This is a genomic window from Mesorhizobium loti R88b (assembly GCF_013170845.1).
GTDB lineage: Bacteria > Pseudomonadota > Alphaproteobacteria > Rhizobiales > Rhizobiaceae > Mesorhizobium > Mesorhizobium loti_B.
Map to the genome: position 1 here is coordinate 4406260 of NZ_CP033367.1, position 57165 is coordinate 4463424.

The following is a 57165-nucleotide window of genomic DNA, read 5'->3' on the forward strand; positions in this document are numbered from 1 at the left end:
GATCAGCTTGAGGTCCTTGCCGTAGGCGGTCAAACCGGCGGGAATGCCGGACGCATGTTTCGGGAAATCGCGGATCAGCCAGTGATCGAACGACATGATCGCTGCCTTGCCCTTATAGCGCTTGAGCATCTTGCCGACGCGCGCCACGATGCCCTCGTCTCGGCCGGGAATGCCTTTCAGTTCGACGATCATCGGCACGCGGCCATCGACGAGGTCGAGCGCCTCCTGCAGCGTCGGCACGTGGTCTGATGTGCCGCCAACCCTGAGCGCGGTCAGTTCGGCCGCGCTGCGTTGCCAGACGAAACCGTCCTGTCCGGTCAGCCTTTTCAGGTCGTCATCATGGATGATGACGGGAACACCATCCGAGGACAGATGCACGTCGCATTCGATGGCGTAGCCCCGTTCGGCGGCGGCGGCAAAGGCGGAAAGCGTGTTTTCCCAGCGCGTCTTGTTCATGTCGTGAAAGCCGCGATGGGCCACGGGCCGGGCGGTCAGCCAGGATAGGTCGGTCATGTCAGGCCTTCGCTCATTCGACTTCGAAGATCGCTTCGATTTCCACTGCGGCATTAAGCGGCAGGGAGGCGGTGCCGACGGCGGAGCGGGCATGCTTGCCGCGCTCGCCAAGGGCGGCGACCAGGAAATCGGAGGCGCCGTTGGCGACCAGATGCTGCTCGACAAAGTCGGCGGCGGAGGCGACGAAGACGGTGATTTTCACCAGCTTGCGGATCTTCTCGAGATCGCCAAGTGCTGCCTTGGCCTGCGCCAGAATGTTGATCGCGCAGTATTTTGCCGCGTCCTTGCCGCTTGCCGTGTCGACGTCGCGGCCGAGCAGGCCGCTCGCCTGTAGCTTGCCGTCCTTGAGCGGCAATTGTCCGGCGGTGAACAGCAGATTGCCGGTCCTTGCATAGGGAACGTAGTTGGCGGCGGGTGCGGCAGCGGCGGGAAGCGTCACGCCGAGATCACTTAGCCGCTTTTCGATTGTTTCACTCATTGCTTTTCCCTATTGCTGGAAGGTGCTGCGCTGGCCGGGCCGAAATTGCTATTTTTGCCTCGCTTCCGCCACGACTTTTTTTAAGCTGGACCATCTTTCCCTGCGGCCTGCCATCAGCCGCGACGATCGGAGTACCACATGCGCGCAACGCGCCTTGCATTCCACGCTGTCCTTTTGTCGGCGGCCCTCCCGATAGTCCCGGCTTTCGCGGTTCCCGCGCTTCAAGCGCATCGCGCCGTTTACGACCTCACCCTCAAGAAAGCGGACGATCGCTCCGGCATCACCGGTATCACCGGCCGCATGGTCTACGAGTTCAATGGTTCTGCCTGCGAAGGCTATACGGTGAAATTCCGTTTTGTCACGCAGATCGCGACCAACGACAACACCAAGCTGACGGACCAGCAGACGACGACTTTCGAGGATGCCGAAGGCAAGACGTTCTCGTTCGTGACCAAATCCTTTGTCGACCAGAACCTCGACAAGGAGGTCAAGGGTATCGCCACGAAAGACGCGAAAGGCCTCAAGGTCGATATCGACAAGCCCGAGAAGAACAGTCTGGAACTTGCCGCCACCCAGTTTCCGACCCAGCATCTGGTCGAACTGATCGGCAAGGCCGAGAAGGGCGAAAACTTCTACCAGACGAACCTTTTCGACGGCTCGGAGGACGCCAACAAGGTGATGACCACCACCGTCGTCGTCGGCAAGAAGACCGAAGCCGACAAGGCCGACCCAGAGGCTCCGGCACTGGCCAAGCTTGCCACCGACAAATACTGGCCGGTCGACATCGCCTATTTCGACGACAGCGCCCAGAACGGCGAAGAGGTGCCGGAATATCGGATCAGCTTCAAGCTGCACGAGAACGGCATTACCCGCGATCTCGTCATGGACTATGGTGACTTTTCGATGACCGGCAAGCTGGTCAACCTGTCGCTGTTCGACCAGACGAAGCCTTGCCCGGTCTCGAAATAGCAGGAGTGCGCAATTGGGCTGGCCGCGGCGGGCTTGATGGCAGTCTATGTCGATGCGGCGATCTGGAAGTGGGCCGGCCATCGCTGGTGCCACCTGATGGCCGACGACACCGATGAGCTGCATCGTTTCGCGGCCCAGCTTGGGGTCAAGCGTTCATCCTACCAGGGACCGCCCAAGACATCCGCTCCGCATTATGACATAACCGGTTTCGAGCGCGACCGCGCGGTGCGGCTCGGCGCCATCGAATGCAGCCGCGAGGAGATCGTCGCGATCTTCCGCCGGGTGCGGGTGCCCAACGGGAAGGCCAAGCGATGACACCAACGGCCTTTCTGGCGTATTGCGCCGCCGTCACACTCGCTGCCGCCACACCGGGGCCAGCGATGTTCACAGTCATCACCAATGGCGTGTCGCGTGGGTTTCGTCGCGCGTTCATGGCCGGTGTCGGCGTTGCCGCCGGCGATGCCGTACTGGTCACCCTCGCACTGCTCGGACTGGTGGCGCTGGCCCAGACATTCGAATGGGTCTTCCTCCTGCTCAAATACGCAGGCGCTGCCTATCTGATCTATCTCGGCATCCGGATGTGGCGCGCTGCCGCCACACAACCCACCGAACCGAGGGCTGTTGAAACGAGATTGTCGCGGTCGTTCCTGCTTGGCGCGTCCATTGCACTCGGCAATCCGAAGGCGATCCTGTTCCACGCCTCGATCATGCCGCTCATCCTGAACCTCGACACCATGACCTTTGTCGATGGCCTGCTGGTGGTGGCTGTCGTCATCACCGTCAACATTGTCACAATGGGCCTCTATGCGGCGCTCGCCGGCCGGGCTTCGGGCTGGTTCAGGACACCCAAGCGCATGCGGTTGATGAACCGGTTTGCCGGCAGCGCCATGATCGGCACCGGAGCGCTGATTGCCGCACGCTGAAAGGCGAGACGCCACAGCGCTTGCCTTTATCGCGCATCCCCTCTATATGCCCGCTCATTCCACACACGGACTTTGGTGTCTGCCCGGGAGAAATCCGGCTGAAACCTCCGGTGGCGTTCGAGGACTTCGTCCGAAAATGCCTGTGTCCGTGGAGGCTAACCGGAAAGGAAATGAGAATGGCACTGCCTGATTTCAGCATGCGCCAGCTTTTGGAAGCTGGCATTCACTTCGGCCACCAGACCCACCGCTGGAACCCGAAGATGGCGCCTTACATCTATGGCGCCCGCAACAACATCCACATCATCGACCTCTCGCAGACGGTGCCTTTGCTGCACCAGGCGCTGAAGCAGGTTTCCGACACTGTTGCCAAGGGCGGCCGCGTGCTGTTCGTCGGTACCAAGCGCCAGGCATCCGACATTGTCGCGGATGCGGCACAGCGTTCGGCCCAGTACTATGTCAACTCGCGTTGGCTCGGCGGCATGCTGACCAACTGGAAGACGATCTCGAACTCGATCCAGCGCCTGCGCAAGCTCGACGAGATGCTGGCCGGCGAGGCCCAGGGCTTGACCAAGAAGGAGCGCCTGAACCTCGACCGCGAGCGCGAGAAGCTCGACAAGGCGCTCGGCGGCATCAAGGACATGGGCTCGACCCCCGACCTGATGTTCGTGATCGACACCAACAAGGAGGCGATCGCCATCCTCGAGGCCAAGCGTCTCGGCATTCCGGTCGTCGCCATCATCGATTCGAACTGCGATCCGGACAAGATCGACTTCCCGATCCCCGGCAATGACGATGCGGCCCGTGCCATCCAGCTCTATTGCGACCTGATCGCCAAGGCTGCGATCGACGGCATCGCCCGCCAGCAGGGCGCGCTCGGCGTCGACATCGGCGCTTCGGTCGAAGCTCCGGTCGAACCGGCACTCGATCCGGCTCCGGCATCGGAAGCCCCCGAGGCTTGACAATCGAAGGCCGATTGCGGCCTTCATCTTTCTCATATTTTGGCACGCTAAACAGACGCACCATCGAATATCGATGGTGCGTCGGTGCATTCTAGACAAAGAGGCGACAATGAGCATTTCGGCTGCACAGGTCAAAGAACTCCGCGACTTGACCGGCGCGGGCATGATGGACTGCAAGGCGGCGTTGACCGAGACCAACGGCAACATGGAAGAGGCCGTCGACTGGCTGCGCAAGAAGGGCATTTCCAAGGCTGACAAGAAGGCCGGCCGCACTGCTGCCGAAGGCCTGATCGGCGTCGACAATGGCGTGCGCGAGGCTGCCGTCGTCGAGGTCAATTCCGAGACCGACTTCGTTGCCCGCAATGCCGCATTCCAGGAAATCGTCGCCAACGTTGCCAAGGTCGCGCTGGCCTATGGCACGACTGAGGCTGTCGCTGCCGCAAAGTACCCGGGTTCGGACAAGTCGGTTACCGACACGATCAAGGACGCTGTCGGTACAATTGGCGAGAATCTGGGCTTCCGCCGCTCGGCCAAGCTGACCGTTCCGCACGGCGCGGTCGCGACCTACGTCCACAACGCGGTTGCCGACGGCCTTGGCAAGCTCGGCGTGCTGGTCGCGATCGAAACCACGGGCAATGAACATGCCGCCAACGCTTTCGGCCGCCAGGTCGCCATGCATGTCGCCGCCACCAACCCGCTGGCGCTGACCGCGGAGCAGATCGATCCGGCGGCGGTCGAGCGCGAGAAGGCGATCTTCTCCGACCAGGCACGCCAGTCCGGCAAGCCGGAAGCGATCATCGAGAAGATGGTCGAAGGCCGCCTGCGTAAATTCTACGAGGAAGTCGTGCTGCTGAAGCAGGCCTTCGTGCTCAATCCCGACATCACCGTCGAGAAGGCGCTGAAGGATGCCGAGAAGGAAATCGGCGCACCGGCCAAGATCACCGCCTATCTGCGCTTCGCGCTCGGCGAAGGCATCGAAAAGGAAGAGACCGATTTCGCGGCCGAAGTTGCGGCGGCGGTCAAGAAGTAAGCTTCCTAACGCTTTATTCGGATTGTGTTTTTCGGCCGGGCGCCCGCAGGGATGCCCGGCCGATTTCGTTTGCGGTGTCGATGAAGGCCCGCAGTTTGGGCGCCATCGCCGCCCGGCGCGGGAAGTAGAGGAACAGGCCAGGTTCCTCTATCGCTGATTGCGGCAGGATCTGCACTAACCGGCCGGCGGCAAGATCCTCCCGCACCAGCGGTTCGAAGACATAGGCAAGACCGACGCCTGCGAGCGCCAGGTCTATCGCGGCCAGCGAATCCGTGACGACGACCGTGCCCTTCGCCTCCACAACGACATCCTTGCCGTCTTCGGTCAGATCCCAGCGATAGAGCGCACCGGAGCGAACCAGCCGGTAACCGATGCAATTGTGGTTGGCGAGATCGGCCACGCTGCGCGGACGGCCGTGCTTTCCGACATGGGCTGGCGATGCGACCATCACGGCCTTGAACGGCGGCGTCAGCCGGACAGTGACCATGTCTTGCGCAATCATTTCGCTCAGCCGGATGCCGGCGTCGAAACCCTCGCCGACAATGTCGACCAGCCCCTGGTCGGTGAGCAATTCGACCGTCACATCCGGATAACGCTCGGCCATAGCCCCGACCACGGCCGTCACGCCAAGAGGAATGGCGATGTTGGGAACGTTGAGCCTGAGCAGGCCCGAAGGCCGGCCCTTGATGGCGCGGATGCGGTCCATCCGCTCGGCAATGTCCTGAAGCGCAGGGGCCGCCGTCTCCACCAGCGCCTTGCCGGCTTCCGTCAGCGAAACGCTGCGCGTCGTGCGCGCAAACAGCGGCTGACCAATGCGCTCTTCGACAAGGCGCACCGCATGGCTGACGGCTGACGGACTCATACCGAGTTCGGCCGCGGCAAGCGCAAAGCCGCCGCGCCGGGCAACGGCAATGACAACAGGCAGATGGGTAAGCAGATCCCGGTCCATTCATGCATGATATCGCATAGTCTTTGCAGACAATGCAATCTTATCGATGCCAATGCGGTGGCCCACATTGTCGTCAACGACATCGGCGTTCACACATCGGCAATCGCTGATGGCATCAAGGAGAAGAGACATGAATGCGTTGAAGCACGTAACTTTCGCGGCAGGCATGGTGCTGGCGCCGATCGATGCCGGCGGCGCGGAACCATCCGATTGGCGGGCGCTCGCGGACGAACGCGCGGTCATCCGTATCGCAGATGCCATCGACCGCGCCGTCGACGCGCAGGACTGGAAACTGGCGCGCAGCTATTTCGCGGATCGGGTTACCGCCGATTTCAGCAGCCTGTCCGGACAGCCGGCGGCCAACATCGCCTCCGACGACCTGATCGGTGCATGGGCCGGCAACCTCAAGGGCAGCAAGACAAGCCTGCATCTGCGCACAAATCACCAGGTCGCGCTCGGGGCGGATACGGCGACGGTCCGTTCCAACGGCTATGCCTGGAACCGGATGGAAGGCAATGGCGATCCGCTTTGGGAAGTCTGGGGCACCTATGAGCATCACCTGACGCGCTCCTCCGCCGGCTGGAGGGTCGACGGCTTCGCGTTCCGCATGACGCATGAGCGCGGCAACCCCTGGGTCAAGGCGACCCCTGGCCAGTGACTCGGGCCAGTGAGACCGCGGCATTCATCACCAGCATTGGAAGACGATCATGACCATGACCTATTACACTCTTGGCAACAGCGGCCTCCGGGTCAGCCGGCTGGCGCTGGGCACGATGACCTTCGGCACGGAATGGGGCTGGGGCACAGACAGGGAAACCGCTCGCGCCATGGTTGACGCCTATGTCGAGGCGGGCGGCAATTTCTTCGATACCGCCGATCTCTATACGGGTGGCACCGCCGAAACCTGGCTCGGCGAATTCATTGCCGAGCGGGGCTTGCGCGACAAGGCGGTGATCGCCACCAAATTCACGTTCAACGCGGAACCCGGCAATCCGAACGCAGGCGGCAACGGCCGCAAAAATATCCTGCGCGCCGTCGACGCATCGCTCAAGCGATTGGGCACCGACTATATCGACCTCTACCTCCTGCATGTATGGGACGGGCTGACACCGGCCGAGGAGGTCATGCGCACGATGGACGATCTTGTGCGCGCAGGCAAAATTCGCCATGTCGGCCTGTCCGACGTGCCGGCCTGGTATGCTGCCCGCGCGCAAACGATCGCTGAATTGCGCGGCTATGAGCCAGTGTCGGCGCTGCAGCTCGAATATTCGCTCGCCGAGCGTTCGATCGAGCACGAATTCGTGCCTTTCGGCACCCGCCATGGCGCCGGCATCATGGTGTGGAGCCCGCTGGCAAGCGGCCTGCTCAGCGGCAAGTACCGTCCCACGCAGGATGGAAATGCCGGCCGGCTCGACGGCTTCCGCGACACCACACATCCGGGGTTCCAGAAGTTTACCGAGCGCAACTGGGCAATTGTCGCCGAACTCGAAAAGGTCGCCGCGGAACTCGGGCGCAGCATGGCTGAAGTCGCGCTCAACTGGATAGCAACGCAACCGGGCGTCGCCAGCGTGATCCTCGGCGCGACCAGACTGGCACAACTGCGAGACAACCTTGCAGCGCTGGATTTCATGATTCCCGATGCACTTCGTGCCAGGCTCGATGCGGTCAGCAAAACACCGGCGCCCTTTCCCTACTCGTACTTCGGTTCCGAAATCCAGGCCCGTGTTACCGGCGGTGCCGTGACCGGCGACAAGCCGGCGGGTTATGCACCGCCGCTGCTGGTCGAGGGCGCCGCCGTGAGCATTACCAGTCGCTGACAGGCCACGACGGGCAGGCAGAATTGGGTGAGGGCGCCGCGTGACATCGCGGCGCCCTTCGTGTATCGGAACCCGGTGTTTTGGGATCGCGCCCGCGCGAATGCATGCCCGAACGCCACATGCAAAATGACGAGGCCCAGATGACGGTGAAGCCCCTCTACCGACGTGTCTTGCTGAAAGCGTCGGGCGAAGCGTTGATGGGCGAACAGCATTTCGGCATCGATGTTTCGGTCGTCGACCGAATCGCCGGCGACATTGCCGAAGCGCGCGCGCTTGGCATCGAGGTTGGCGTCGTGATCGGCGGCGGCAATATCTTTCGTGGCGTCGCCGTTGCCTCCAAGGGCGGTGATCGCGTCACCGGCGACCACATGGGCATGCTTGCCACAGTCATCAATTCGCTGGCGCTGCGCACCTCGCTGAACAAGATCGGCGTCGACGCCGTGGTGCTTTCGGCGATCGCCATGCCCGAGCTTTGCGAGAGCTTCTCGCAGCGCCAGGCAGATGCGTATATGAACCAGGGCAAGGTGGTGATCTTCGCTGGCGGCACCGGCAATCCGTTCTTCACCACTGATTCGGCCGCGGCACTGCGCGCCGCCGAAATCGGCGCGGATGCGCTGTTCAAGGGCACACAGGTCGACGGCGTTTACTCGGCCGACCCGAAGAAAGACCCGAATGCGACCCGTTTCGAGCGCATCAGCCATGGTGAAGTCATAAAACGCGGCCTCTCCATCATGGATACGGCTGCAATTGCACTTGCGCGCGAAAACAACATTCCGATAATCGTCTATTCGATCCACGAAAAAGGTGGTTTCGGCGATATTCTGAGGGGTGGCGGCCGCTGTACGGTCGTCGCGGACGATTGATCCGGGGCCTGATCCCTAAAAAAGGGGAAACCGGCTTTTCGAAAATCAGGCTCGAACGGGGCCTTGCCCCGAAGCAGTGAACCCGCGGCAGACGGGTCGAGGAGACTAAAATGAGTGAGTACGACGATCTCAAGCGGCGCATGGATGGAGCAATCGCGGCGTTCAAGCATGACCTGGCTTCGTTGCGGACCGGTCGCGCCTCCAGCAATCTGCTCGATGCGATCCAGGTGCAGGCCTATGGCACAAGCATGCCCATCAACCAAGTGGCCAATGTCTCGGTGCCGGAACCGCGTATGATCTCGGTGTCTGTGTGGGACAAGGCGATGGTCAGCGCGGTGGACCGCGCCATCCGTGAATCCAATCTGGGCTTCAACCCGATCGTCGACGGCACCAATCTCAGGATTCCGCTGCCGGAGCTCAACGAACAGCGCCGCAAGGAACTGGTCAAGATCTCGCACACCTATGCCGAGAATGCCCGCGTCGCCGCGCGCCATGTGCGCCGCGACGGCATGGACTTCCTGAAGAAGGCTGAGAAGGACGGCACCATCAGCGAGGACGATCAACGCAAGCGTTCGGACCAGGTCCAAAAGCTTACCGACGAGACAATCAGCACCATCGATCATCTGCTTTCCGACAAGGAAGCTGAAATCATGCAGGTTTAGGGTTGGCCTTAGGCCGACCCGAAAGCGAGATCATGACAACGCCCGCGCATGTCGCGATCATCATGGATGGAAATGGACGCTGGGCCAAGGCGCGTGGCATGCCGAGGCTTGCCGGCCATCGCGCCGGCGTCGAGGCGCTGCGCAAGACGGTGCGCGCGGCACCCGGTCTCGGGATCTCCTTCCTGACCGTGTATGCGTTCTCGTCGGAGAACTGGTCGCGGCCGAAGTCCGAGGTCAGCGACCTGTTGGGACTGTTGAAGCTGTTCATCCGCCGTGACCTGGCCGAACTGCACCAGAGCGGCGTGCGGGTCAGGATCATCGGCGACAGGGCAGGGCTGCAGGCCGACATCAGAGGGCTGCTCGACGAGGCCGAATCGCTGACATCAGGCAACGAAGCGCTGACGCTGGTGATCGCCTTCAACTATGGCGGACGCGACGAGATCGTCCGCGCGGCCCGCAAGCTTGCTTCGGCCGTGGCGCGCGGCGAAATCGACAGCGAGTCGATATCAGCCGAAAGCTTTGCCGGCTCCCTCGACACACAAGGGATTCCGGATCCGGAGCTGGTCATACGCACCAGCGGCGAGCTTCGCCTGTCCAACTTCCTGTTGTGGCAGGCCGCCTACAGCGAGCTCGTCTTCCTGCCTTGCTATTGGCCAGACTTCAGTCGCGAGCATCTCGCCGAAGCCTTGCGTGAATTCGCCGGCCGCGAGCGTCGCTTTGGCGGACATGGGCCACAGGACGTCGCGTCGCGACCGGCCGCGGGATGAGCAATCTCCAGCTCCGCGTCATTTCAGCGGTTATCCTTGCCATCGTTGCCCTTGGCCTGACCTGGCTTGGCGGCCTGCCTTTCCGATTGCTGTGCGCGGCCATGTCGGGGATGATCTTTTACGAGTGGACACGCATGTCGCGGCCCATGTCGACCAATGGACTGGGCTTCCTGCCAGAAGCGCTGATGGTCGTTTTAATCGGCGCCTTGATTGCCGGCCTTCCAGCATTCTGGCTGCTGCCGCTCGTCGTCACCCTGATCGTCGTGACAGCGATAGCCGCCCTGGTTCGCAACAGCGGGCAGTGGGATGCGTGCGGCCTTGCCTATGCCAGCGTGTCCGGCCTGTCGCTTGCCTTGCTGCGCGACGGCGATCATTCGGGCCTCGTCGCCATCCTGTTCCTGTTCGCGGTCGTCTGGGCGACCGACATTTTTGCCTATTTCGTCGGGCGGACTGTGGGCGGTCCCAAGCTGGCGCCGTCGATTTCACCCGGCAAGACGCGCAGCGGCGCACTCGGTGGCGCGGTTGGCGGTGTGGTTGCCGGGCTGATTCTGGCCGCGGTTGCCGGTGCCGGCAATCTGGCGCTGCTCGGTCTGGTGGCGCTCGTGCTCTCGATTGTTGCCCAGGCCGGGGACCTGTTCGAATCATGGGTCAAACGGCGGCACGGCCGCAAGGATTCAGGCATGCTCATTCCAGGCCATGGCGGGGTCATGGACCGTGTCGACGGGCTTGTCGCGGCGGCTCTGGCTCTATACGTCATCGGCTGGATTTCGGCGGGCGCCGATCATCCGGCGCAGGGCCTGTTTCCCATTTGAACGATGTCATTTCGCGATCCGGCACCAGGCGTGCCTTGGATTCGCCCGGATTGATGTCACAGTCACGGCGCTACTGTGCCGCGGAAGAATTTGAGGGTTTGTCTTGAACGAGATTCTTCACGCGCTTTTCAGCACGGACGGCTTGCTTCTCGGCACGCTCGTGCCGTTTCTCTTCGTGCTGACCGTGGTGGTGTTTGTCCATGAAATGGGCCACTACCTCGTCGGTCGCTGGTGCGGCATCGGCGTCAAGGCCTTCTCGATCGGCTTTGGTCCCGAACTCATCGGCTTCAACGACAGCCATGGCACGCGCTGGAAGCTGTGCGCCATACCGCTTGGCGGCTATGTCAAATTTGTCGGCGACATGAACGCCACCTCCAGCCAGCCGACGTCGGATGAGTTGGAAACGCTGACCGACGAGGAGCGCAAGGTTGCCTTCCACACCCAGGCGATCTGGAAGCGCGCGGCGACGGTGGCGGCCGGGCCTCTGTTCAATTTCCTGCTGACGATCGTCGTCTTTTCCGTGCTGTTTGCCACCTATGGGCGTTATGTCGCAGAGCCCATGGTGGCCGAGGTTACAACAGACAGTCCGGCGGCAAAGGCCGGCATTCAGCCGGGCGACCGATTCGTCAGCGTCGACGGCAGCAAGGTGGAAACCTTCGGTGACGTGCAGCGGCTGGTCTCGGGCCGCGCCGGCGATGTCATCACCTTCGTCATGCTGCGCGGTGGCAAGGAAGTCACGGTGACCGCGAGCCCGCAGTTGATGGAGCAGGAAGACGCGCTCGGCAACAAGGTCAAGGTCGCGGTGATCGGCGTCGTCAACAACAAGGAACTCGGCCAGCCTCGTCTCATCACCTATACACCGGTCGGCGCCGTTGCGGCGGCTGTCGAGGAAACCGGCCACGTCATCGAGCGCACCGGCCAGTTCATGCAGCGCTTCGCCGTCGGGCGCGAGGACAAGTGCCAGTTGGGTGGTCCGGTCAAGATCGCCGACATGGCCGGCAAGGCGGCCAAACTGGGTTTTGAATGGCTGGTGCAACTCGTCGCACTCCTGTCCGTGGGGATAGGCATTCTAAACCTTTTGCCGATTCCCCCCCTCGACGGCGGCCATCTCTTGTTCTACGGGGTGGAGGCCGTCATCCGCCGTCCGGTGTCGGAACGGATGATGGAAATGGCCTATCGGGCCGGTCTGCTTCTGGTCTTGTGCTTCATGGGCTTCGTGTTCTGGAACGATCTGTTTGGATGCTGAAATCATGAAGGAATTTGGCCTGGGCATGGCCGATGTTGAGACGCCGTTTACCATGCACGGGGATATGAGTGACGCGAAAGCCACGCACCAGGGTTAAGTAAATACAAATTAACCAGAAGCCTTGCGTGTAGGGAAAATCCGGTTAATACGGTAGGGGAAATTACCGCACGTCCGGTTTTCTCGCCGTGGGGACTACGAGAAAAGGTTATTAAGCCCGATGAAGGCAGCTTCCAAGTTTCTGAACGCCGCGTCAGCGGCGGCACTGTCCGCGGCTCTGGTTGTGCCGGGTGCGCTCGCAGTGCAATTCGTTGCCACATCGACGGCTGAAGCCGCTGTCGTCAGCAGGGTTGAAGTGAGCGGCAACCAGCGTGTCGACGCCGAAACCATCCGCAACTACATCACCATCAAGCCGGGCAAGGCCTTCTCCAGTTCCGACATCGACGCGGCCGTCAAGGCGCTGTTCGGCACCGGCCTGTTCTCGGACGTCCAGATCAACCAGGTCGGCTCGACGCTGGTGGTCAAGGTTGCCGAATACAAGGTCGTCAACCAGGTGCTCTTCCAGGGCAACAAGAAGATCAAGGACCCCGCGCTGCAGATGGCTATCCAGCTGAAGCCGCGCGCCACGTTCTCGCAGGCGACCCTCGATGCCGACGTCGAGCAGATCAAGGGCGCCTACAAGCATATCGGCCGCGATGATGCCGGCGTGACAACGCAGGTCATGGACCTCGGCGACAACCGCGTGAATGTGCTTTTCAAGATCACCGAAGGTGACCGTACGCAGATCGCGGCGATCAATTTTGTCGGCAACAGCGCCTATTCGAGCCGCCGCCTGTCGGACGTGATCAACACCAAGCGCTCCTCCTGGGTTTCGTTCATCCTGCGCGACGACGTCTACGACGAGGACAAGCTGCGCGCCGACCAGGAGCTGCTGCGCCGGTTCTACTACAATCACGGCTATGCCGATTTCCAGGTCGTGTCTGCTGTCGGCGAACTCGACAGTGCGACGAACAAATACACGGTCACCATCACCGTCCAGGAAGGCACTCGCTATAATTTCGGCGATATCAGCGTCGAAAGCACGATCCCGGAAGTCGACTCGAAGTCGCTGGAATCGGTGGTCCTGACCCAAAAGGGCGATGTCTACAACGCCAAGGACGTCGAAGACTCGATCATCGCGCTTACCGAGAAGGTGGCCGGTTCCGGCTATGCCTTCGCGCAGGTGACGCCACGTGGCGACCGCAACTTCGAGAACCATACGATTTCGGTAGTCTATACGATTGACCAAGGCACCAAGGCCTATGTCGAGCGCATCGAGATCCGCGGCAACGATCGTACGCGCGACTACGTCATCCGCCGCGAATTCGATGTCAGCGAGGGCGACGCCTTCAACCAGGTGCTTGTCCAGCGCGCCAAGAAGCGCCTGGAGAACCTCGATTACTTCACGTCGGTCGATATTTCGACCGTCCCGGGATCGGCGCCAGACCAGGTCGTTCTCGTGGTCACCGTGGTTGAGAAGTCGACTGGTGAATTCTCGATTGGTGCCGGTTATTCGACCGGCGGCGATTCGGCGGGTCCGTCCGTCGAAGGATCGATCACCGAGCGCAACTTCCTCGGCCGCGGCCAGTTCATCAAGCTGTCGGCCGGCGGCGGCAAGAATTCGCGCGACTACAGCCTGTCCTTCACCGAGCCGTACTTCCTCGGACGGCGCATCGCGGCCGGCTTCGACATCTACAAGTCGACGCGGGAATACAACAACGACTATGACAGCGATACCACGGGCGCGACGATCCGCTTCGGGTTGCCGATCACCAACAACATCACGACCCAGCTGGCGTACAATATCTCGCAAGAGAAATATAAGGTGGACGACAGCTGTGGCCCTACCACCACCGCAGATCCCGACGGCACGTGCAACATTTCCACTGCCATCTTGGATGGTATCGAGCAGAGTCCTTGGATCAAGTCGTCGGTCAGCCTTGGGTTGGTCTATAACACCATCGACGACATGAAGAACCCGCATGAGGGTATCTATGCCAATTCGTCCGTCGAAGTGGCCGGTCTCGGCGGTGATGCCAAGTTCGTGAAGGTCACGGCGCGCGGCAGCGTCTATCAGACGCTGTCCGAGTCGCTTGATCTTGTCGGCCTGATTTCGGGCGGCGCCGGTCATGTCGAGGGTTATGGCAGTGACGGCCTGCGCATATTCGATCAGTTCCAAAGCAGCGATCGTATGATCCGCGGTTTTGCTTATGGCGGTATTGGGCCTGTGGATCCTCTCACGGGTGACCATCTCGGCGGCACGACCTACTTCAACGCCTCCGCTGAAGCCCAGTTCCCGTTGCCAGTCGTTCCGGAAAGCTTCGGCCTTCGCGGTGCTGTGTTTGCTGACGCCGCCACCCTCTATGGCAGTCAGGTTACGAGCGTTGTTCAAGAGTCAACGGACTTGCAGTTGCGTGCCTCTGTGGGCCTTGGCCTGATGTGGGCCTCGCCGTTCGGCCCGATCCGTATCGACTACGCGATCCCGGTCAAGAAGTACGCTCGCGACGACGTGCAGGAATTCAACTTCGGCATATCGACCCGCTTCTGATCGGCGGCCAACGATGCTCCCGGATTTTATGGATCCGGGAGAAATGTTCCGACCTAGCTGGATATAGCTTCTGGAATGACCGATCCGGTGTTTTTCGCGCCATCACGCCGGTATACGGCGGCCGAAGTCGCGAATCTGACCGGCTCGGTGCTTGTCGATTCCGGTCACTCGGAGGTTTCGATCTCAGCGTTGGCACCGGCCCACGAAGGCGGCGCCAATGCGCTCGTCTTCGTCGACGGCAAGCGCAATTCCGGGCTGATGCCGTCGCTGCGGGCAGCCGCGGTTCTTTGCCCGGCGGAATTCGCCAGCAAGGCGCCGGCCGGTGTCGCCGTCCTCACCCATCCACGGCCGCAACAGGCCTTCGCGCTGATCGGTCGGCTGCTGTTCCCCGCGGCCGCGACACCGGGGCCGATGACCGGTGAAACCGGTGTTTCTCCACATGCCCATATCGATCCGACCGCGCATGTCGAAGCCGGCGCCATCATCGAGGCTGGCGTGGTCATCGGGCCAGGCGCCTCGATCGGCAGCGGCACCGTCATCGCGCCAAACGCGGTCATTGGACAGTCCTGCCAGATTGGCCGTGACGGCTATGTCGGCCCGGGCGTCAGCATCCAGTATGCGCTGATCGGCAACCGGGTCATCATCCATGGCGGCGCCAGGATCGGCCAGGATGGCTTTGGCTTTGTTGGTGGCGCCAAGGGGCCAGAGCGTGTTCCCCAGATCGGGCGGGTCGTCATCCAGGACGATGTCGAGATCGGCTCCAACACGACGGTCGATCGCGGCGCCATGTCCGATACGATCATCGGCCAGGGCACCAAGATCGACAATCTCGTGCAGATCGCCCATAACGTCCGCATCGGGCGCAATTGCATAATAGCTGGACTTTCGGGTATTTCAGGTTCCGTCGTCGTGGGTGACAATGTCACCATGGGCGGCGGCGTCGGGCTTGCTGATCACCTGACCATCGGGTCTGGGGCCAAGCTTGCCGCCAGAAGTGGATTTATGAGCAATGTCCCTGCCGGCGAGATCTGGGGTGGTTATCCGGCACAGCCGATGGCGGAAGCGATGCGGGAGATAGCCATGTTGCGCACGATGGCCAGGGCACGCAAGCAGGGCAACGGAAATGGCTGATATGGTGGCGGCGACAACGCTGGAAGCGGTCGACATCATGGGGCTGATGAAGCTCCTGCCGCATCGCTATCCCTTCCTGATGATCGACCGCATTGTCGACATCGATGGCGATAACTCGGCCGTCGGCATCAAGAACGTTACTATCAACGAGCCGCATTTTCAGGGCCATTTCCCCGAGCAGCCGGTCATGCCAGGCGTGCTGATCGTCGAGGCCATGGCACAGACGGCCGGCGCCATCTGCATCCGCAGCCTTGGGGCGTCGAAGCCGTCGCTGGTCTATTTCCTGACCATCGACAACGCCAAGTTCCGCAAACCGGTCGTTCCTGGCGACCAGTTGAAGATCCACGTCAAGAAAATCAAGAAGCGCGGCAACCTGCTCAAATTCGCCTGCGAAGCCATGGTCGAGGGTACCAAGGTGGCCGAGGCCGAGATTTCAGCCATGATGGTCACCGGCGACTGACGATCGGGTGCTTATGAAAATCAAGACTTCCATCCATCCTTCCTCCGTCGTGGAAGAAGGCGCCCAGATTGGCCAAGGTGTGCGCATCGGACCGTTTTGCCACATCAGCGCCGATGCCGTGATCGGCGACGGTGTCGAACTGGTCAGCCATGTCTCGGTGATGGGTGCGACGACCATCGGGGCGTCGACCAAGGTCTATCCGATGGCGACACTGGGCGCGCCGCCACAAAACACCAAGCACAAGGGCGGTCGCACCACGCTGGTCATCGGCGCCAATTGCACCATCCGCGAAGGTGTGACCATGCATGTCGGCACCGATACCAGCCGCGGCGAAACCACGGTCGGCGACAATGGCAATTTCCTCGCCTACGCCCACATCGCCCATGATTGCGTTGTCGGCAACAATGCCACCTTTGCCAATGGCGCGACGCTGGGCGGCCACTGCGAGGTCGGCAACAACGTCTATATTGGCGGCCTCAGCGCCGTGCATCAATTCGTGCGTGTCGGCGACAACGCTTTCCTCGGCGGATGTTCGGCATTTGTCGGCGATGTCATCCCCTACGCCATTGCCGTCGGCAACCGCGCCAGCCTGCGCGGCCTGAATATCATTGGCCTGAAGCGGGCCGGCCTGCCGCGCGCGGAAATCTACCTGCTGCGCAAAGCCTACAGGACGATTTTCGATCGCTCCCGCACGGTTGCCGAGAATGTCGAGCTGGCCAAGGCGGAATTCGCCTCGTCGCCGACAGCCATGAAGATCATCGATTTCATCTCCAGCCGCGGCAAGCGGCACTATGCCGTGCCGTCGCTCAAGGGCGGCGATGGCGACGACGCCGATGACGAAGACTGAGGTCGTCGCGAGGGGTCTCGATCTTTCGCCTGATGCCAGGGTCGGCATCATCGCCGGTGGCGGCAGCCTGCCGGTCGAAGTCGCGGCCGGTGCGGCCGGGCAGGGCTACCCGCCCTTCATCATTCTCATGGAAGGTGAGGCCGACCGACTGGCCGAATTGCGCCAGTATGAGCATGAGACGCTTGCCCTGGAGGCCATCGGCTCACTGCTCCCCTTACTCAGACGCCACGGGATCACCCACCTGGTGCTCGCGGGTGAGATCAGGCGCAGACCGAGACTGACACATCTGCGCCCAAGCCTCAGCCTGCTTGCGGTCATACCGCTTGTCGTGATGGCGCTCGCACGCGGCGATGACGGCCTGCTGAAGGTCGTGGCGCGAGGCCTGGAGGCGCGTGGAATAAAGGTCGTCGGCGCCCACGAAATCGTTCCGACCCTCGTTGCCGCCGAGGGCGTCTTGACGAAGGCAGCGCCCAGGGATTCAGATCGGCGCGACATCGAAGCGGGGCTCGCCGCGGCGAAGGCCATCGGGGCGCTGGATATCGGCCAGGCGGCGATAGCGATCGGCGGCCGCGTCATCGCGCTGGAAGGCATTGAAGGGACGGCTGGGTTGCTCGAGCGGGCGAAGCTGCTGCGCGGCCACGGCCGCATCGCGGGCAAGACCCGTGGCGTTCTCGTCAAATGCGCCAAGCCCGGTCAGGAACTGCGCGCGGATCTTCCTTCCATTGGCCCGCAATCGGTTGAAGCCGCGCATGCGGCCGGACTTGCCGGCATTGCCGTCGAGGCAGGACGTTCGCTTGTTCTGGAAGGCCCTGCGACCATCGCCCGGGCCAATGCGCTTGGCCTCTTCATCGTCGGTTTGCCTGCTGTGGAGCCGGCTAATGGGTAATGACAGGCCACTCAGGATTGCCATCGTCGCCGGCGAAGAGTCCGGAGACGTGCTCGGCGCCGACATCGTGCGTTCGCTGAAACATGCGACCGGTCGCGATGTGCAACTCCTCGGCCTTGGTGGCCGCCATCTGCAGGCCCTGGGCCTGGTATCGCCATTCGATGCCGGCGAGATCGCACTCATGGGGTTCACCGCCGTCCTGCGCGATCTGCCACGGCTGATGCGGCGGATCAATCAACTGGCCGACACTGTTGCTCGGGAGAAGCCGGACTGCCTCGTCACCATCGACAGCCCCGATTTTTCGCTGCGCGTGGCCAGGAAAGTGCGCGCGGCCAATCCGTCGATCCCGATCATCCACTATGTCTGCCCGAGTGTATGGGCATGGCGGCCGGGCAGGGCGGCGGCAATGAAACCCTATGTCGACCATATCCTCTGCATCCTGCCGTTCGAGGTCAAGGAACTGGAACGGCTCGGTGGTCCGCCCGGCACTTATGTCGGGCATCGCCTGACCCATGATGCAGGCGTGCTGGCGGCGGCGAAGGCGCAAGACCTGCCGCGCGACCTGGCAGCTGATCGCGTCAAGACATTGCTTGTCCTGCCCGGTTCACGGCGCGGCGAGGTGCGAAGGCTGCTCGAGCCATTTGGCGAGACCGTGTCGATGCTGAAGGCTCGCGGGCATCGCCTGCGGCTGATGCTGCCGACAGTGCCGCATGTCGCGGAGCTCGTCCGCGCTGGCGTCACCCGATGGGACGAAAAGCCCGAAATCATCGTCGATCCCCAGCGCAAATGGCAGGCCTTCGGCAAGGCCGATGCCGCGTTGATCGCGTCGGGGACCGTATCGCTGGAACTCGCGTTGGTAGGCGTCCCGATGGTCTCAAGCTACAGGCTCGATCCCATCGCACGTGCCGTTGCGCCCTATTTCGTTTCGGTCTGGTCGGCGCTGCTGCCCAATTTGATCGCCGATCGTGCGCTTATTCCCGAGTTCTACAACGAATACGTCAAACCGAACAATCTGGCCCGGCAGATGGAAGCATTGTTCGCCGACAGCGGCATGCGTGCCTGGCAGAAGCAAGGCTTTGCCGAGATCGCCAGGCGCATGGCGACCGACAAGCCATCTGGCGAGATTGCGGCGGGCGTTGTGTTGCGTTACGCGAAAAAGGCGCCCTGAGGCGCCTTTTCATTTTAATAAGCCCAGATCAGCGCTTGGCGATCGGCACGTAGTCACGCTCCGGCGCACCGGTGTAGAGCTGGCGCGGGCGGCCGATCTTCTGGCGCGGATCCTCAATCATTTCCTTCCACTGCGCGATCCAGCCGACGGTGCGGGCGACCGCGAACAGCACGGTGAACATGGTGGTGGGGAAGCCCAGCGCCTTCAGCGTGATGCCGGAGTAGAAGTCGACGTTCGGGTAGAGCTTCTTCTCGATGAAGTAGGGATCGGTCAGCGCGATCTTTTCCAGTTCCATGGCGATGTCGAGCAGCGGGTCGTCCTTGATGCCGAGCTCGCCCAGAACCTCATGCGCGGTCTTCTGCATGATTTTCGCACGCGGATCATAGTTCTTGTAGACGCGGTGACCGAAGCCCATCAGCCGGAACGGATCGTTCTTGTCCTTGGCACGGGCAATGAACTCGGGGATGTGATCGACATGGCCGATCTCGCCCAGCATGTTCAGCGCCGCTTCATTGGCGCCGCCATGGGCCGGGCCCCAGAGGCAAGCGATGCCAGCCGCGATGCAAGCGAACGGGTTGGCGCCCGACGAGCCGGCAAGACGAACGGTCGAGGTCGAGGCGTTCTGCTCGTGATCGGCGTGCAGGATGAAGATGCGTTCCATGGCGCGCGCCAGCACCGGGTTGATCTTGTACTCCTCGCACGGCACGGCGAAGCACATATGCAGGAAGTTGGCGGCGAAGTTCAGCTCGTTCTTCGGGTAAATGAAGGGCTGGCCGATGTGGTATTTATAGGCCATGGCGGCGATCGTCGGCATCTTGGCGATCAGCCGCATGGAAGCGACCATGCGCTGGTAGGGATCGGAGATGTCGGTGGAGTCGTGGTAGAAGGCCGACAGCGCGCCGACCACGCCGCACATCACCGCCATCGGGTGCGCGTCGCGGCGGAAGCCGGTGAAGAAACGCGACATCTGCTCGTGCACCATGGTGTGGCGCGTTACGCGGTAGTCGAAATCGTCCTTCTGCGCCTTGGTCGGCAATTCGCCATAGAGCAGGAGATAGCAGACTTCGAGGAAGTCGCCGTGCTCGGCCAGCTGGTCGATCGGGTAGCCGCGATGGAGAAGAATACCGGCATCGCCGTCGATGAAGGTGATTTCGGACTCGCAGCTTGCGGTCGAGGTGAAGCCGGGATCGTAGGTAAAGGCACCGGTCGTGCTGTAGAGCGAGGCAATGTCGATGACGTCGGGCCCGACGGAGCCGCTTCGCACCTTGAACTCGTGAGTCTTGCCGGCGAACTCAAGCGTTGCCGTAGCCTCTTGGCCGCCCACATCCAGTTTTTTCGCAGCTTCGGTCATTGCAAACTCCTTCTTGTTTCCTCATGCCGGCAAGGGCAAATTCTGCAGAGCGACACGTCGAAATCACCGCAATGCGCATATTCGCCACCGCATTTCAGGAGGTGCGTGCCAGATTGGGCCAAGGCCTAATGTTGCACTGCGAAACGCGCCTTTCAATGCCAATCTTCTTGGGCCAGTTTGCTCCTAATCGATTTGATCCGCTATGCGCGCCAGGCTCTCCTCGCGCCCGAGCACGGCAAGCACGTCGAACACACCCGGCGAGGTGCTCTTGCCGGTCAGCGCAGCCCGTAAAGGTTGGGCCACGGCACCGAGCTTGTGGCCGCCAGCCAGTGCAACCTCGCGGATCGCAGCCTCGGCCGCGGCAGCCGTCCAGTCACCTGAAAGCGCATTCAAAGCTTCGTGAGCGCCACGCAGGATCTTGCGGGCATCGTCATTGAGCAGGAGGGCTGCCTTGTCGTCGATCGGCAGCGGCCGGGTGGCAAACAGGAAGGCGGCGCCGTCGACAAGCTCGACCAGTGTCTTGGCGCGCTCCTTCAGACCTGGGAGAGCCGCCAGAAGCTGCGCCTTGTTGCGATCGTCAAGGCGTGCGGCCATTGCCGGACCGCCCTCGAGATAGGGCAAGGTGGCGATGAAGATGTCGAACAGCTCGGCATCGGCCATCTTGCGCATATGCGCGCCGTTGATCGCTTCCAGCTTGGCGAAGTCGAAGCGGGCCGCGCCCTTGTTGACGTCGCCGATGTCGAACCAGGAGATCATGTCCTTGATCGACATGATCTCGTCGTCGCCATGGCTCCAGCCCAGGCGCGCCAGGTAGTTGAGCAGCGCCTCCGGCAGGTAGCCCATGGCGCGATAGGCCTCGACGCCAAGCGCGCCATGCCGCTTCGACAGCTTGGCACCATCGGCACCATGGATCAGCGGGATGTGCGACATGGACGGCACGTCCCAGCCCATGGCCGTGTAGATCACGGTCTGGCGGGCGGCATTGGTCAGGTGGTCGTCGCCGCGGATGATGTGCGTGACACCCATGTCGTGATCGTCGACGACCACGGCATGCATGTAGGTCGGATTGCCGTCCGAACGCAGGATGATGAAATCGTCGAGATCCTTGTTGGGGAAGCGCACCTCGCCCTGGACGCGGTCGTGCACGACCGTCTCGCCCTCGGTCGGCGCCTTGATGCGAATGGCACCCTTGACGCCGGGCGGGGCCTCGGATGGGCCGCGATCGCGCCACTGGCCATTATAGCGCGGCGGCAGGCCCTTGGCCCGCGCCGCCTCGCGCATTGCCTCGAGCTCGGCAGGCGTCTCGTAACTGTAATAGGCCTTGCCCAGGCGCACCAATTCCTCGGCGACCTCGCGGTGGCGCGGTGCGCGCTCGAACTGCGATATGGCCTCGCCATCCCAGGAAAGCCCAAGCCAGGTCAGCCCATCCAGAATGGCCTGGGTTGCCGCATCGCTGGAGCGTTCGCGGTCGGTATCCTCGATGCGCAGCACCATCGTGCCGTTAGTGTGCTTTGCGTAAAGCCAGTTGAACAGCGCCGTGCGTGCGCCACCGATATGCAGATAGCCGGTGGGCGAGGGGGCAAAACGGGTGACGACCTTGTCGGACATGGAACTCTCGGAAACCATCTGAAACGGGGCGTGGGTGCGCGGACTTTCGCGCTTTGCGCGTTCATGTAGCATAGGGCGTCAGGGGTGCAAGGGGCAGACCCGATGGCTGGACGAGGCCGGGGCTTGGATCAGGGCGAGGACGCCAATGTTGGCGTCAGCGAACGATCCCTGTTTGCGATGCCTTTGCCGGCGTCGCCGCCGCCATCACCTGTCATTCCAGGCACTGGCATTCAACCCTTGCAAGCGGATGTTCCAGCGCCAGTTTCGCCCGCCCACGGCAGGATCGTGCGGGCCCGTCGGCGACTTGGTCAGGTTTCATTGCCGCGCCTGCGCCATAGCGTGGCCAAGGCGGCGGAGCTGGAGCTTGACCGGGGCATCGCCTTCCTGCTGGTGCCGGTCTGCCTGGCGATTGGGGCGATCGGCTATTTCTCGCTGGCCGCGGAGCCTGATTTCCCAAAACTCATCGCGGTCGTCGTGCTGACGGGGATATGTGCGCTTGTCTCGCGTTCCTGGCCGAAAACCCATCTGTGCTTCATGGCGGCGCTGCTGTGCGCTCTGGGTTTGCTCGCAGGCAAGGTCGAGACATGGCGGGTCGGAACGCAGATGCTGGGTTCGGAAATCTCGACCCAACTGACCGGGCGTGTGGTCTCGCTCGAGCAAATGGAAACTGGCCGCATCCGACTGACCATCGACGTGACAGCGACCGCCCGGCCGAAACTGCGCTACGTGCCGGAAAGGGTACGGCTTTCGGCGCGCAAGATACCGTCGGAGATGACCGCCGGCTCACTCATTACCGGCTATGCCAAACTGTTGCCGCCGACCGGTCCGGTGCGGCCGGAAAGCTACGACTTCTCCTTCGACAGCTATTTCGCCGGCATCGGCGGCAGCGGCTTCTTTCTCGGCAATCCAAAAGTTGTGTCGGCCAGCGACGATGACATGCCGATCTCGGCCCGTCTTTCCTCAGGGATAGAAAATTCGCGCGAAGCCATCGCAGACCATATCAGGGGCACTGTCAGCGGCGCCGAAGGTGAGATCGCGGCGGCGCTGATCGTCGGCGTACGTGCCGGCATTCCCGATGAAATCAACGAAGCGATGCGGCGCACCGGCATTTATCACATCATCTCCATTTCGGGTCTGCACATGGCGCTGGTCGCCGGCACAATCATGGGTCTGTTGCGCGGTGCCTTCGCGCTGTTTCCAGACTTTTCCGCGCGCCGGCCGGTGAAAAAATACGCGGCCGCAGCTGCGCTGGTCTCGATCGCTGCCTATCTCATCATTTCGGGCGTCGTCGTTGCTGCCGAGCGTAGCTTCATCATGCTGGCGGTGATGCTGATTGCAGTGCTGTTTGATCGGGCGGCGCTGACCATGCGCAATCTGGCGATCTCGGCGATCGCCGTCATTGTGGTATCGCCGCATGAGGTGGTCGGCCCGAGTTTTCAGATGTCCTTTGCAGCAACGGCTGCGCTTGTCGGCGCCTATGCCGGCTGGGCGGATCACCGTGCGGGAAAATCCAGACCGCCGCCGCCAAAGCGATCCTTGCCCGGCTTCCTGGCGCGGAAATTTCTGCTGGCGACAGGCGGCCTGGCCATGACCTCGATCATAGCCGGAAGTGCCACGGCGCTGTTTGCTATCTGGCATTTCCAGCGCGTGTCGCCGCTCAGCCTGGTCGCCAATTTGGCGATCATGCCGATTGTATCAGTCGTGATGTTTCTGGCTGTAGCCAGCGCGCTGTTGATGCCGTTTGGACTGGATTGGCCAGCCCTTTATTTGATGGGCAAGGGCCTGACCGCAATGATCGCCATCTCGGCGTGGATATCGGATCGCTCTCCAGTCGATGGAGTAGGCCTGATTTCTCAACAGTCCGTCTTGCTGGTGACGATTGCCCTGGTTATCGCGACCACGGCGACGACATGGCTTCGGCTTGCCGCGGTTCCCTTCGTGCTTGCCAGTGTGCTGACCATCCCGGACACGCGAACACCGGATGTGTTGATCTCGGAGGACGCCAGGCTGGTTGCAATGCCGATCGGAGGCGGCGAACTCGCTGTCAGCCGCGCGCGTCCAAACGAATTCATGGTCGACAATTGGAAACGTGCGTTGCGATCCGAAGCCATCGTCGTCCCGGAAACCTTCACCAGAGGTGACGGGCAATTCGAGATCGCGGATGCCACGGAACTGCCGCCAGGAGCGCCGTTCTATTGCACTGACGGCGTCTGTCTGGCCAAGCACACGTCCGGTGCGATTATTGCTTATGTCGAAGACCGCAAGGACAGCTGGAAGGCCTGCGGGTTCGCCGACCTGATCGTCGTCAATGACGCGACGGGCTATGATGCCTGTCACAACCCGCTGGTTCTCGTCATCACCAAGCGGCAGCTTGCCCGCAAAGGCAGCGCGGCCGTCTTTTTCAATCGCCAATCGGCGATCACGCCGGCAACCGTCAGCTTCGCCGTGGACAGCCCGTACCGACCCTGGCACGCGCAACGCAAATTCTCGCGTGAGGCGAGGGGCCTGCCACCTTACAAGAAACCTGAAAAGCCGGCTGCCGTTCCTGCTCAATAACGCCGGATCAGCCCGACCAGCTTGCCTTGCACCTTGACCCTGTCGGGGCCGAAGATACGCGTTTCATAGGCCGGATTGGCGGCTTCAAGCGCAATCGAGGCGCCCTTGCGGCGGAACCGCTTCAGCGTCGCTTCCTCCTCATCCACCAGCGCCACGATGATCTCGCCAGGCTGGGCGGTATCGGCATTGCGGATGATGACGGTGTCACCGTCGAAGATGCCGGCCTCGATCATCGAGTCGCCCTTGACCTCCAGCGCATAATGTTCGCCACCCATGATCATATCCGGCGGCACCGAAATGGAATGCGTCTGATGCTGGATGGCATCGATGGGCACACCGGCGGCGATACGCCCCATCACAGGGATCGACACCGCCGAAACCACGTCGTCGTCATTGCCGGCAGCGGGCAGGCGCGATGGCGTTGCAGGCTTGAGTTGGCGGCCAAGGCCACCCTGACCAAGACTGCCCTGGATGACGCTTGGCGAGAACTTCTTGGCCGCGTTGAGACCCGGCGCGATTGAATCCGGCAGCCGCAGCACCTCCAGCGCGCGTGCCCGGTTGGGCAGCCGCCTGATAAAACCGCGTTCCTCCAGTGCCGTGATCAGACGATGGATGCCTGACTTGGAGGCGAGATCGAGCGCTTCCTTCATCTCGTCGAAGGACGGCGGGATACCGCTTTCCTTCAGCCGTTCATGGATGAACATCAAAAGTTCATGTTGCTTGCGCGTCAGCATGGCAGCCCCCAAGGCTAGAACAAAAGGTCTGAACCAGAATCGAAAAACAAACCCAGAACAAACACTATCTGTTCCAGTTGTGTTCTGCAACCGTTTAAAGTTTAGTGAATTTGTTAAGGAGGCCGAAATTATTTGGCAGACGGCTGCGGCAACGACTGACCCGTCAGCCCTGTCGCCGCATATTGGCGACCATTGAAATCGCTTTGGTTAATGGCTTGTGGCCTATCCGGCGGCTTGGCTTGGCATCAGTCGGCCACGGAGTTCCATGCCACGCATTTCCAGTTTTGAGGACGCTCGTTTGCCGTGAACGAAACGAAGCCAAAATGCCAACCTCCGGCTTGTCCGCGACCACTAGCGCCTCGACCGAGAGCCTACCCATTTGTGAATTGGAAATTCGCTGCTCGCTATACGGCCGGTGACAACCGATCGTTGAGATCACCGCTTCAGGTGACGGACTCCTTGACGGCGAAACGCGGGGCCTTCCAGGCACCGGTGTGCAAAATCTCTTGTAGGACCTCAACCGCTAGCCACACATCCTTGTAGGCGACGTAGAGCGGCGTAAATCCGAAACGGATGGTGGACGGCGCGCGGAAGTCACCGATCACACCGCGCTCGATCAAGGCACGCATGACCTGATAGCCGTGATCGTGGAGGAACGACACCTGACTGCCGCGCTTGGTCGGGTCGCGGATGGTTTCCAGCGTGAGACCATAGGCACCGCACTTTGCTTCGACGAGTTGGATGAACAGTTCGGTCAGTGCAACGCTCTTCTTTCGCAACGCAGCCATGTCGACGTCGTCCCAGATGGCGAGCGCGCCCTTGAGCGCCCGCATCGACAGGACGGGCTGCGTGCCGCAGAGAAAGCGGCGAATGCCGGTACCTGCGACGTAACCGCGTTCAAACGCAAAGGGGCGGGCATGCCCCCACCACCCGCTGAGCGGTTGGCTGATGTCGCCGTGATGACGTTGCGCGGCGTAGATGAAGGCCGGTGCGCCCGGACCGCCGTTGAGATATTTATACGTGCAGCCGATTGCGAAATCGGCATTCGCATGGTCGAGCTCGACGGGTAGAGCGCCTGCGGTGTGGCATAAATCCCAGATGATCAGCGCTCCGGCCGCATGAGCCTTGCGCGTCAGCGCCGCCATGTCGCGCAATTCACCCGATTTGTAGTTGACGTGATTGACCAGCACCACAGCTACGCTTTCGTCGATCAGCTCTTCGATGGTCGGCGCGTCGACGCCAGCGAGCCGCAACACGATGCCCTCTCGGGTCGAGGCGACCCCTTCGGCGATGTACAGGTCGGTGGGAAAACTGTCGCCCTCGGCGACGATAACCGGCCGGCTTGGCCGCATGTTCAGCGCCGCATGCAGCACCTTGTAGATGTTGATCGATGTGGTGTCGCAGACCACGGTCTGGCCTGGCGCTGCTCCGATCAAGCGTCCAAGTTGATCACCGAGTTCCAGCGGCATCTCGAACCATCCGGCTGTATTCCAGGCTCGGATGAGATCCTGGGCCCATTCCTGGGTTGCTGCTTTCTGCAGTTCGCCGAAGACGGCGTGGGACGCCGCGCCAAGTGAATTGCCGTCGAGATAGATCACCCCATCCGGCAGAATGAAACGATCGCGCATCGCTCGCAACGGATCCGCGGCATCCATTGCTTCGATTGCAGCGAGATCAGGAATTCCCCTCATGGTCAGTCAGTCCTCGGTTGTTCGCGACGGGCTCCTGCCACGAAGACGTCGGCCCAGTGCGAATGGTCTCAATCGATGATGTCAGAGCCGGGTGCGGACCGTCCACAGTTCCGGAAAAAGCACGACCTCGAGCATTTTCTTGAGGTACGACGCGCCTGATGTGCCGCCCGTGCCGCGCTTCAGGCCGATGATGCGTTCGACCGTGGTGACGTGGTTGAAGCGCCAGCGACGGAAATAGTCCTCGAAATCGACCAGCTTCTCGGCCAGCTCATAAAACATCCAGTAGCGCTGCGGATCGCGGTAGACGGTCTGCCAGGCGACCAGGACCTCTTCATTCTCGGTCCGGGTTTCGCGCCAGTCCGTTCGCCTTGCGTCGGCGCCGATATCGAATCCGTTGCGCGCCAATAGCAGCAAGGCTTCGTCGTAGAGTGACGGCTCGGCAAGGATCGCTTCCAGCTTACCGTTAAGGTCCGGCCGGTGCTTGTGCGGGCCGAGCATGGCGAGGTTGCGGTTGCCGGCCATGAATTCGATGGCGCGATACTGCCAGGACTGGAAGCCCGAGGATTGGCCGAGCGCGTCGCGGAATTCGGTGTATTCGCTTGGCGTCATGGTGCGCAGCACGTCCCAGGCGTTGTTCAGCTGCTCGAAAATGCGCGCGACGCGCGACAGCATCTTGAAGCTCGGCTCGAGGCGGTCGGCGCGGATGGAGCGGATCGCGGCGCCGATCTCGTGCAGCGCGAGCTTCATCCAGAGTTCGGACGTCTGGTGCTGGATGATGAACAGCATCTCGTCATGCGCCGACGACAGCGGCGTCTGTGCCTCCAGCACTTTTTCCAGGTGCAGATAGTCGCTGTAGGACATGCGTTCCTTGAACGACATCTGCGCGCCTTCGGAGGCCGGATCGTAGGGCTCGCTCAATTGATTTTCTCCGTGCGCAGCCGGAAGCGCTGGATCTTGCCGGTCTGGGTCTTGGGCAGGGCGGTGATGAATTTCACCGAGCGCGGATATTTGTAGGGCGCGATCGTTGCCTTGACGTGGTCCTGCAGGCGCTTGATGGTCAGCGCGTCGGGCGGAACACCTTGCACCAGCACGACATGCGCCTCGACGATCTCGCCGCGCTCGGCATCGCTGGCGCCGATGACCGCGCATTCGGCGACATCCGGGTGCGACAGCAGCGCTGCCTCGACCTCGGGCCCGGCGATATTGTAGCCGGCGCTGACAATCATGTCGTCGGACCGTGCGGCGAAATGGAAGAAACCGTCTTCGTCCTGGGTAAACGTGTCGCCGGTGAGGTTCCAACCGTCGCGCACATACTCCTTCTGCCTGTCGTCGGCCATGTAGCGGCAGCCGGTCGGGCCGCGCACCGCCAGCCGTCCTGTCTCGCCACGCGGCACCTCGCGCATCGCATCGTCGACGATGCGCGCCTCGTAGCCGCCGACCGGCTTGCCCGTGGAAGCAGGCTTCATGTCGTCAAAGCGGTTGGAGATGAAGATGTGCAGCATTTCGGTGGCGCCGATGCCGTCGAGGATCGGCTTGCCGGTCTTCTCAGTCCACTCTTCAAAGACAGGACCAGGCAATGTTTCGCCCGCCGAAACGGCAACGCGCAGCGATGACAGGTCGGCACCTTCATCCATGGCCTTCAGCATGGCACGGTAGGCGGTCGGCGCGGTGAAGGAGATGGTCGCTTTGTAGGTCTCGATGATGTGGATCATGTTGGGCGGCGTCGCCTGCTCCAGCAACGTCGCCGCGGCACCGAAGCGCAGGGGAAAGATGGCGAGTCCGCCAAGGCCGAAGGTGAAGGCGAGCGGCGGTGAGCCGACAAAGATGTCGTCCGGCGTCACCTGCAGGATCTCGCGGGCATAGGCGTCGGCGATGATCAGGAGATCGCGGTGGAAATGCATCGTCGCCTTCGGCACGCCTGTCGTGCCTGAGGTGAAGCCGAGCAGTGCGACATCGTCGCGGCCGGTGTTGACGGCGGTGAAGGTGACCGGTTTGTCGAGGGCGGCGCGATCGAGTTCGGCATCATGGTTGGCGGTGCCGTCGAAGCCGATGACCTGCTTGAGAAACGCGCTGTCCTTGGCACAGGCGGTCATCTCGTCCATCAGCCTGGTGTCGCAAAGCGCAATGGTGATCTCCGCCTTGTCGACGATCTTGGTGAGTTCGCCGGCGCGAAGCATCGGCATGGTGTTGACGACGACGGCGCCGACCTTGGTGGCGGCCAGCCAGCAGGCGACCATTGCGGGGTTGTTGGCGGAGCGGATCAGCACCCGGTTGCCCGGCTTGACGCCGTAATTCTCGACCAGCGCATGGGCCAGCCTGTTCGTCCAGTCGGACAATTCCTTGTAGGTGCGGCGGCGGCCATTGCCGATCAGCGCGGTGTGATCGCCGAGACCCTTTTCGACCAGCCTGTCCGTCAATTCGACACCCGCGTTGAGGCGTTCGGGATAGTCGAAGCCGCCGAGCAGGATATCAGGCCATTGATCCGGCGGCGGCAGATTATCGCGCGTGAACGTGTCGATATGCGCTGAAGGCCCAAGCATGTCGCCGCCATCCCATCTGCTGCCTGGCCAGTGCGCGAAGCATCTGTCCGAGGCGGTGAATCTGAAGTTCCCATCTTTCGCGAGAGGCTTCGTGCAGTCGGTTACGCCTGTTCGAAGACGCCACCAGCAAAAGGTGACCATCCGCAGGTTTTGGACAGCACAGCTGACCTCCCATTGTCGGCTGTTCGTCAGGCAGGATCGCACCAGTCGAAATTTGTTTCAAGCCTAAAATGTTTTTGCCTAGGGCGTTGATGCATGGCATGGTGACGGCCATTGCCGGCGCTGAAACGGATGCGCTTTGGGGAGGGTGCCGATGCCTGGACATCGCATTGCCGATTGGAACAATGCCTACGCCAATGGTGCGAATATCGCCGGCAGCAACCGTTGGCCGGCCGCCTGGGCGGAGCCGGCGCAAGCCTTCCGTGACGCATTGTCGGCGCAGGGCCGGGCGCGCATCGACATCGCCTATGGCGACCGGCCGCGCAATCGGTTCGATCTTTTCCTGCCCGAGGCCGCGCCCAAGGGGCTCGTCGTGTTTATCCATGGCGGTTATTGGCTGGAGTCCGACAAGAGCGACTGGTCGCACCTCGCCAAGGGCGCGGTCGGCAACGGCTTTGCAGTGGCGATGCCGTCCTACACGCTGTGCCCGGACATACGCATCGCCGGCATTGTCCGCGAAATCGGCACGGCGATCGACATGGCGGCGGCGATGGTCGGGGGACCGCTGATGCTGACAGGACATTCAGCTGGCGGACATCTAGCCAGTCGGATGGTCACCACGACCACGCCTCTGGCGGCCGATGTGGCAAGGCGCATACGCCACGTCGTCTCGATTTCAGGCCTGCATGACCTGCGTCCACTTATGTTCATCGGGCATAACGCGGCGCTGGCAATCGATGAGGCCGAAGCCCTTACGGAAAGCCCGGCGCTGCTGCGGCCCCTGACGGGTGCCCGCATCACCTGTTGGGCCGGAGGCGGTGAGCGCTCGGAGTTCCTGCGCCAGAATGCGTTGCTGGCCAACATTTGGACCGGCCTTGGCGCCACCACCAGTGCGATCGTCGAACCCGACCGGCATCATTATGACATTGTGGACGGGCTTGCCGATCCGGCACATGCGATGACGCGGACCTTGATCTCGGAATAGAAGAGATCATTTTCCGTAATTCTATCAGTTGGTTGTATTGCGCTACTTTAGCGCAACATCAGGACCTTGCAAGGGTCTCCGGTCGCGGATGCAGGGGCAAACGGTGCCCGCACGATCAGCCCGTTGGCGTCGGCCAGCATCCGCAGCATCGAGGAATCCTGGATGCTGAACGGCGTCGCCACCAGCCCGCCATCGTCTTCCCTGACCACCGCCCGCACATAATCCTGGCGCAGATCATTGGCCGCCATTGCGGCGCCCAACCGTGCCGGACGAATGTCCTGGCGATGATTGCGGCCGCCGAGCCTGGCCAGAAGCGGCTTCAGGAACAATTGCGAGCAGACCAGGCTGGCCACCGGGTTACCGGGCAGGCCGATGCACCTGATAGCGCCGAGACGGCCGAACATCAGCGGCTTGCCGGGGCGCATGGCGATCTTCCAGAAGCCGAGCGTCATGCCTTCGCCAGTCAGCACGTCATGGATCAAGTCGTGATCGCCGACCGAGGCGCCGCCAAGAGTGACGATGACATCCGCACCGGCCGCGACGGCTTTTTGCACCAGCGCTGCAATTGCCTCCTTGCGATCGGCGGCAATGCCGAGATCGAGTGCACGAGCTCCGACCGATTGTGCGGCAGCGGCGACGCCGTAAGCGTTGGACGAGATGATCTGGTCCGGCCCAAGTTCGCTGCCCGGCGGCAACAGCTCGTCGCCGGTGGCAATGATGGCGACCAGCGGCCGTCTGACCACATTTACCGTGGGATGGTTTGCCGATGCGGCTAGCGAAAGCGCCGCCGGGTCGAGCAAGCGGCCTTGTTCCAACAGGACGTCGCCCTTGGAAAAGTCGAGGCCGATGCGGCGGATGTTGCGCCACTCGGCGGTGGGCTCGATCACTTCGATATTGCCGCCGCCGAGATCCCGGACATTCTCCTGGATGACGATGGTGTCGGCGCCTTCAGGCAGCGGCGCGCCGGTGAAGATGCGCACCGCCTGGCGCTCGCCGACCGTGCCGTCAAAGCCACGCCCGGCCGGCGCCATGCCGATCACCGAGAGTCTCGACGGTACCGAAGCGACATCGGCTGCGCGGGTGGCATAACCATCCATGGCCGAGGCATTGAAGGGCGGCTGGGTGCGCAGCGCCACGACATGCTCCGCCAACACGCGATCGACCGCCTCGAAGAGAGAAACGCTTTCGCCGGCCAAGGGTGCGGCACCATCAAGCAGGCGTTCGAGCGCCTCCGCGACGGGAACCAGCGCCATCAGGTACCTGCCCCATGTTCAGTGGCCTTGTAGTCACCCGACTTGCCGCCGGTCTTTTCGACCAGCCGGATGCCGGAGATGACCATGGCGCGGTCCACCGCCTTGGCCATGTCGTAAATGGTCAGGCAGGCGACCGACGCTGCGGTCAGCGCTTCCATCTCGACGCCGGTCTTGCCGGTTACGCGCGCCAACGCGGTGACCTTCAGCCCCGGCAGCGAATGATCAGGCTCGATGTCGACGGAAACCTTGGTCAGGAGCAGCGGATGGCAGAGCGGGATCAGCTCATGCGCCTTCTTCGCCGCCATGATGCCGGCGATGCGCGCGGTGCCGAGCACATCGCCCTTCTTGGCGTTGCCGGCAAGAATGGTCTTCAGCGTCTCGGGCTGCATCGAAACGAAACCCTCGGCGATCGCGGTTCGCGTCGTTTCTTCCTTGTCGCCAACATCGACCATGTTGGCCTCGCCCTGCGCGCCGAGATGGGTGAGGGCGGGCGACATCCTCAGACAGCCTCAGCCACGGCCTTGCCCGTCAAAAGCAGGCGCGTCGCCGCGGTGACGTCCTCTTGCCGCATCAGGCTCTCGCCGACGAGGAAGGTGCCGATGCCGGTCTTCTGCATTCTGAGGCAGTCGTCATGCGTGAAAATACCGCTCTCGCTGACCAGCAGGCGGCCGCCCGGCACCATCGGCGCCAGCCGCTCCGAGGTTTTAAGGCTGGTTTCGAACGTCCTCAGATTACGGTTGTTAATGCCGATCAGCTGCGACGAGAGTTTTACCGCGCGCAGCGTCTCGGCCTCGTCATGCACCTCGATCAGCGCATCCATGCCGAGTTCGAATGCGGTCGTCTCCAATTCGCTCGCCAGGGCGTCATCGACGCTGGCCATGATGATCAGGATGGCATCAGCGCCCCAGGCGCGAGCCTCATAGACCTGGTAGGGATCAAACAGGAAATCCTTGCGCAGCGCGGGCAGGGCGACGGCTGCCCGTGCCTTGGTGAGGAATTCCGGCGCACCCTGGAAGGACGGCGCATCGGTCAACACCGAAAGACAGGCGGCGCCGCCTGCCTCATAGGCCTGCGCCAATGCCGGCGGATCGAAGTCGGCCCGGATCAACCCCTTGGAGGGGCTAGCCTTCTTGATTTCGGCGATCAGGGCGAAGTTGCCCGACCTGCGTTTCGCCTCAAGTGCCGCGAGAAAGCCGCGTGGTGCATCGGCGTCCTTGGCCCGCGCCTTGATCTCGGCCATCGGTATGCGTGCCTTGGCGGCAGCGATCTCGTCGCGCTTGTAGGCCTCGATCTTGCGCAGAATGTCAGACACGGTTCACCCGTTCGAAATTTCGACCAGATGGTCGAGCACCTGCAGTGCACGGCCGCTGTCGATGGCTTGCACGGCGAGTGCGATGCCGTCGCCAAGCGTCGTTGCCTTGCCCGCGATAACCAGCCCCGCGCCGGCATTCATCAGCACGGTGTCGCGATAGGCGCCGGCAGCGCCGCCCAGCATATCGCGCAATGCCTTGGCATTGTAGGCGGCGTCGCCGCCGCGCAACTCGTCCTTGGTATGGCGCTTCAATCCAACCTCTTCCGGGGTCAGTATGAAGCTGCGGATCTCGCCGCCAACCAGTTCGGCGACATGGGTCTCGCCAGTGGTGGTGATCTCGTCATAGCCATCGCCATGGGCTACCCAGGCATGCTCGGTGCCCAGCGCTTTCAGCGTCTCGGCCACCGGCATGATCCATTCCGGCAGGAACACGCCGACCATCTGCCTAACGACGCCAGCCGGATTGGAGAGCGGCCCGAGCAGGTTGAAGATGGTGCGTGTGCCGAGCTCGACGCGGGTCGGGCCGACATGTTTCATCGCCGGATGGTGCGCGGGCGCGAACATGAAGCCGACGCCCGCCTCGTGGATGCAGCGGCCGATGAACTCGGGCGAGATGTCGATCTTGACGCCGAGCGCGATCAGCACGTCGGCAGCGCCGGTCAGCGAGGACAGGCCGCGATTGCCGTGCTTGGCGACTGGCACGCCGCTGCCGGCAATGACGAAGGCCGACCCCGTCGAAATGTTGACGCTGTGGGAATTGTCGCCGCCGGTGCCGACGATATCGATCGCGCCGGCGGGCGCCTCGACGCGAAGCATCTTGGCCCGCATCGTGGCGACAGCGCCCGAAATCTCGCTCACCGTTTCACCGCGCACGCGCAGCGCCATCAGGAAGCCGCCGATCTGCCCGGGGGTTGCGTCGCCCGACATGATGATGTCGAAGGCCTCGCGCGCTTCCTCAAAGGAAAGTGCGCTGCCGCCCGCGACCTTGGCGATATGGGTTTTCAGCGCGCTCATCGTGTCGAGGCTTGGGCAACGGCGGCCTGGTCGATGCGGACGTCATACTGCGTCTGCAACTGCGCCACCAATTGGTCGAGCAGATCGTCCGACATGCCGGAGGTGAAGGATTTCTGCGCATCCTCCGGCACCGAGCTGGCATCGGCTCCGGCCGGTTCGAACACTTCAGCGACCTTGAACAGGATCTGTCCGTCGCCGGTGGGCGAGGGGATCAAGCCGGTGCCGCCTTCGCCGACGCCGAACATCACGGCAGCGCCCTCCTTGCCGAAATCGGCATCGTCGGCCTCGCGCTTCAGGCCGCGCTTGGTCTGTTTGTCCAGCTTGAGCTCGCCGGCGATGACGTCGAGCGTTGCGCCCGCCTTGAGCCGCTTTTCGAGTTCGCCCGCCTTGGCGGCGAGCCGCTTGGTTGTCTCTGCCGCCGTCCAGTCGGCGACGACTTTCTGACGGACTTCATCCAGTGTCCGGTCGCGAGCCGCCGTGATCGAACCAACTTCGTAGAAGACGAAACCATTGTCGGCCGTGGTCAGCGCTTCGTTTTCGGTGTTGGGTTCGGCGTCAAACACGGCCTTGATCAAATCCGGCGATTCCGGCAGGTCCTTGACGATGGAGCCGTCCGGCCGGAGGCCATTGCGATCGATGGCGTCGATGGTGACGTCCTTCAGCTTCAGCTTGGTGGCCGCGTCTGCCAGTGAACTGCCTGAGGCACGGGTGTCTTCGTAGCTGTCGTGCACATCCAAAAGGATGCGGCTTGCCTCGCCCAGCGCCAGGTCCTTCTTGATCTGGTCGGACACTTCGGCGAGCGGCTTCACCACCTCGGGTTTGATCTCGGTGACGCGCAGCAGCACCGGGCCGAAGGAGCCCTGAACGACCTGGCTGACTTCGTTGGCGTTGAGCGCGAAGGCGGCATCGGCGACCGCCTTGTCGGCGATCTTGTCCCTGGCGAGTGTGCCAAGCAGCGTGTCGGCCGGGGTCTTGCCCTCGGCGGTCACCAGCTTTTCGAAAGTAGCGCCGGCCTTGAGCGAATCGAGCGCGGCCTTGGCCGCATCCGGCGTCTTGAAAACAAGTTGCTCGATGGTGCGCATTTCGGGCGTCGTGTAGCGCGCCTTGTTCTTGTTGAAGTCGTCGCTGACCTGTTGGTCGGTAACCGCGGTCGTATCCGCGATGTCCGCCGGCTCGAGGCGGACATAGGAGAATTTGCGGTATTCGGGTGCGGCGTAGGTTTTCTTGTTGGCCTCGAAATAAGCGGACAGCACGCTGTCGCTCGGTGCCTCGATCGGCTGGACGAGCGTCTTTGGCAATGCCAGATAGTCGATGGTGCGGTCCTCGCCACGATAAAGCGCCACCGCCTTGAAGAATGTGTCCGGCGTCTTGAGGCCGTCGGAGACCGCCTCGACGATCTGCTGGCGCACCGCCACCTGGGCTCGGTTCTTCAGGTAGTCCTCGGGCCGCATGCCGACCTGGCGCAGCATGTATTCGAATGTTTTCCTGTCGAACTGGCCGCTTGGGCCCTTGAACGCCGGATCCTCACGCGTCAGCTCGGCCAGCCGGTCTTTGGACAGGCCGAGGCCCAGCTTACGCGCCTGCTCGTCGAGAACGGCTCCGGAAACGAGCTGCGCCAGCACCGTGTTGTCGATGCCAAGTGCCTTTGCCTGTTCGTGAGTGAGGCGCTGACCGAACTGCTGCGACATGACGGCGAGCTGGCGATCATAGGCAAGGCGATATTCGTTGATCGATACTTTGGTGCCACCCGCTGATATCACCGAATCGTGGCCGGCAAAGCCGCCCATCAACTTCCCGGAGATGCCCCAGGCGGCGAAACTGACCACCAGCAGCGAAAGCAATGTCTTCGCGACCCAGGTACCCGCCGCGCTTCTCAATATACCAAGCATGGTTACTTCCGATTTATGCGCATTTTCGCATGCGCCGAGTCTGAAACAAGCGCAATAGCGCCCTTCCGGCCCACTGTCGATTGCTTTGTGGCCTGATTTTGGTAGTGAGGGCCAGAGCCTGATATTGCCCGGAGAAGCAGACCATGACGCCAGGAATTCGCCCGCTTGTCGCCGGCAACTGGAAAATGAACGGCACCAGTGCCTCGCTCAATGAGCTCAGGATGATCGGCAACGGGTTCATGAGCGGGCTCGATGCCGAGACCGAATCCCTGGTCTGCGTTCCGGCGACGCTGCTTTCCCATGCCGCCGAGATTCTGTCGCGTACGCCGGTCCATGCCGGCGGCGAGGACTGCCACACCAAGGAAAGCGGCGCCTACACTGGCTGCATATCGGCGGAGATGTTGAAGGACGCTGGCGCGAGCCATGTCATTGTCGGCCATTCCGAATGCCGAGAACAACGCGGCGACGACGACGCGACCGTCCAGGCCAAGGCCACCGCCGCATGGCGCGCCGGGCTGGTGGCAATCGTTTGCATCGGCGAGACGCAGCAGCAGCGCGAAGCGGGCGCGACGCTGGACGTGCTGTCGCGCCAGGTCGCCGGCTCGGTGCCGCCAAGTGCCACGCCATCCAACACCGTCATTGCCTATGAGCCGGTATGGGCGATCGGCACCGGGTTGACGCCGACGGCAGCCGATGTGGCCGAGGCGCATGCGCATATCCGCGAACAGCTGTCGGAAAAACTCGGCGCCATCGCTGCCAAGATGCGCATTCTCTATGGCGGCTCGGTCAAGCCGTCCAACGCAGTGGAACTGCTGGGCGTCAGGAATGTGGATGGCGCGCTGGTCGGCGGCGCCAGCCTGAAAGCGGCTGATTTCCTGGGTATCGCGGAAGCCTATCGCAGCATTGCAGGCTGAGATCCGCGATGCTGGACGGGTCTCATCCCGTCCAAATTCGTTGCAAAGAGTGCGTTGCTTCCCATATTCCGGCCACGGGCTTGGAAATGCCGTGAAAGCATTGTATTGAGCCGCCTCCAATTCACCGGTCGTGTCCGCGGCCGGGCAAGGCCTTGCCAGGATAAACTATGCAAACCGTACTGATCGTCATCCATCTCATGGTCGTGCTCGCCCTTGTCGGCGTGGTGCTGCTGCAACGCTCCGAAGGCGGCGGCCTTGGCATTGGTGGCGGATCGGGCTTCATGACGGCGCGTGGCGCAGCCAACGCACTGACCCGGGCGACGGCGATCCTGGCGGCCGCCTTCTTCGTGACGTCGCTCACCTTGTCGGTCATCGCCCGCTATGGCGAGAAGCCGATCGACATTCTCGACCGCGTTCCCGCGACGTCGGACGGCGCCGGCAAGGGCGTGCTCAACCAATTGCCCGGCACCACCACCCCGGCACCGGCCGGCACCACCACGCCGACGCCGCCGTCAGGCAACGATGCAGCGGCGAAGCCTCCGGCAACAGCTCCGGCCACCGCGCCCGCCACCGGTACGACCCCGCCGGCAAGCAACGGCACGACCAACACCGCGCCGGCGGCCCCCCAGGTTCCGAACAAGTAACCTCCCCATTTCCAAAGCCGCGATCTGTGATCGTTTGAACACAGTCGCGGCAAATGCTGCTCGATCACGAAGATTCGACGGGTAACAGCGCGGTCTCGCGCTTGAGGCACCCGCCCTTATTCGACTATAGATTGCACGCGGCATTTTCGGTGTCCTTGGGGGATGCCGGGCGACGCCGTGGGCAACAAGCATTGAACGATCGGATCTTCGCCATGCAGCTTCGCAGCTTCATTTTCCTGGGACTTTGCGCCGCTTTCGGCCTGAATTCCCCGGCCTTCGCCGGAATGCCGGCAAACATGGCCGCGCAACAGTCGGTTTCGTTAGAAAAAACCGACGCCATCAACGTCGCAGTCAAGAGCGATGCGACGCAGTTGAAGCTTCTCAAGAGGAAGAAAAACCCGACACCGGACGATCTCGCCCAGATCAAGAAGATCGAAGCAAAGATCGTTGCCGACAAGGAAGACGCCAAGGCCAAGGCGCTTGAAGCCAGGAAGCTGGCGATGCGTGAAGCTGCCAAGGCCAAGGCCGAAGCGGACCGGCAGGCGTTCCTGGCCAGCAAGGGCCAGAAAGCACAGGCAACCGAAGTGGCCGACGCCAAGCCGGCCAAGAAGACCATCAAGGTCATCGAGCCGGTTGAACCGATTACGCCAATCCAGTCGGCCGAGCCGATCCCGGCCGAGGCGATGAATGTCGCCTTGACCGGCAACAATGGCGAGCTGCGCAGCGAGGTCGTCGGCCAGAATCAGCCAAGCGGCGGCCTGTTCGCTGGCCTGTTCGGCGGCACGTCCTCATCTTCCTCGATTTCATATCTCCCTGAGACGCGTGCCCTCGACCAGGCTCTTGCCAAGAAGGACGCCAGGAAGCCGTTCAAGGTGAAGCCGGAATTCGTGCCGCAGGACGTGGAGTTCACCGGCTACGATGCCGGCACCATCGTCATCGACACCAGCGCCCGCCGCCTCTATCTCGTCGAATCGTCGACGACGGCCCGCCGCTATGCCATCGCGGTCGGCCGCGAAGGCCTGCAGTTCAAGGGCACGGTCGCGGTCGGCGACAAGCAGGAATGGCCGCGCTGGATCCCGACGCTCGACATGCAAAAGCGCGAGCCCAGTCACTATGGCCGGTTCAAGGACGGCATGCCCGGCGGCGGCCAGAACCCGCTCGGCGCCCGCGCCATCTACCTCTATGACGGCAAGAAGGACACGCATTTGCGTATTCACGGCACCATCGCGCCGCAGTCGATCGGAACCAGCGCCTCCAATGGCTGCTTCCGCATGATGAACGAGCACGTCATGGATCTCTACAGCCGCGTCAGGGTCGGCACCAAAGTCGTCATCATCTGACGTTTCAATCATCCTGCCGAAAGGGCCGGCTCAGCCGGCCCTTTTGTTTTGACTTGCCCTCAGGGGCATAGCGCCTTCTTGGGAAAAAGCCTTCGCGGTGGTTTTTTCTCTGGCGGAATCAATCCGGCCGCGTTAAGCGATGACTCCCATGGCGCGATATGTATTCATCACAGGCGGCGTGGTTTCCTCACTTGGAAAAGGCATTGCCGCAGCGGCCCTTGGGGCTCTCCTGCAGGCGCGAGGCTATCGCGCACGCATCAAAAAGCTCGACCCCTACCTGAATGTCGACCCCGGCACGATGTCGCCGTACCAGCACGGCGAGGTGTTCGTCACCGATGACGGCGCTGAGACCGACCTCGATCTGGGCCATTACGAGCGCTTCACCGGCCGCTCGGCCAATCAACAGGACAACATCACCACCGGCCGCATCTACAAGAACATCATCGAGCGCGAGCGGCGCGGCGACTATCTCGGCGCGACCGTGCAGGTCATTCCGCATGTCACCGACGAGATCAAGAATTTCGTCCTCAACGGCAATGACGACTATGATTTCGTGCTCTGCGAGATCGGCGGCACGGTTGGCGACATCGAGGCGATGCCGTTCCTCGAGGCTATCCGCCAGCTTGGCAATGATCTGCCGCGCAACAATGCCGTCTACGTGCATCTGACCTTGATGCCCTACATCCCGACAGCGGGCGAGCTGAAGACCAAGCCGACCCAGCATTCGGTCAAGGAATTGCGCGGCATCGGCATCGCGCCCGATATCCTGTTGGTGCGCGCCGACCGTGCCATCCCCAAGGAAGAGCGGCGCAAACTGTCGCTGTTCTGCAATGTCCGGGAAAGCGCCGTCATCCAGGCGCTCGACGTGCCGCACATCTATGACGTGCCGATGGCCTACCACAAGGAAGGGCTCGATTCGGAAGTGCTGGCTGCCTTCGGCATCGATCCGGCGCCGAAGCCGCGCATGGAGCCCTGGCAAGCGGTGTCCAACCGCATCCACAATCCCGAAGGCGAGGTGACCATTGCCATCGTCGGCAAATACACCGGCCTCAAGGACGCCTATAAATCGCTGATCGAGGCGCTTTCGCATGGCGGGCTCGCCAACCATGTCAAGGTCAAGCTCGACTGGATCGAATCAGAAATCTTCGAAAAGGAAGATCCAACGCCATGGCTGGAAAAGGTGCATGGCATCCTGGTTCCCGGCGGCTTTGGCGAGCGTGGTTCGGAAGGCAAGATCCTGGCGGCAAAGTTCGCGCGTGAGCGCAAGGTGCCGTATTTCGGCATCTGCTTCGGCATGCAGATGGCTTGCATCGAGGCAGCGCGCTCGCTGGCCGGTGTCGAGCATGCGTCTTCGACCGAGTTCGGCCCAACCCAGGAACCGGTCGTCGGGCTGATGACGGAATGGCTGAAAGGCAACATGCTGGAGAAGCGCCGCGAGACCGGCGATCTCGGCGGCACGATGCGGCTCGGTGCCTATCAGGCCGAGCTCGCCAAGGGCTCCAAGATTGCCGACATCTACGGCGACACCCAGATTTCCGAACGCCATCGCCACCGCTACGAGGTCAATATCGACTACAAGGAGCGGCTCGAGGATTGCGGCCTGGTGTTTGCCGGCATGTCGCCTGACGGCGTGCTGCCGGAAACGATCGAATATCCCGACCACCCTTGGTTCATCGGCGTCCAGTATCATCCCGAGTTGAAGAGCCGGCCGCTCGATCCGCATCCGCTGTTTGCCAGCTTCATCGAGGCGGCGGTGGAACAGTCGCGGCTGGTGTAAGCCGGCCACGCTGCTACCATGCAGACCTATGTCGCGCTGCTCTACAGCATCATCCTTGGCGAAGGGCGCAGGCTGGTCATGGCCGATCTCAGGGCGATGGCTGAGAGCCTCGGACTGAAAAACCCGCGCACGCTGGTCGCAACCGGCAATCTGGTCTTCGAAGCGCGAGCGACCGACGTCGGCAAGCTGGAACAGCGGCTGGAAACAGCCTTCGAAAAGACCTTCGGCCGCCATGTCGTCATCGTCGTGCGCGGCGCCGAAGATTGGCTGAGGCTTGCCGCCGGCAATCCATTCCCAACTGACTCAGCCGCAGCAGGCGATCAGGTGGCGGTGCGGGTGATGCGCGATCCTGCGCTCGCCGATGCTGTCGCTGGGCTCCAGGCCTATGCCGCTGAAGACGAAAAGGTGTTTTCAGTCGACGGCGACATCTGGGTCGTCTTTTCGCGCGAGAGGCCGAGTTCACGGCTGCTCGCGGCGATGAACCACAAGCGTCTCGGCATCGGCACCGCGCGCAACTGGAACACGGTGCGCAAGCTGGCTGACATGGTGGGGAGTAGGGAGTAGGGAAGCAGTCTGAATTCCCTAGCCCCTACTGCCTACTGCCTCATTTTGCCGATTTGCAGGAAAAGCTGAACCTCACCTACATCTTCATCGCTCACGACCTGTCCGTGGTGCGTCAGGTGTCGACCCGCATCGCGGTCATGTATCTCGGCTCGATCGTCGAGGAAGGGCCGGCGGAAGAGGTGTTCGCGGCCCCGGCCCATCCTTACAGCCAGGCGCTGATCTCGGCCGTTCCCGTCGTCGAGACGACGCCCAGCGGTACGCGCAAGCGCATCATCCCCACACGCGACGTGCCGAGCCCACTCAACCCTCCATCCGGCTGCCGTTTTCACCCAAGGTGCCCGATTGCGGTCGAGCGTTGCCGCTCGGAACGGCCGGAGCTGAGGGAATATCGACCAGGCCGCCAAGTGGCCTGCCACTTCCCGACGGTATAGCCGACGCCACCGCCGCATCGATGATCGCAGTCGACCAAAAGATTTCCGAAGATTCTGTTTTCCGCATGGAACCAACCGCCGGACAGCGCGTTCCATGAGGTTCGATCGAGCGCATCGCGATCGACCGGGAGGAAACAATGGACTACCTGCATTTCTTTTCGCCCGTGCGGATCTCGCGCGGGCAGGGGCATCCTGTAGAAGAAGTGGATAGTGTCGCCGAGGCGATGGTTTTCTTGCGTAAATGGCCGACGGGACGACGTGGCCCCGTGTTTCAATGTGCGCTGAACTGCTGCTCGGCGGCCTTGTCGGGTCAGATGTCGGCCGAAGAAGCCAGGAAAGCGTTCACGGGCTTTGCCCGGATCACGCGGCTTCTGGACGATGATATGGCGCTGCCTGTCGCCGGCGATACCATGGCGGCCGTATACGCGCTGCGGCGGTAGCCGGGCCGGTTTGCTGGACGTTATTGCTGAACGTTACGGGCTGCGTCCGCAACGGCGCAAGCGGTTTTATCTGTCTGCTCAAGCGACGGAATAGCGGTCGATAACCCAAAGCCACGAGCCATCGCTTTGCCGTCGGGCAACTTCGCTGGTTATGTCGCCATCGGGAAGACGGGTGGAGGTGAGCGCCAGGTCGCCGCAAATGAGCGCTGGCCGCTGTTCTCCCATGGCAAACTTCCGGCCTGACGCGACGATCTCGGCATAGTAGCCGCGAATGGCGTCGCGGCCGCGTAGAAAACGTCCGCCGCCACAGTCGATCACCGCATCAGGTTCGAACAAAGCGGTCATGCCATCGACATCGCCAGCATGCTGCAGCGAAATCAGCAGCGGCTCCAGTTGCTGCGGATCGAAGACAGGTTTTCTTGCGGTTGAATCGCTCATGCCGGCCTTCGCTTCTGCTTCGACCAGATCCTACCGCAGAATGCTCTTTTGTATTCGGGACAGCTCACGGAATGTTCTGGATCAGCGGGCGGGACGCTCATTCACGCAGGCAGCGAAATGCCGGAAAGCTCGGCGCAGATTTCAAGCAGACGATCCTGAAGCGCCTTGTCGTCGGCCTGACGGTTGGCGGCCAGCGGACGTAGGTGATAAAAATAGCGGCCGGTCGTTTTGGCATGCGGCTGGTCGCTGGCCGCCAGCCAGGCCTGCGTAACGTGCGCCTGCTTCATGTCGTCGGGCGCCCCGGGGCCACCCATTTTTGTCGGCACCCAGCCGGGTTCGAGCGCGTTCGACAACACGTCATGCCAGCGACGGGCCACCGCGAATGCCAGCATCGCGTCGTGCAGCTTGCTTTCGGCATAGGCGGTCGAACCATTCCAGCGGCGCTTGCGCCAGAGGATGTCGTCGAGATTGGCATCGGCGTGATGGTGCATGCCTGAACTGAGGTAGACGAGACGCTTCGGACGCATGATCAAAGCGGTCAGGATATAGGCCGACAATGTGTTGATGGCGAAGACGTGTGGCAAGCCGTCGGCCGTCAGGCGATGGGCTTCGCGATAGCCAACGGCGGCATTGTGAATGACCGCATCGAAGCGGCCGAGTTCATTGACGCGCGCGGCAAGTTGCCTGGCTCCGGCAACTGTCTCGAGGTCGCCTTCCACGATCGCTTCGGCTTGGGGCAACCCCTGACGGGCGTCACTGGCACGGGCTGCGTTGCGGGCATGAAGGACGACCTGGTGGCCCTGGCTTATGAGCAGTTCGCCCGCCATCAGGCCAAGGCCGGCGGACGAGCCGGAAATGAAGATACGCGACATTGCAATTCTCCTTGAAACTGGCCGCGTCGGCGCGCGGCGATAGGTCGACAATCAATCTTCGTGGCTGCCTGCTGTGGAGACCAACGCCACGCCAAGCAACGCGCTGGCCGCACCAAGCAGGTAGACGGCGGCATACCCGAACTGGCCGGCTACGAAGCCCGCGACAGGTCCTGCGAGCCCATAGGCGATATCGAGGAAAGCGACAAAGGCACCCATGGCACTGCCCCTGTTCGCCGGCAGGACACGCTTCAAGGCTTCGACACCAAGGGCAGGAAAGATCAGCGCGCAGCCCAGCCCGGTGACCAGGGCGCCGGCCAGCGCGACGCTCTCATGCGGGGCACTCCAGATCATCACCTGTCCGATCGCCTCTATGACCATCGACCACAGGGCGACGCGATAGCCGCCGATCCTGTCGGGCAGATGTCCAAACAAGACCCGCATGAGAATGAAACCGATGCCGAAGGCGGTCATCACCAGGCCAGCATGGCCCCAGCCATGCGCGGCGAAATACAGCGAGGCAAAGGCGGTGAGGCCGGAAAGGCCGACACCTTGCAGCATCAGGCCAAGGCCTTCGCGCCAGATCTGGCCGACAACGCGGTAGAAGGGCAGCCGCTGGCCGCCGGGTGTCATGTAAGACGTCGAGCCAAAGGCGATAGCGGCGGCGATGAGCGGTGCCACGATGCAGGCCACCATGGCGGCGTCCAGGCCGTAGGCCTGATAGAGTGCCATGCCGACCGGCGCGCCGACGGCGAGGGCCGAGAACATCGCAATACCGGTCCAGGACATCGACATGCCAGCGCGCTGCGGGCCGACCGAGGCGATCGACCACGAGACGCAGCCCGTGACGAACTGGCTCTCGCCAAACCCGGCCGTCAGGCGGCCGACAACCACAATGGCAAGGCTGGTTGCGGGGGACAGGCCAGGCAGCGCCGAGACGAAATAGAGGAGCCCGGCACATGCACAGACGATCGCACCCTGAATTGCCGCGCGCTTGCCGCCTTGCTGGTCCGTGACACGCCCGGCATAGCCGCGCGTCAGCACCGTAGCCAGGAACTGGATGCCGATGACCAGCCCGACGATCAGGCTGCTGAAACCGAGTTTGTCATGGACAAACAGCGGCAGCACCGGCAGCGGCAGGCCGACGCAGAGATAGCCGCAGAACAGCGCCGCGATGATGCCGGGCGCGGGACGGGAAAGATGAGCCGGCGCGGCATTCGACCGGTTAACCGCAGCGAGTGCTGACATGACAGCCTCCATGGATGGTTGGGGACGGCAGGCCGCCGCTTGTGGGCGACCCGCCGGATGAGGCGGATTATTGCGCGACGGCACCGAAGAGGCTGGTGCGATAACCGCTGGTTTCGAGCAGGTAGTCGCGTGACGCGGTTGCCTCGGATGCCAGCCTGGCGAGATCGACGTCGACCAGCTTGCCGGCACGTTTGCGGATATTGCCGGCGACCATGACGGTGTCGACGTCGGAGCGTTCGACCGCCTGGACGATGGTGCCGATGGCGTTGGAGAGCGGGAACACGGCGACACCGTCGGTGCGCACCATGATGATGTCGGCCTGCTTGCCCGGCGTCAGCGTGCCGATGGCGGCTTCAAGGCCGGCGGCAAGGGCGCCATTGATGGTGGCGGCTTGCAGTACCGCTTCGACGGAGATCGGTCCGGGCACGTTGGTTTCGCCCCGGAAGCGACGATAGCGCATCGCTGAACGCTGCTGCCCGAACAGTGCGTGCATTTCGCCGAACAGGTCGCTGCCGAAGGCCGTGTCGAGGTCGATGCCAAGCGCCGGCGCCAGACCATGGTCGATGGCCTGCTGATAGGCGAAGCGGTCGTCATCGAAGCCGAACAGCGCGTCGGAACGCGGATTGACGGTCACGTTGACCCCGGCTTCGGCAAAGCGCTTCCAGGTGTCCTCGGGCAGGCGTGTGCAATGATTGAAGATGTTGTGCCGACCCAACAAGCCTTTTTCGGTGATGTCCTCAGGCAGTTTCGCCAGATCGCCGATAAACTCGGTCAGTATCCGCATGTCGAGGTCGCGCGCGACCTTCCACCAGTCGAGATTGAACTGGCCAAACAGTCCGACCTGCACGAGGCCGCCTGCATTCCAGTTGCGGGCGAGGCGTTCGAGATCGCCAGGCAGATGCGCGCTGGATGCCTTCTTGTCCATGGCGGCGCCGACCATGTGCAGGGCGCGGATGCCGGACCCCTTCAGTGCGTCGAGCGCCGCATCGGTGTGCTCGGGGCTGCGCGAACTGTGGCAAGCGTCGATGATCGTGGTTATGCCGGCATCGAGCGAGGCCGCGGCCGTCAGGCTGGTGCTGACATACATGTCGTGCGGGCGGTAATGCGCACCGAGCGTTTCGGCGACGACGCCGATATAAGCGAAGAGATCGTCGACGTCAGGCATCAGACGCCGCATCACGCCGAGCCACATGTGATGATGCGCATCGACCAGCCCTGGCATCACGATGCTCGAAGAGGCGTCGATGACCTCCGCTCCATCCGCCTGGATGTTTGCGCCGACCGAGACGATGCGGTCATTCTCGACAAGAACGTCGCCGGCCGCGAGATTGGGGACGGCGGCATCCATTGTTATGACGGTACCGCCCTTGAATAGCGTGCGGGGATTCTTCTGGGTGCTCATGGTCTGTTCCTTTCCAGATGCGTGCTGTTGCATGGCCAGCCTTATCGCTCCTGGACGAACTTGAATTAAGTGCTGATATGTCCGATACTTCCTGACTGAAAATCAGGAATGACTAATGGCGTTCGACGGCAGGATCTTGTCCGGGGTAAGCGTGCTGGCGGCGGTGGTCGAAGGCGGCACTTTCGTCAAAGCCGCCGCGCTGATCGGAGTTACCGATTCAGGCGTCAGCCGGGCCATTGGACGGCTTGAGGCGCGTCTGGGGGTGAGGCTGTTCGATCGCACCACGCGCTCCCTGTCGCTGACCGACGAGGGCCGGCGTTTCTACGAGGAAGTCAAACCTCATCTGAACGCGATCGAGGATGCGGCGGTTGTCGCCTCCGGTACGGCATCAGCTGTGCGCGGCCGTCTGAAGGTGGACATCGACCCCTTCTTCCTGCCGCTGGTTCTGGCAGGCCGGCTCGGCGCCTTCTGCGATCGCTATCCCGAGCTGAAGATCGAGTTCGTGTCGAAAGAGCAGTTCGGGGATCTAGTGTCGGATGGCATCGACCTTGCAATTCGTTTTGGGCAGCCGCGCTTCTCGACCCTGGTGGCGCGAAAGTTGATCGAGGCGCCGATCCTGACGGTCGCTTCCCCGCGCTACATCGAGCGCCATGGACGGCCCCGCGACCCCACGGATCTCTCAGCGCATCGATGCCTGCAATTCCTGGACCCGCACAGCGGCACGCCATTCGACTGGGCATTCGTGCGCGGCAAGGAAACGATCGAGGTTGCGACCAGCGGACCGCTGACCTTCACCGACCCAAAATCGATGCTGGAGGAATGCATCGCCGGAACGGGTGTCACCCAGGTCATCAGCTGGGGCGTTGGGGAATTGTTGGCGGATGGGGTGCTGATCGATCTCTTTCCGGACTGGCATGGCGAGCTCTTCCCGCTGTTTGCCTTTCACCCGTCGCGCAAGCATCCGCCCGCCAAGGTGCGCGCCTTCGTCGATTTCTGCGTCGAGGTGTGTCGGGAGCTTTGACCAAAGCGTTGGAAATATTTATACTATTTCCGCGCGGAATATCTTTAAACCTGTTGGCGCGATCCCTACGTCATCTTGCGTTATGTCTATCAAGGCAAAACCGATGTGACATCGCTCACGGCCACGCCACCCCTCACTGGGGACTCGGGACGCGCGGTCATTTTCCCATACGATGAGCAGCCCAAACGTTCGACACGCGCTTGAGTGCGTCGAGCGCGTCGCTGCGCAATCCCCCGCCTGATCAATCAACACCAACCGGGTCGCCGTCGGGTGAACGAACCCGCGCGCCCATAGGAGAGAAGAAATGGACGCCCTACAATATCTCGAGCCGATGAAATGGCCGGCGATCGAGATAGCCGTGCCGCTCATCGTGCTGGCAATCTTGTTCTGGCGGAGCGGCGTGGTCCGCTACATCCCCAACGACAGGCTCGGCATCCTGGAAAAACTATGGAGTTTTCGCGGCTCCGTCAGCAATGGCTTCATCGCGCTCAACCGAGAGGCAGGCTACCAGCCGGAAGTCGTGCGCGGCGGCCTGCATTTCTTCATGCCGTTCCAATATTCGATGCATCGCGCCAACCTTGTCACCATCCCGCAGGGCCAGATCGGCTATGTTTTTGCCCGTGATGGCAAGCCGCTGCCTCCGACGCAAACACTTGCTTGCAACACCGAGGCCGATGATTTCCAGGATGTGCGCGGCTTTCTCGAAAAAGGCGGACAGAAAGGACCCCAACGCAAGATCTTGCGTGAGGGCACCTATGCCATCAATCTCGCACAATTCATCGTGCTGACCGCCCAGTCGATCTATGCCGTTAATCTGAGCGCGTCGGAACAAAACCTTTTTGCCAATATGTCCAGCATGATCTCGGAGCGGGGCGGCTTTGAGCCGGTCGTCATCCATAATGCCGAGGACATGATCGGTATCGTCACCATCCATGACGGTCCGGCCTTGCCGGACGGCGAAATCATCGCACCGACTGTCGCCAACGACCCGAACGACCCCAACTTCCACAACAATTTTCAGGACCCGGAGAAGTTTCTCAATGCCGGTGGCTACCGTGGCCGGCAGCTGCAGGTGCTGGCCGACGGCAGCTACTTCCTCAATCGCATTTTCGCGACCGTCGAACTGGTCGAGAAGACGATCATTGACGTTGGCACCGTGGGTGTCGTCGTCTCCTATAATGGCCGCCACGGCACGGATATTTCGGGGCAGGCATACCGTCACGGCGAGCTGGTCGAAATCGGCGCGCGTGGTGTCTGGTCGACGCCGCTGCTGCCAGGCAAGTATGCGTTCAATACCTATGCCGGCAAGATCATCACCGTGCCGACCACCAACTTCGTGCTCAAATGGACGAAGGAGCAGTTTGGCGAACATAGGCTGGACGAGAACCTGTCTGAAGTGTCGTTGATCACCAAGGATGCGTTCGAGCCGGTGCTGCCGCTCTCCGTCGTCGTGCATATCGACTATATGAAGGCGCCGCTCGTGGTGCAGCGTTTCGGTGACATCAAGCGGCTGGTCGAACAAACGCTCGATCCGATGGTCTCTGCCTACTTCAAGAATATCGCCCAGACAAAGACGCTGATCCAGCTTTTGCAGGAGCGTAGCGATATCCAGCGCAAATCGGGCGAGGAGATGCGCGAAAAATTCAACTCCTACAGCCTCGAGCTGCAGGAAGTGTTGATTGGTACGCCCCGTGCTGGCAATGGCCAGAACAGTATAGAGCAGATCCTGATCCAGCTGCGCGAGCGCCAGATCGCGGTCGAAAAGGTCGAGACCTATAAATTGCAAGAGAAGGCGGCCATCCAGGAACGCACGTTGCGTGAGAAGGAGGCTCTCGCCGAACAGCAAGCCAAGATCACGACGTCGGCACTGACCATCGAGATCAGTGAGAACGAGGGCAAGGCGCAACTCGCCCGCACCCGCCAACAGGCGGAAACCATTCAGGTCACGGCCAAGGCAGAGGCCGAGAAGGTGCGCCTCGGCGGCCAGGGCGAGGCCGACATGATCAAAGCCATCGCGCTTGCCGATGCCGAACGCATCAAGGCGACTGGTTTTGCGGATGCCGAGAGGGCGCGCCGTCGGTCTGGCGGAGGCCGAGGCCACCGAAAAGAAGGTCGCGGCCTTCGGCGGCCCGGACTATCAGCTCAACTCGCAGGTTCTCATGCGCTTCGCCGAGGCGATCGAGAATGGCAGGTTACCGCTCGTGCCGCAGATCCAGATCGGCGCTACCGGTGGCGAGAAGGGGGCTGCCAATGGTCTTGTCGAGATGATGCTTTCGATGCTCGTTGCCGACCGGGTTGGGCGGCAGAACCTATCGGATGTGATCCCGGAACCCGTTGAGGAGGAATGATTTGAAATGGGCCGGGTGTACCGGCCCATTTTGCGCTCTGCCGAAACGAGGGCTGCGGCCTTGGAGCGGCGAGGCGGGCGACCTTGATCTCCAGGCCATGTTGTCGATGATAGTCGAAGAACAGCGTTTCGGCGCAGCGTTTCCCTTCATCGTAGCATGAGCGTGGGCCAATCGAATTCACGTTTCCCCGGTAGCTCTCAGGCTGAGGATGAACAGACGCGTCCCCAATAAACTTCGCTTGTGGAGGCCTGAAAGACCTTGCATTTCAGCCGCTTGGCAAGTCCCAGAATATTAATTGCGCCATGGACCGCCGTCTTGATCGTCTGAACCGTATCGTACTGGTAGTGCACAGGCGACGCCGGACACGCAAGATTGTAAATCTCATCGACTTCGACATAGAGCGGAAAGTCATATCATGTCGCATGAAGTCGAGACGGGATGCGCGGCCAGATGTTCGATGTTGCGCTTGGATCCCGTGAATAGGTTGTCGACACACAAGACCTCGTCGCCCGCTTCCAGCAAGCGGTCAATGAGATGCGAGCCGATAAACCCTGCGCCTCCGGCCACGAGAATGCGCCTGCGGCTATCGTAAAGTCTGGCCAATTTCTGTTCCTTTGGAGATGCGGATCGACCAGACATTAGTCGACTAAGCCTTAGAAAAGGCCTGTCTTAAAACTGGTCGATGCGCAAGCAGCAGAGCAAGGAAATTGGCGAGATCTGAGGTTGGATCGATGCGTGTTCGGCGTTCATGCCGAGAAGCTTTGTGCCTCAGCCACTCTCGCCGGTGAAAGAAAGGCCGATCTGATTGATCTCGCCATTGTTTTCGCGCCGCACACCGTGCAAAATCCTTAAGCTTTGACTGATATAGAGAATTTGCGAAACCTAGACCTGCGGACGAATGAGCCCGGCAACGCGCGCGAAATCCGCGCAGACGCTAAGAAATTCATACCGGAAACGACGAACTTCCAGATCAGAAGGGTCTTGCGCAGTGACTTTTGCTCATGGCCGCCAGTCCGATCCCACTCTGCCGTGCGCGGGCGGACGAGTAGGCTACTCAGAGGCCTGCAATTGATATGTGGGGAAAAGCTTTGGTTAGCAGATCGGACCGTCTATCCGCATCATCACTGGCCAGTCATGTCCTCATTGTCGATGATCATGGCTTGTTTCGTTCCGGCCTGAGATTGATCCTCGAAAGTCATTTCGCAGGATTTTCCGTGACAGAAGCCGAAACGCTTAATGAAGCGTTGGCGATTGGCTTTAGCGATCCCGACCTGATCCTTCTCGATGTCATTTTGAATGAAGCAAACGGCCTGGATTCTTTTCAGGAGCTCCGAGCCAGGTGGCCACTCAGTCCGGTTATCGTCGTTTCGGCGGATGACCGGCCTGAGACAAAAGACAGGGCGCTGGCCCTCGGTGCTGCTGGCTACGTGAGCAAATCCAGCGGCGGACGCATCCTGTTGGACGTCGTCGCCGACGTATTGGGTGTATCTGCAGAACCTGCCAATACCGGCTTGTCAGCAAAACAACCCTTGTCCGCCAGGCAACTGCAAGTGCTGAACCTCATGCGTCAAGGTTTGTCCAACAAGCGCATCGCCAAGCAGGTCAATCTCTCTGAATTCACCGTGCGCGGCCATGTACAGTCGATTTTCAAGATCCTGGGCGTGAACAGCAGGTCTGCAGCCGTGTTCAATGCGCAGAGGACAGGCCTGATCAGGTGACCGCGGATTCGGCTGACGACCTTTATGTGCGCACTCGTATCGAGCAGATCAAACTGATCTACGATCTTGTTGGGTTGACCGTCGTTCCAGCTATCAGCGTCGCGGTCATCTTGTTCTTCGCACTTCGCAAGCCGGATATGGAAATTGCCCTGAGCTTTTGGTTGGCGGGTGTCGTGGCCTGCAAGCTTTTTCAAATGTTCGATGCAGGCAGGCAGCGCACAAAAGTCTTCGAGCATTCAGGGCTCAACTACGAGGTGGCAAGGCTGATGCTCATCCATGGGCTCGACGCGCTAGCGTGGACCTTGCTGTCATGGATTTCGCTAAACTCCGCCACGCCGACGCAAGCCATCCTGATCGTGGCGGTTTTGACGGGCATCGTGGGTGGCGCGGTGCCGCTCATGTCGCCGGTACTGCCAGTTTTTGTGACTTATGCCCTTGTCGATTTAAGTGTGCTCGTTCCGCGATTCCTGACAATGCACGATCGTTCCTTCGCGGCGCTGGCACTGTGCGCGTTGCCGTATTTGCTGGCTATGACTTTGCTGGCGCGCAACAGCAGCATAGCCACGATGCAATCCATTCGTCTGAGGTTTGAAAACCTCGAACTGACGCGCAACCTGCGCATCGAGGCTGAAAAATCGAAGACTGCCTATTCCGAAGTCCTTGAAGCAAACATCGCAAAATCGCGCTTCATTGCCGCGGCGAGCCACGATTTGCGTCAACCGATTCATGCACTCGGGCTGTTTCTGGAAGTTTTAAACCTTCGCAATCCACGGTCCGATCAGAAACAGGCCATTGACGATGCCCGCTCGGCAGCCAAGGCGACCTCCGAGATGCTGGACACGCTGCTGGATTTTTCGCGCCTCGAGGCGGGCGTGGTCAAGCCGCGGATCAAGGCGTTCGCCGTTCAGGACATTTTCGGCGGCATTGAAACCGAACTCGCGCCGCGAGCCGATGAAAAACATCTATCCTACCGGACGAGAGACACCGAATTGGTCGGCTATTCGGACCCAGCCATTGTCGAACTGATCCTGCGAAACCTTATATCCAATGCCATTCGATACACGAACGATGGCGGGGTGCTTGTCGCATGCCGCAAGCGAAATCACGATTTGGCGATCGAAGTTTGGGACACTGGCATTGGGATAGACCAGAAGGATCATTCGGACATTTTCAAGGAGTTCTATCAGGTCGGAAATCCAGAGCGTGATCGCCGCAAGGGCCTCGGCCTCGGTCTTTCCATCGCGGGGCGCTTGGCCGAGTCTATCAACGCCAGCTTGACCATGAACTCCGTCTTGGGACGAGGCAGCATGTTTAGGCTGATCATTCCCAAAGTCGATTCTACCCCGCCAGCGGAAGATGGTGCCAACGTCGTGGAAGTCGTTGTGAATTCGGGAAGCCAAGTGCTGGTGGTCGATGATGACGAGTCGGTGAGGCGAGGGATGTCAATTCTGCTTGAACAGTGGGGGCTCGTCTGCACGGCAGTTGGCTCGGTCGAAGAGGCAAAATCCTATTGTGCCAGCAAAAAGCCCGATCTCATCATCAGCGATCTGCGTTTGCGCGATCCCGTCAACGGTATCGCGGCTATCAAACAAATTCGGGATAACATTAGCGAGGAAGTGCCCGCTCTGATTATCACAGGCGAGACGGCGCCAGGACCTTTGCTGGAAGCACAGGCCAGCGGCCTGCCGGTCTTGCACAAACCCGTTTCGGGCGAGCGCCTGGCTCTGGCAATTGCTCATGCCATGAAAAGTGGCGATCTCCCGGATCGCCCCAAGGCAAGCACCTGCCAGGTCTGAAATGGGCAGTGTCGGCCCATTTATAGTGTCGGATATTGCGACCGCGCAGTGCGAATTGGCCATGGAAACAGTCAATTTTGAGGGGTATCTTTCAGATTGCCTTTCCTGCTTTAACCTTACGTCAAGGAACGGACCCTGCCGGCTTGGGGCAAGCCAGGGTCACGTTTGTACGGGGGATCTCCGGCGAAATCCGGTGAGTTGGCGGGCGTGGATATGGGTGCTTTCGTGTCTTGCGTGCTTGTTGCGCTGCAATTCTGGCGCCGACAGCTGATCCTGCTATGTGTGCCTGCTCTCCTTGCGCTGCCGCTAATTTTCATTGCCGGACCGCGCGACGAGGCGCGAGCCGCGTGTTCGGATGCGGGAACCACCACGACCTGCGTCACAGATATCCCGGCGTCCATCTCCCGAACGACGCCCGCAATCAACGATATCGAGGTGCACAACGTCACCAACGGAACGACGTTCATTTCGTTGACCGGTGTCGCCAGCAGTCCCAATAACCCCTCGGATCAGGCCTACACCTGCACAGGCCAATGCACCTTTGGAACGGACTCCAATGGCGCGCAGACGTGCGCGCCCGTCACGCAGACAACGGACGATGGTCATGGGCACACGACCACAACGAACTTGGGAACGTGCAATCCGCCCGGTAACGCTGTGGCCGGCGCAACCGGCAACAATGGACCGCAGGTCACCATCAATGCCAACACGGGAACATACGCCGTCGGCACGAACCGCGCGCAGGCTGCGGTGGTGGGCTCATCGGCGGGATCCGCCGGTTCTAACGGCTCCAACGCCTATGTGTTCGGCAGCGGGGGCGACGGCGGCAATGGCGCCAATGGCGGCCAGGTGCTCGTCAATTTCGAAGGCATTATTGTCAGCGGAAATGCCGGCGGCATCCTTGCGCAGTCGTTGGGCGGCAACGGTGGGAATGGCGGCGACTTCAAGGGCATCGGCGGCTCCGCAGGCAGCGGCGGCACCGGCGGCAATGGCGGCTCGGCGACAGCGAGCTTCAACGGCGGATCGCTGGTCACCACCGGTCAGGGCAATATCGGCGTTTCCGCATTCAGCCAGGGCGGCAATGGCGGCAATGCCGGCCACGGTGGCGGCGCCGTTTTCGTCACAGGCGACGGCGGTGGCGCGGCCCAGGCAGGCTCGGCTTTCGCGCAAACGCTGGCCGGCACCAGCATCACGACCTCCGGCGATTATGGCTTTGGCATTGCCGCGCGCAGCATGGGCGGTGGCGGCGGCGGCGGCCAGGGTGGATTTGGACTGTTCTATTCGGGCGCCAGCAATGGCAGCACCGGCGGGGCTGGTGGAAACGCCACAGTCAACGCCAATGGCAGCATCGACACCTTTGGCGACTACGCCTACGGCATCATCGCGCAGTCGATCGGCGGCGGTGGCGGCGACGGCGGCACCGCTGCAGGCGCTGTAGCCTTGGGTGGTTCCGGGAGCGGCGGTGGCGGTGGCGGCACGGTGTCCGTCACCAACGCCGGCAACATCACGACCCGAGGCCTCGGCGCCAACGTCATCATCGCGCAGTCGATTGGCGGCGGCGGCGGCAATGGCGGCTCATCCGGCGGCGCGATTTCCTTCGGCGGTGACGGTTCGGGCACCACGACAGGCGGTAATGTGAGCGTGACCAACACAGGCACGCTGAAATCCTACTCTTCGTTGGCAAACGGTATCCTGGCGCAGTCCATCGGCGGCGGCGGCGGCAATGGCGGTTCGTCTGGCGGTCTGTTTGCCTATGGCGGCAGCGGCGGTGATGCGGCCGATGCCGGCACCGTGACGGTGACGAACGGCGGCAGCATCGAGACCGGCATCAATGCAGGCTCCAAAAGCTCGGTCGGCATCCTGGCACAGTCGATCGGCGGCGGCGGCGGCAATGGCGGCAATGCGGTTGCGGTCAGCCCGGTCGCGGTGGCGGTCGGCGGCAATGGCGGCATGGCGGGCAACGGCAACAGCGTCAAGGTTCTGCGTGACAACATCAATGCCTCGCAGGCATCATCCTACGACATCACCACCCACGGCGACACATCGAGCGCCATCATTGCGCAATCGGTCGGTGGCGGTGGCGGCAATGGCGGTTTTGCCGTTGCCGGCAGCGTCGGTATAGGATTGCCTTTCAACCTCTCGGTGGGTGTTGGCGGCGGCGGCAACGCCGGCGGTAATGCCGCCGACGTTTTGGTGCAGACCAAAGGTTCGATCAACACCGGTGGCATCAGTTCATCGGGCATCCTTGCCCAGTCGATCGGTGGCGGCGGTGGTAGCGGCGGCACGGCCGTTGCGGCGGGCGTTGGCACGGGCATTGCGGTTTCAGTCGGTGTCGGTGGCAATGGCGGCAAGGGCGGCAACGCTTCGACCGTCGACGTCGACAGTCTGAGTGACATATCGACCACGGGCAATAATTCGCTCGGCATTTCGGCGCAATCGATCGGCGGTGGCGGCGGCAATGGCGGCCTGGCGGTGGCGGGCAGCATCGGCGCGGCCACGATCAATGTCGGCGTCGGCGGTTCGGGTGCAACGGGCGGCACGGCCGCGGCCGTGACGGTAAAGTCGTCAGGCAGCGTTCACACGGCGGGCGACGATTCGATCGCTGTTCTGGGCCAATCCATCGGCGGCGGCGGCGGCAATGGCGGCAACTCCGTTGCAGGTGGCCTGTCCGCGAGCATTTCAGCCAATGTCGCTGTCGGCGGCACGGGCGGAAAGGGTCAGAATGCAGGCTCGGTTCTGGTCACCACCGATGGCGCCGGCCACAATCTGTCGGTCTCCGGCTATGCCGGAAACTGGAACACCGTCACCACCGGCAAGAATTCGTCGGGCATCGTGGCCCAGTCTCTAGGCGGCGGCGGTGGCAATGGCGGCTTTGCAGGATCCTTGAGCCTGGGTGGTGGCGCAGCCTTCGGCCTTTCGCTCGGCGGCAGCGGCAACGGCGGCGGCAATGCCAGCACGGCCTATGTCGAAAGCGGCTGGAACGGCAGCCCGGTCGATAACATCTTCACCCTGGGCGACAATTCGTCAGGCGTCGTGGCGCAGTCCATCGGCGGCGGCGGCGGCAATGGCGGCTTCTCCGGCAGTCTTGCCGGGGGCTTTGGGTCCGGTTCAGTCGCCGTCACGCTGGGTGGTCAGGGCGGATATGGCGGCACTGCCGCGAATGCCCACGCCTACAGCAACGGCAACATCACGACCGTCGGAAATCTGTCGAACGCCATCATTGTCCAATCGATCGGCGGCGGCGGCGGCAATGGCGGCGTCAGCGTGGCGCTCTCGGGTTCGGCTGGGTTCTCAGGCTCGGCCGCGGTTGGCGGCAATGGCGGCGCGGCCAGCAACGGCGCCCAGGCCGAGCTGAAAAGCATTGGCAACATTGTCACTTACGGCCAGCAGTCCAACGGCCTTGTCGCGCAATCGATCGGCGGCGGCGGCGGCAATGGCGGCTTTGCCGGCTCGGGCGCCTTGGGGTCTGCCGGCGCTGCGGCCGTCGGCGTCGGCGGCAAAGGTGCCGGTGGCGGCAACGCCGACATCGTCAAGGTAACGAACAACGGAAACATCACGACGTATGGTTCACAGTCTTCCGGTATCGTTGCGCAATCCCTCGGCGGCGGCGGCGGCAACGGTGGATCGACGGTCGGCTTCGCCGCCGGCGGCGGCGGCAGTGTCGGCGTCGCGGTCGGCGGCAGCGCTGCCGGCGGCGGCAACGCTTCGTCCGTGACTGTGGATTCGGTCGGCAACATTGCCACCGGCAATCGCGACAGCAGCCTCAACATCCTGACCGGCAACAATTCCTATGGCATCCTCGCCCAGTCGATCGGCGGCGGCGGCGGCAATGGCGGCTTTGCCGGATCGCTTTCGGCCGGCGGCGCGCTGGGCATCGGTGTGTCCGTCGGTGGCACCGGCGGACAGGGCGGCACGGCCGGCCGCGTCGACGTCACCAACGCCGGCAACATCAGCACGCTCTACGACAACTCGTCCGGCATCCTCGCGCAGTCGATCGGCGGCGGCGGCGGCAATGGCGGCTTTGCCGTGTCGGCTGCACTCTCCGCTTCGATCGAGGAC

The 57165-nt window shown here is 62.1% G+C and carries 49 protein-coding genes and 3 pseudogenes (2 of these 52 cut by a window edge); 33 read left to right on the forward strand and 19 right to left on the reverse strand.

The annotated features are described in order from the left end of the window. Nucleotides 1-513, reverse strand: partial view of a glycerophosphodiester phosphodiesterase gene (locus EB235_RS21440; RefSeq protein ID WP_027029044.1) — the 5' portion only. Its footprint begins 216 nt before the window's first position; only the first 513 of its 729 coding nucleotides appear in the window; its start codon is at nt 511-513; the stop codon falls past the left edge of the window. A gap of 13 nt (nt 514-526) precedes the next feature. Continuing rightward, nucleotides 527-991, reverse strand: coding sequence for a RidA family protein (locus EB235_RS21445; RefSeq protein ID WP_027029043.1), 465 nt, complete (start codon nt 989-991; stop codon nt 527-529). Nucleotides 992-1129: 138 nt separating this feature from the next. Here EB235_RS21445 and EB235_RS21450 point away from each other — a divergent pair, with 138 nt between their 5' ends. From EB235_RS21450 to tsf, 5 genes are all read left to right on the forward strand, one after another. Continuing rightward, nucleotides 1130-1960 (forward strand): cell envelope integrity EipB family protein, encoded by an 831-nt coding sequence (locus tag EB235_RS21450; RefSeq protein ID WP_027029042.1) that lies wholly within the window; start codon nt 1130-1132, stop codon nt 1958-1960. Between the two features lie 36 nt (nt 1961-1996). Continuing rightward, on the forward strand, nt 1997-2275 hold the full coding sequence (locus EB235_RS21455; RefSeq protein ID WP_027029041.1) for a DUF4031 domain-containing protein: 279 nt from the start codon (nt 1997-1999) through the stop codon (nt 2273-2275). Further along, entirely contained in the window at nt 2272-2883 is a 612-nt protein-coding gene (locus tag EB235_RS21460) for a LysE family translocator (protein WP_027029040.1), read from the forward strand. Before EB235_RS21455 ends, EB235_RS21460 begins: the two co-directional genes overlap by 4 nt. Nucleotides 2884-3059: 176 nt before the next feature. Further along, nucleotides 3060-3842, forward strand: a complete 783-nt coding sequence (gene rpsB / locus EB235_RS21465) for a 30S ribosomal protein S2 (RefSeq protein WP_023777441.1) — start codon at nt 3060-3062, stop codon at nt 3840-3842. A gap of 109 nt (nt 3843-3951) precedes the next feature. After that, entirely contained in the window at nt 3952-4872 is a 921-nt protein-coding gene (gene tsf / locus EB235_RS21470; protein ID WP_027029039.1) for a translation elongation factor Ts, read from the forward strand. A gap of 13 nt (nt 4873-4885) precedes the next feature. Here the strand turns inward: tsf and EB235_RS21475 are convergent, their stop codons facing one another. Beyond that, nucleotides 4886-5821 carry a LysR family transcriptional regulator gene (locus EB235_RS21475; protein ID WP_027029038.1) on the reverse strand — a complete coding sequence of 312 codons (936 nt, stop codon included), beginning with the start codon at nt 5819-5821 and terminating at the stop codon, nt 4886-4888. Nucleotides 5822-5951: 130 nt separating this feature from the next. Here EB235_RS21475 and EB235_RS21480 point away from each other — a divergent pair, with 130 nt between their 5' ends. From EB235_RS21480 to lpxB, 13 genes are all read left to right on the forward strand, one after another. Beyond that, nucleotides 5952-6479, forward strand: coding sequence for a nuclear transport factor 2 family protein (locus tag EB235_RS21480; protein WP_027029037.1), 528 nt, complete (start codon nt 5952-5954; stop codon nt 6477-6479). Nucleotides 6480-6528: 49 nt separating this feature from the next. Beyond that, nucleotides 6529-7638 (forward strand): aldo/keto reductase, encoded by a 1110-nt coding sequence (locus EB235_RS21485; RefSeq protein WP_027029036.1) that lies wholly within the window; start codon nt 6529-6531, stop codon nt 7636-7638. A 140-nt stretch (nt 7639-7778) separates the two neighbouring features. Continuing rightward, nucleotides 7779-8501, forward strand: coding sequence for a UMP kinase (gene pyrH, locus EB235_RS21490; protein WP_027029035.1), 723 nt, complete (start codon nt 7779-7781; stop codon nt 8499-8501). Between the two features lie 110 nt (nt 8502-8611). Beyond that, nucleotides 8612-9163: a ribosome recycling factor gene (frr, locus tag EB235_RS21495; protein WP_027029034.1), complete on the forward strand. Its 552-nt coding sequence runs from the start codon at nt 8612-8614 to the stop codon at nt 9161-9163. Nucleotides 9164-9195: 32 nt separating this feature from the next. Next, nucleotides 9196-9930 carry an isoprenyl transferase gene (locus EB235_RS21500; RefSeq protein WP_027029033.1) on the forward strand — a complete coding sequence of 245 codons (735 nt, stop codon included), beginning with the start codon at nt 9196-9198 and terminating at the stop codon, nt 9928-9930. Continuing rightward, entirely contained in the window at nt 9927-10742 is an 816-nt protein-coding gene (locus EB235_RS21505) for a phosphatidate cytidylyltransferase (RefSeq protein WP_027029032.1), read from the forward strand. Before EB235_RS21500 ends, EB235_RS21505 begins: the two co-directional genes overlap by 4 nt. Nucleotides 10743-10845: 103 nt before the next feature. Beyond that, nucleotides 10846-11988 carry an RIP metalloprotease RseP gene (gene rseP, locus EB235_RS21510; protein WP_027029031.1) on the forward strand — a complete coding sequence of 381 codons (1143 nt, stop codon included), beginning with the start codon at nt 10846-10848 and terminating at the stop codon, nt 11986-11988. A 217-nt stretch (nt 11989-12205) separates the two neighbouring features. After that, entirely contained in the window at nt 12206-14572 is a 2367-nt protein-coding gene (gene bamA, locus EB235_RS21515) for an outer membrane protein assembly factor BamA (RefSeq protein ID WP_027029030.1), read from the forward strand. Nucleotides 14573-14647: 75 nt separating this feature from the next. Continuing rightward, the gene (gene lpxD / locus EB235_RS21520; protein WP_027029029.1) at nt 14648-15703 is read left to right on the forward strand and encodes a UDP-3-O-(3-hydroxymyristoyl)glucosamine N-acyltransferase; all 1056 of its coding nucleotides are present in this window, start codon (nt 14648-14650) and stop codon (nt 15701-15703) included. After that, on the forward strand, nt 15696-16163 hold the full coding sequence (fabZ, locus tag EB235_RS21525) for a 3-hydroxyacyl-ACP dehydratase FabZ (protein WP_027029028.1): 468 nt from the start codon (nt 15696-15698) through the stop codon (nt 16161-16163). Before lpxD ends, fabZ begins: the two co-directional genes overlap by 8 nt. Before the next feature lie 13 nt (nt 16164-16176). Then, nucleotides 16177-17010, forward strand: coding sequence for an acyl-ACP--UDP-N-acetylglucosamine O-acyltransferase (gene lpxA / locus EB235_RS21530; RefSeq protein ID WP_027029027.1), 834 nt, complete (start codon nt 16177-16179; stop codon nt 17008-17010). Beyond that, nucleotides 16982-17896 carry an LpxI family protein gene (locus tag EB235_RS21535; protein ID WP_027029026.1) on the forward strand — a complete coding sequence of 305 codons (915 nt, stop codon included), beginning with the start codon at nt 16982-16984 and terminating at the stop codon, nt 17894-17896. The genes lpxA and EB235_RS21535 overlap by 29 nt, the downstream gene beginning before the upstream one ends. Beyond that, the gene (gene lpxB / locus EB235_RS21540; RefSeq protein WP_027029025.1) at nt 17889-19064 is read left to right on the forward strand and encodes a lipid-A-disaccharide synthase; all 1176 of its coding nucleotides are present in this window, start codon (nt 17889-17891) and stop codon (nt 19062-19064) included. Before EB235_RS21535 ends, lpxB begins: the two co-directional genes overlap by 8 nt. Before the next feature lie 28 nt (nt 19065-19092). On the opposite strand, the gene gltA is transcribed toward lpxB, so the two are convergent. Together gltA and gltX are read right to left on the reverse strand one after the other, a co-directional pair. Then, nucleotides 19093-20415: a citrate synthase gene (gltA, locus tag EB235_RS21545; RefSeq protein WP_027029024.1), complete on the reverse strand. Its 1323-nt coding sequence runs from the start codon at nt 20413-20415 to the stop codon at nt 19093-19095. Between the two features lie 183 nt (nt 20416-20598). After that, nucleotides 20599-22023, reverse strand: a complete 1425-nt coding sequence (gene gltX, locus EB235_RS21550; RefSeq protein WP_027029023.1) for a glutamate--tRNA ligase — start codon at nt 22021-22023, stop codon at nt 20599-20601. 102 nt (nt 22024-22125) lie between these two features. Between gltX and EB235_RS21555 the strand changes: the two genes are divergently transcribed. Next, nucleotides 22126-24579 carry a ComEC/Rec2 family competence protein gene (locus tag EB235_RS21555; RefSeq protein WP_027029022.1) on the forward strand — a complete coding sequence of 818 codons (2454 nt, stop codon included), beginning with the start codon at nt 22126-22128 and terminating at the stop codon, nt 24577-24579. Here EB235_RS21555 and lexA read toward each other — a convergent pair. After that, nucleotides 24573-25313 (reverse strand): transcriptional repressor LexA, encoded by a 741-nt coding sequence (lexA, locus tag EB235_RS21560; RefSeq protein ID WP_027029021.1) that lies wholly within the window; start codon nt 25311-25313, stop codon nt 24573-24575. The genes EB235_RS21555 and lexA overlap by 7 nt on opposite strands. On the opposite strand from lexA, the gene EB235_RS21565 reads away from it, so the two are divergent. Further along, entirely contained in the window at nt 25312-25509 is a 198-nt protein-coding gene (locus tag EB235_RS21565; RefSeq protein WP_155256258.1) for a hypothetical protein, read from the forward strand. The genes lexA and EB235_RS21565 overlap by 2 nt on opposite strands. A 247-nt stretch (nt 25510-25756) precedes the next feature. On the opposite strand, the gene kynU is transcribed toward EB235_RS21565, so the two are convergent. The 3 genes from kynU to EB235_RS21580 all read right to left on the reverse strand — a co-directional run bounded on the left by kynU (nt 25757) and on the right by EB235_RS21580 (nt 29544). Then, nucleotides 25757-27004 (reverse strand): kynureninase, encoded by a 1248-nt coding sequence (kynU, locus tag EB235_RS21570; RefSeq protein ID WP_027029020.1) that lies wholly within the window; start codon nt 27002-27004, stop codon nt 25757-25759. 81 nt (nt 27005-27085) lie between these two features. Beyond that, complete coding sequence (kynA, locus tag EB235_RS21575) at nt 27086-27922, reverse strand: tryptophan 2,3-dioxygenase (RefSeq protein WP_027029019.1); 837 nt, start codon at nt 27920-27922, stop codon at nt 27086-27088. Continuing rightward, nucleotides 27919-29544 (reverse strand): AMP-binding protein, encoded by a 1626-nt coding sequence (locus tag EB235_RS21580; RefSeq protein WP_027029018.1) that lies wholly within the window; start codon nt 29542-29544, stop codon nt 27919-27921. Before EB235_RS21580 ends, kynA begins: the two co-directional genes overlap by 4 nt. 313 nt (nt 29545-29857) lie before the next feature. Between EB235_RS21580 and EB235_RS21585 the strand changes: the two genes are divergently transcribed. Further along, nucleotides 29858-30688: an alpha/beta hydrolase gene (locus EB235_RS21585; protein WP_027029017.1), complete on the forward strand. Its 831-nt coding sequence runs from the start codon at nt 29858-29860 to the stop codon at nt 30686-30688. A 47-nt stretch (nt 30689-30735) separates the two neighbouring features. On the opposite strand, the gene EB235_RS21590 is transcribed toward EB235_RS21585, so the two are convergent. From EB235_RS21590 to EB235_RS21610, 5 genes are read right to left on the reverse strand one after another with little or no spacing between them, the layout of a single operon-like run. Beyond that, complete coding sequence (locus tag EB235_RS21590; protein ID WP_027029016.1) at nt 30736-31941, reverse strand: molybdopterin molybdotransferase MoeA; 1206 nt, start codon at nt 31939-31941, stop codon at nt 30736-30738. Further along, nucleotides 31941-32438: a cyclic pyranopterin monophosphate synthase MoaC gene (gene moaC, locus EB235_RS21595; RefSeq protein WP_027029015.1), complete on the reverse strand. Its 498-nt coding sequence runs from the start codon at nt 32436-32438 to the stop codon at nt 31941-31943. Before moaC ends, EB235_RS21590 begins: the two co-directional genes overlap by 1 nt. Nucleotides 32439-32440: 2 nt before the next feature. After that, complete coding sequence (trpC, locus tag EB235_RS21600; protein WP_027029014.1) at nt 32441-33253, reverse strand: indole-3-glycerol phosphate synthase TrpC; 813 nt, start codon at nt 33251-33253, stop codon at nt 32441-32443. Between the two features lie 3 nt (nt 33254-33256). Then, a complete protein-coding gene (trpD, locus tag EB235_RS21605; protein WP_027029013.1) occupies nt 33257-34267 on the reverse strand; it encodes an anthranilate phosphoribosyltransferase in 1011 nt (336 codons plus the stop codon). Further along, nucleotides 34264-36156, reverse strand: coding sequence for a SurA N-terminal domain-containing protein (locus tag EB235_RS21610; RefSeq protein WP_027029012.1), 1893 nt, complete (start codon nt 36154-36156; stop codon nt 34264-34266). The genes trpD and EB235_RS21610 overlap by 4 nt, the downstream gene beginning before the upstream one ends. A 143-nt stretch (nt 36157-36299) precedes the next feature. Between EB235_RS21610 and tpiA the strand changes: the two genes are divergently transcribed. From tpiA to EB235_RS21645, 7 genes and pseudogenes are all read left to right on the forward strand, one after another. Further along, entirely contained in the window at nt 36300-37070 is a 771-nt protein-coding gene (gene tpiA, locus EB235_RS21615) for a triose-phosphate isomerase (protein ID WP_027029011.1), read from the forward strand. A 167-nt stretch (nt 37071-37237) separates the two neighbouring features. Further along, nucleotides 37238-37714, forward strand: a complete 477-nt coding sequence (gene secG / locus EB235_RS21620; RefSeq protein WP_027029010.1) for a preprotein translocase subunit SecG — start codon at nt 37238-37240, stop codon at nt 37712-37714. A 212-nt stretch (nt 37715-37926) separates the two neighbouring features. Next, nucleotides 37927-39054 carry a L,D-transpeptidase gene (locus tag EB235_RS21625; protein ID WP_027029009.1) on the forward strand — a complete coding sequence of 376 codons (1128 nt, stop codon included), beginning with the start codon at nt 37927-37929 and terminating at the stop codon, nt 39052-39054. 139 nt (nt 39055-39193) lie between these two features. Continuing rightward, nucleotides 39194-40831, forward strand: coding sequence for a CTP synthase (locus EB235_RS21630; protein ID WP_080680716.1), 1638 nt, complete (start codon nt 39194-39196; stop codon nt 40829-40831). An 18-nt stretch (nt 40832-40849) separates the two neighbouring features. Continuing rightward, the gene (locus EB235_RS21635; RefSeq protein ID WP_027029007.1) at nt 40850-41395 is read left to right on the forward strand and encodes a DUF1697 domain-containing protein; all 546 of its coding nucleotides are present in this window, start codon (nt 40850-40852) and stop codon (nt 41393-41395) included. A 47-nt stretch (nt 41396-41442) separates the two neighbouring features. Beyond that, a pseudogene (locus tag EB235_RS21640) lies at nt 41443-41826 on the forward strand (oligopeptide/dipeptide ABC transporter ATP-binding protein); the annotation flags it as partial. Nucleotides 41827-41963: 137 nt separating this feature from the next. Beyond that, entirely contained in the window at nt 41964-42266 is a 303-nt protein-coding gene (locus EB235_RS21645) for a DUF982 domain-containing protein (RefSeq protein WP_027029005.1), read from the forward strand. Nucleotides 42267-42344: 78 nt separating this feature from the next. On the opposite strand, the gene EB235_RS21650 is transcribed toward EB235_RS21645, so the two are convergent. From EB235_RS21650 to EB235_RS21665, 4 genes are all read right to left on the reverse strand, one after another. Next, nucleotides 42345-42704 (reverse strand): YybH family protein, encoded by a 360-nt coding sequence (locus tag EB235_RS21650; RefSeq protein ID WP_027029004.1) that lies wholly within the window; start codon nt 42702-42704, stop codon nt 42345-42347. A 101-nt stretch (nt 42705-42805) separates the two neighbouring features. Continuing rightward, the gene (locus tag EB235_RS21655) at nt 42806-43576 is read right to left on the reverse strand and encodes an SDR family NAD(P)-dependent oxidoreductase (RefSeq protein WP_027029003.1); all 771 of its coding nucleotides are present in this window, start codon (nt 43574-43576) and stop codon (nt 42806-42808) included. A gap of 51 nt (nt 43577-43627) precedes the next feature. Continuing rightward, nucleotides 43628-44821, reverse strand: a complete 1194-nt coding sequence (locus EB235_RS21660) for an arabinose transporter (protein ID WP_027029002.1) — start codon at nt 44819-44821, stop codon at nt 43628-43630. Between the two features lie 67 nt (nt 44822-44888). After that, nucleotides 44889-46223 (reverse strand): amidohydrolase family protein, encoded by a 1335-nt coding sequence (locus tag EB235_RS21665; RefSeq protein ID WP_027029001.1) that lies wholly within the window; start codon nt 46221-46223, stop codon nt 44889-44891. A gap of 115 nt (nt 46224-46338) precedes the next feature. Between EB235_RS21665 and EB235_RS21670 the strand changes: the two genes are divergently transcribed. Continuing rightward, entirely contained in the window at nt 46339-47244 is a 906-nt protein-coding gene (locus EB235_RS21670; RefSeq protein ID WP_027029000.1) for a LysR family transcriptional regulator, read from the forward strand. A gap of 304 nt (nt 47245-47548) precedes the next feature. Continuing rightward, nucleotides 47549-49592, forward strand: a pseudogene (locus tag EB235_RS21675) (SPFH domain-containing protein). Between the two features lie 70 nt (nt 49593-49662). Here EB235_RS21675 and EB235_RS21680 read toward each other — a convergent pair. Continuing rightward, nucleotides 49663-50231 (reverse strand): annotated as a pseudogene (locus EB235_RS21680) (GDP-mannose 4,6-dehydratase); the annotation flags it as partial. Between the two features lie 434 nt (nt 50232-50665). Here EB235_RS21680 and EB235_RS21685 point away from each other — a divergent pair. The 3 genes from EB235_RS21685 to EB235_RS21695 form a co-directional block, all read left to right on the forward strand. Continuing rightward, on the forward strand, nt 50666-51310 hold the full coding sequence (locus EB235_RS21685; RefSeq protein ID WP_080680714.1) for a response regulator transcription factor: 645 nt from the start codon (nt 50666-50668) through the stop codon (nt 51308-51310). Next, the gene (locus EB235_RS21690; RefSeq protein WP_051429573.1) at nt 51307-53106 is read left to right on the forward strand and encodes an ATP-binding response regulator; all 1800 of its coding nucleotides are present in this window, start codon (nt 51307-51309) and stop codon (nt 53104-53106) included. The genes EB235_RS21685 and EB235_RS21690 overlap by 4 nt, the downstream gene beginning before the upstream one ends. A gap of 657 nt (nt 53107-53763) precedes the next feature. Beyond that, nucleotides 53764-57165, forward strand: partial view of a hypothetical protein gene (locus EB235_RS21695; protein WP_171878151.1) — the 5' portion only. 8340 nt of this gene lie beyond the right edge of the window; the window shows 3402 of its 11742 coding nt (coding positions 1-3402); it begins with the start codon at nt 53764-53766; its stop codon lies beyond the right edge, outside the window.

Excerpts from the sequence above, each read along its gene's own strand:
- kynU (WP_027029020.1), bottom strand. The coding sequence starts at position 27,004 with ATGAGGGGAATTCCTGATCTCGCTGCAATCGAAGCAATGGATGCCGCG.
- lpxD (WP_027029029.1), top strand. The coding sequence starts at position 14,648 with ATGACCGATCCGGTGTTTTTCGCGCCATCACGCCGGTATACGGCGGCC.
- EB235_RS21535 (WP_027029026.1), top strand. The coding sequence starts at position 16,982 with ATGGCGACGACGCCGATGACGAAGACTGAGGTCGTCGCGAGGGGTCTC.
- EB235_RS21645 (WP_027029005.1), top strand. The coding sequence starts at position 41,964 with ATGGACTACCTGCATTTCTTTTCGCCCGTGCGGATCTCGCGCGGGCAG.
- EB235_RS21485 (WP_027029036.1), top strand. The coding sequence starts at position 6,529 with ATGACCATGACCTATTACACTCTTGGCAACAGCGGCCTCCGGGTCAGC.
- EB235_RS21500 (WP_027029033.1), top strand. The coding sequence starts at position 9,196 with ATGACAACGCCCGCGCATGTCGCGATCATCATGGATGGAAATGGACGC.
- moaC (WP_027029015.1), bottom strand. The coding sequence starts at position 32,438 with ATGTCGCCCGCCCTCACCCATCTCGGCGCGCAGGGCGAGGCCAACATG.
- lpxB (WP_027029025.1), top strand. The coding sequence starts at position 17,889 with ATGGGTAATGACAGGCCACTCAGGATTGCCATCGTCGCCGGCGAAGAG.
- rpsB (WP_023777441.1), top strand. The coding sequence starts at position 3,060 with ATGGCACTGCCTGATTTCAGCATGCGCCAGCTTTTGGAAGCTGGCATT.
- EB235_RS21635 (WP_027029007.1), top strand. The coding sequence starts at position 40,850 with ATGCAGACCTATGTCGCGCTGCTCTACAGCATCATCCTTGGCGAAGGG.
- EB235_RS21670 (WP_027029000.1), top strand. The coding sequence starts at position 46,339 with ATGGCGTTCGACGGCAGGATCTTGTCCGGGGTAAGCGTGCTGGCGGCG.
- EB235_RS21505 (WP_027029032.1), top strand. The coding sequence starts at position 9,927 with ATGAGCAATCTCCAGCTCCGCGTCATTTCAGCGGTTATCCTTGCCATC.
- EB235_RS21455 (WP_027029041.1), top strand. The coding sequence starts at position 1,997 with ATGGCAGTCTATGTCGATGCGGCGATCTGGAAGTGGGCCGGCCATCGC.
- EB235_RS21475 (WP_027029038.1), bottom strand. The coding sequence starts at position 5,821 with ATGGACCGGGATCTGCTTACCCATCTGCCTGTTGTCATTGCCGTTGCC.
- EB235_RS21565 (WP_155256258.1), top strand. The coding sequence starts at position 25,312 with ATGGCAGCCCCCAAGGCTAGAACAAAAGGTCTGAACCAGAATCGAAAA.
- EB235_RS21610 (WP_027029012.1), bottom strand. The coding sequence starts at position 36,156 with ATGCTTGGTATATTGAGAAGCGCGGCGGGTACCTGGGTCGCGAAGACA.
- bamA (WP_027029030.1), top strand. The coding sequence starts at position 12,206 with ATGAAGGCAGCTTCCAAGTTTCTGAACGCCGCGTCAGCGGCGGCACTG.
- EB235_RS21665 (WP_027029001.1), bottom strand. The coding sequence starts at position 46,223 with ATGAGCACCCAGAAGAATCCCCGCACGCTATTCAAGGGCGGTACCGTC.
- EB235_RS21460 (WP_027029040.1), top strand. The coding sequence starts at position 2,272 with ATGACACCAACGGCCTTTCTGGCGTATTGCGCCGCCGTCACACTCGCT.
- EB235_RS21625 (WP_027029009.1), top strand. The coding sequence starts at position 37,927 with ATGCAGCTTCGCAGCTTCATTTTCCTGGGACTTTGCGCCGCTTTCGGC.
- EB235_RS21630 (WP_080680716.1), top strand. The coding sequence starts at position 39,194 with ATGACTCCCATGGCGCGATATGTATTCATCACAGGCGGCGTGGTTTCC.
- trpD (WP_027029013.1), bottom strand. The coding sequence starts at position 34,267 with ATGAGCGCGCTGAAAACCCATATCGCCAAGGTCGCGGGCGGCAGCGCA.
- lexA (WP_027029021.1), bottom strand. The coding sequence starts at position 25,313 with ATGCTGACGCGCAAGCAACATGAACTTTTGATGTTCATCCATGAACGG.
- EB235_RS21555 (WP_027029022.1), top strand. The coding sequence starts at position 22,126 with ATGGCTGGACGAGGCCGGGGCTTGGATCAGGGCGAGGACGCCAATGTT.
- EB235_RS21685 (WP_080680714.1), top strand. The coding sequence starts at position 50,666 with ATGTGGGGAAAAGCTTTGGTTAGCAGATCGGACCGTCTATCCGCATCA.
- fabZ (WP_027029028.1), top strand. The coding sequence starts at position 15,696 with ATGGCTGATATGGTGGCGGCGACAACGCTGGAAGCGGTCGACATCATG.
- gltA (WP_027029024.1), bottom strand. The coding sequence starts at position 20,415 with ATGACCGAAGCTGCGAAAAAACTGGATGTGGGCGGCCAAGAGGCTACG.
- secG (WP_027029010.1), top strand. The coding sequence starts at position 37,238 with ATGCAAACCGTACTGATCGTCATCCATCTCATGGTCGTGCTCGCCCTT.
- lpxA (WP_027029027.1), top strand. The coding sequence starts at position 16,177 with ATGAAAATCAAGACTTCCATCCATCCTTCCTCCGTCGTGGAAGAAGGC.
- EB235_RS21445 (WP_027029043.1), bottom strand. The coding sequence starts at position 991 with ATGAGTGAAACAATCGAAAAGCGGCTAAGTGATCTCGGCGTGACGCTT.
- EB235_RS21450 (WP_027029042.1), top strand. The coding sequence starts at position 1,130 with ATGCGCGCAACGCGCCTTGCATTCCACGCTGTCCTTTTGTCGGCGGCC.
- EB235_RS21660 (WP_027029002.1), bottom strand. The coding sequence starts at position 44,821 with ATGTCAGCACTCGCTGCGGTTAACCGGTCGAATGCCGCGCCGGCTCAT.
- tsf (WP_027029039.1), top strand. The coding sequence starts at position 3,952 with ATGAGCATTTCGGCTGCACAGGTCAAAGAACTCCGCGACTTGACCGGC.
- tpiA (WP_027029011.1), top strand. The coding sequence starts at position 36,300 with ATGACGCCAGGAATTCGCCCGCTTGTCGCCGGCAACTGGAAAATGAAC.
- EB235_RS21590 (WP_027029016.1), bottom strand. The coding sequence starts at position 31,941 with ATGGCGCTGGTTCCCGTCGCGGAGGCGCTCGAACGCCTGCTTGATGGT.
- frr (WP_027029034.1), top strand. The coding sequence starts at position 8,612 with ATGAGTGAGTACGACGATCTCAAGCGGCGCATGGATGGAGCAATCGCG.
- EB235_RS21585 (WP_027029017.1), top strand. The coding sequence starts at position 29,858 with ATGCCTGGACATCGCATTGCCGATTGGAACAATGCCTACGCCAATGGT.
- EB235_RS21655 (WP_027029003.1), bottom strand. The coding sequence starts at position 43,576 with ATGTCGCGTATCTTCATTTCCGGCTCGTCCGCCGGCCTTGGCCTGATG.
- EB235_RS21650 (WP_027029004.1), bottom strand. The coding sequence starts at position 42,704 with ATGAGCGATTCAACCGCAAGAAAACCTGTCTTCGATCCGCAGCAACTG.
- EB235_RS21480 (WP_027029037.1), top strand. The coding sequence starts at position 5,952 with ATGAATGCGTTGAAGCACGTAACTTTCGCGGCAGGCATGGTGCTGGCG.
- EB235_RS21580 (WP_027029018.1), bottom strand. The coding sequence starts at position 29,544 with ATGCTTGGGCCTTCAGCGCATATCGACACGTTCACGCGCGATAATCTG.
- pyrH (WP_027029035.1), top strand. The coding sequence starts at position 7,779 with ATGACGGTGAAGCCCCTCTACCGACGTGTCTTGCTGAAAGCGTCGGGC.
- gltX (WP_027029023.1), bottom strand. The coding sequence starts at position 22,023 with ATGTCCGACAAGGTCGTCACCCGTTTTGCCCCCTCGCCCACCGGCTAT.